The sequence below is a fragment of the Methylobacterium guangdongense genome (assembly GCF_038442355.1).
GTDB classification, from domain to species: Bacteria; Pseudomonadota; Alphaproteobacteria; order Rhizobiales; family Beijerinckiaceae; genus Methylobacterium; species Methylobacterium guangdongense.
Map to the genome: position 1 here is coordinate 386426 of NZ_JBBXMX010000004.1, position 54533 is coordinate 440958.

47 protein-coding genes and 3 tRNA genes (1 of these 50 cut by a window edge) are annotated in these 54533 nt (G+C 65.6%); 21 read left to right on the forward strand and 29 right to left on the reverse strand.

Features of this window, described 5'->3' with window-relative positions; translation table 11 throughout:
* The 3 genes from AAHG09_RS11645 to AAHG09_RS11655 all read left to right on the forward strand — a co-directional run.
* On the forward strand, window positions 1-190 hold the 3' portion of the coding sequence (locus tag AAHG09_RS11645; RefSeq protein ID WP_342107322.1) for a heparinase II/III family protein. 1559 nt of this gene lie to the left of the window's left edge; 190 of the gene's 1749 nt are visible here — the last part of the coding sequence; its start codon lies off the left edge, out of view; its stop codon occupies window positions 188-190.
* A gap of 69 nt (window positions 191-259) precedes the next feature.
* Window positions 260-1858 carry a bifunctional phosphoribosylaminoimidazolecarboxamide formyltransferase/IMP cyclohydrolase gene (purH, locus tag AAHG09_RS11650; RefSeq protein ID WP_342107324.1) on the forward strand — a complete coding sequence of 533 codons (1599 nt, stop codon included), beginning with the start codon at window positions 260-262 and terminating at the stop codon, window positions 1856-1858.
* 323 nt (window positions 1859-2181) lie between these two features.
* Entirely contained in the window at window positions 2182-2460 is a 279-nt protein-coding gene (locus AAHG09_RS11655) for a hypothetical protein (protein WP_342107325.1), read from the forward strand.
* A gap of 579 nt (window positions 2461-3039) precedes the next feature.
* Here the strand turns inward: AAHG09_RS11655 and AAHG09_RS11660 are convergent.
* The 5 genes from AAHG09_RS11660 to AAHG09_RS11680 all read right to left on the reverse strand — a co-directional run bounded on the left by AAHG09_RS11660 (window position 3040) and on the right by AAHG09_RS11680 (window position 11868).
* Entirely contained in the window at window positions 3040-4722 is a 1683-nt protein-coding gene (locus AAHG09_RS11660) for an MFS transporter (RefSeq protein ID WP_412760021.1), read from the reverse strand.
* A gap of 252 nt (window positions 4723-4974) precedes the next feature.
* Window positions 4975-6657, reverse strand: coding sequence for a cation acetate symporter (locus AAHG09_RS11665; protein WP_342107327.1), 1683 nt, complete (start codon window positions 6655-6657; stop codon window positions 4975-4977).
* Window positions 6654-7028 carry a DUF485 domain-containing protein gene (locus AAHG09_RS11670; RefSeq protein ID WP_342107328.1) on the reverse strand — a complete coding sequence of 125 codons (375 nt, stop codon included), beginning with the start codon at window positions 7026-7028 and terminating at the stop codon, window positions 6654-6656. The genes AAHG09_RS11665 and AAHG09_RS11670 overlap by 4 nt, the downstream gene beginning before the upstream one ends.
* A 137-nt stretch (window positions 7029-7165) precedes the next feature.
* The gene (gene acs, locus AAHG09_RS11675) at window positions 7166-9112 is read right to left on the reverse strand and encodes an acetate--CoA ligase (protein WP_342107330.1); all 1947 of its coding nucleotides are present in this window, start codon (window positions 9110-9112) and stop codon (window positions 7166-7168) included.
* Window positions 9113-9360: 248 nt separating this feature from the next.
* Complete coding sequence (locus AAHG09_RS11680; RefSeq protein WP_342107331.1) at window positions 9361-11868, reverse strand: sensor histidine kinase; 2508 nt, start codon at window positions 11866-11868, stop codon at window positions 9361-9363.
* Between the two features lie 207 nt (window positions 11869-12075).
* On the opposite strand from AAHG09_RS11680, the gene AAHG09_RS11685 reads away from it, so the two are divergent.
* Both AAHG09_RS11685 and AAHG09_RS11690 read left to right on the forward strand, forming a co-directional pair.
* Window positions 12076-12564 carry a phasin gene (locus AAHG09_RS11685; protein ID WP_342107332.1) on the forward strand — a complete coding sequence of 163 codons (489 nt, stop codon included), beginning with the start codon at window positions 12076-12078 and terminating at the stop codon, window positions 12562-12564.
* A 131-nt stretch (window positions 12565-12695) separates the two neighbouring features.
* Window positions 12696-13046 (forward strand): hypothetical protein, encoded by a 351-nt coding sequence (locus AAHG09_RS11690; RefSeq protein ID WP_342107334.1) that lies wholly within the window; start codon window positions 12696-12698, stop codon window positions 13044-13046.
* A gap of 67 nt (window positions 13047-13113) precedes the next feature.
* Here AAHG09_RS11690 and AAHG09_RS11695 read toward each other — a convergent pair whose 3' ends face one another.
* The 7 genes from AAHG09_RS11695 to AAHG09_RS11725 all read right to left on the reverse strand — a co-directional run bounded on the left by AAHG09_RS11695 (window position 13114) and on the right by AAHG09_RS11725 (window position 20993).
* Window positions 13114-13761 carry a L,D-transpeptidase gene (locus AAHG09_RS11695; RefSeq protein WP_342107337.1) on the reverse strand — a complete coding sequence of 216 codons (648 nt, stop codon included), beginning with the start codon at window positions 13759-13761 and terminating at the stop codon, window positions 13114-13116.
* Window positions 13762-13885: 124 nt separating this feature from the next.
* On the reverse strand, window positions 13886-14704 hold the full coding sequence (locus tag AAHG09_RS11700) for a transglutaminase family protein (protein ID WP_342107338.1): 819 nt from the start codon (window positions 14702-14704) through the stop codon (window positions 13886-13888).
* Between the two features lie 61 nt (window positions 14705-14765).
* The gene (locus tag AAHG09_RS11705) at window positions 14766-15695 is read right to left on the reverse strand and encodes a transglutaminase family protein (protein ID WP_342107340.1); all 930 of its coding nucleotides are present in this window, start codon (window positions 15693-15695) and stop codon (window positions 14766-14768) included.
* 123 nt (window positions 15696-15818) lie between these two features.
* Window positions 15819-16415, reverse strand: coding sequence for a response regulator (locus AAHG09_RS11710; RefSeq protein WP_342107341.1), 597 nt, complete (start codon window positions 16413-16415; stop codon window positions 15819-15821).
* Window positions 16416-16534: 119 nt separating this feature from the next.
* Window positions 16535-17701 (reverse strand): transglycosylase SLT domain-containing protein, encoded by a 1167-nt coding sequence (locus AAHG09_RS11715; RefSeq protein WP_342107343.1) that lies wholly within the window; start codon window positions 17699-17701, stop codon window positions 16535-16537.
* A gap of 572 nt (window positions 17702-18273) precedes the next feature.
* The gene (locus tag AAHG09_RS11720; protein ID WP_342107345.1) at window positions 18274-19815 is read right to left on the reverse strand and encodes a CmcI family methyltransferase; all 1542 of its coding nucleotides are present in this window, start codon (window positions 19813-19815) and stop codon (window positions 18274-18276) included.
* 20 nt (window positions 19816-19835) lie between these two features.
* A complete protein-coding gene (locus AAHG09_RS11725) occupies window positions 19836-20993 on the reverse strand; it encodes a methyltransferase domain-containing protein (RefSeq protein ID WP_342107347.1) in 1158 nt (385 codons plus the stop codon).
* A gap of 489 nt (window positions 20994-21482) precedes the next feature.
* Here AAHG09_RS11725 and alaS point away from each other — a divergent pair, with 489 nt between their 5' ends.
* A complete protein-coding gene (gene alaS, locus AAHG09_RS11730; RefSeq protein WP_342107348.1) occupies window positions 21483-24161 on the forward strand; it encodes an alanine--tRNA ligase in 2679 nt (892 codons plus the stop codon).
* A gap of 66 nt (window positions 24162-24227) precedes the next feature.
* On the opposite strand, the gene AAHG09_RS11735 is transcribed toward alaS, so the two are convergent.
* The 6 genes from AAHG09_RS11735 to mdeB all read right to left on the reverse strand — a co-directional run bounded on the left by AAHG09_RS11735 (window position 24228) and on the right by mdeB (window position 31902).
* The gene (locus tag AAHG09_RS11735) at window positions 24228-24503 is read right to left on the reverse strand and encodes a hypothetical protein (protein ID WP_342107349.1); all 276 of its coding nucleotides are present in this window, start codon (window positions 24501-24503) and stop codon (window positions 24228-24230) included.
* A gap of 123 nt (window positions 24504-24626) precedes the next feature.
* Window positions 24627-25037: a DUF2147 domain-containing protein gene (locus AAHG09_RS11740; RefSeq protein ID WP_342107350.1), complete on the reverse strand. Its 411-nt coding sequence runs from the start codon at window positions 25035-25037 to the stop codon at window positions 24627-24629.
* Window positions 25038-25157: 120 nt separating this feature from the next.
* Entirely contained in the window at window positions 25158-25805 is a 648-nt protein-coding gene (locus AAHG09_RS11745) for a hypothetical protein (RefSeq protein ID WP_342107353.1), read from the reverse strand.
* 92 nt (window positions 25806-25897) lie between these two features.
* Window positions 25898-27595, reverse strand: a complete 1698-nt coding sequence (lpdA, locus tag AAHG09_RS11750) for a dihydrolipoyl dehydrogenase (protein ID WP_342107355.1) — start codon at window positions 27593-27595, stop codon at window positions 25898-25900.
* An 11-nt stretch (window positions 27596-27606) separates the two neighbouring features.
* Window positions 27607-28998: a 2-oxo acid dehydrogenase subunit E2 gene (locus AAHG09_RS11755; RefSeq protein WP_342107357.1), complete on the reverse strand. Its 1392-nt coding sequence runs from the start codon at window positions 28996-28998 to the stop codon at window positions 27607-27609.
* A gap of 228 nt (window positions 28999-29226) precedes the next feature.
* A complete protein-coding gene (gene mdeB, locus AAHG09_RS11760; RefSeq protein WP_342107358.1) occupies window positions 29227-31902 on the reverse strand; it encodes an alpha-ketoglutarate dehydrogenase in 2676 nt (891 codons plus the stop codon).
* Window positions 31903-32121: 219 nt separating this feature from the next.
* Here mdeB and AAHG09_RS11765 point away from each other — a divergent pair, with 219 nt between their 5' ends.
* Window positions 32122-32610: an Lrp/AsnC family transcriptional regulator gene (locus AAHG09_RS11765; protein ID WP_342107360.1), complete on the forward strand. Its 489-nt coding sequence runs from the start codon at window positions 32122-32124 to the stop codon at window positions 32608-32610.
* Window positions 32611-32724: 114 nt separating this feature from the next.
* Here AAHG09_RS11765 and AAHG09_RS11770 read toward each other — a convergent pair.
* The 3 genes from AAHG09_RS11770 to AAHG09_RS11780 all read right to left on the reverse strand — a co-directional run bounded on the left by AAHG09_RS11770 (window position 32725) and on the right by AAHG09_RS11780 (window position 33466).
* Window positions 32725-32800: transfer RNA gene (locus AAHG09_RS11770), tRNA-Ala, on the reverse strand.
* A 53-nt stretch (window positions 32801-32853) separates the two neighbouring features.
* Window positions 32854-32929: transfer RNA gene (locus tag AAHG09_RS11775), tRNA-Ala, on the reverse strand.
* 150 nt (window positions 32930-33079) lie between these two features.
* Entirely contained in the window at window positions 33080-33466 is a 387-nt protein-coding gene (locus AAHG09_RS11780; RefSeq protein ID WP_342107362.1) for a TIGR02300 family protein, read from the reverse strand.
* 267 nt (window positions 33467-33733) lie between these two features.
* Here AAHG09_RS11780 and aroA point away from each other — a divergent pair, with 267 nt between their 5' ends.
* The 3 genes from aroA (at window position 33734) to AAHG09_RS11795 (ending at window position 35898) form a co-directional block, all read left to right on the forward strand.
* Window positions 33734-35083 carry a 3-phosphoshikimate 1-carboxyvinyltransferase gene (aroA, locus tag AAHG09_RS11785; protein WP_342107363.1) on the forward strand — a complete coding sequence of 450 codons (1350 nt, stop codon included), beginning with the start codon at window positions 33734-33736 and terminating at the stop codon, window positions 35081-35083.
* A 5-nt stretch (window positions 35084-35088) separates the two neighbouring features.
* A complete protein-coding gene (gene cmk / locus AAHG09_RS11790; protein ID WP_342107364.1) occupies window positions 35089-35727 on the forward strand; it encodes a (d)CMP kinase in 639 nt (212 codons plus the stop codon).
* 95 nt (window positions 35728-35822) lie between these two features.
* A tRNA-Lys gene (locus AAHG09_RS11795) sits at window positions 35823-35898 on the forward strand.
* Between the two features lie 177 nt (window positions 35899-36075).
* Here the strand turns inward: AAHG09_RS11795 and AAHG09_RS11800 are convergent.
* Window positions 36076-36924, reverse strand: coding sequence for a metal-dependent phosphohydrolase (locus tag AAHG09_RS11800; protein ID WP_342107410.1), 849 nt, complete (start codon window positions 36922-36924; stop codon window positions 36076-36078).
* Window positions 36925-37068: 144 nt separating this feature from the next.
* Here AAHG09_RS11800 and recD2 point away from each other — a divergent pair, with 144 nt between their 5' ends.
* The 3 genes from recD2 (at window position 37069) to AAHG09_RS11815 (ending at window position 39956) form a co-directional block, all read left to right on the forward strand.
* Window positions 37069-39273, forward strand: coding sequence for an SF1B family DNA helicase RecD2 (recD2, locus tag AAHG09_RS11805; RefSeq protein ID WP_342107365.1), 2205 nt, complete (start codon window positions 37069-37071; stop codon window positions 39271-39273).
* Window positions 39274-39522: 249 nt separating this feature from the next.
* Window positions 39523-39780: a hypothetical protein gene (locus AAHG09_RS11810; RefSeq protein WP_053622063.1), complete on the forward strand. Its 258-nt coding sequence runs from the start codon at window positions 39523-39525 to the stop codon at window positions 39778-39780.
* Window positions 39777-39956: a hypothetical protein gene (locus AAHG09_RS11815; protein ID WP_342107366.1), complete on the forward strand. Its 180-nt coding sequence runs from the start codon at window positions 39777-39779 to the stop codon at window positions 39954-39956. Before AAHG09_RS11810 ends, AAHG09_RS11815 begins: the two co-directional genes overlap by 4 nt.
* Window positions 39957-40109: 153 nt before the next feature.
* Here AAHG09_RS11815 and AAHG09_RS11820 read toward each other — a convergent pair whose 3' ends face one another.
* On the reverse strand, window positions 40110-40763 hold the full coding sequence (locus AAHG09_RS11820) for an HNH endonuclease family protein (RefSeq protein WP_342107367.1): 654 nt from the start codon (window positions 40761-40763) through the stop codon (window positions 40110-40112).
* 779 nt (window positions 40764-41542) lie between these two features.
* On the opposite strand from AAHG09_RS11820, the gene AAHG09_RS11825 reads away from it, so the two are divergent.
* The 7 genes from AAHG09_RS11825 (at window position 41543) to AAHG09_RS31935 (ending at window position 49598) form a co-directional block, all read left to right on the forward strand.
* The gene (locus AAHG09_RS11825; RefSeq protein ID WP_342107369.1) at window positions 41543-43015 is read left to right on the forward strand and encodes a class I SAM-dependent DNA methyltransferase; all 1473 of its coding nucleotides are present in this window, start codon (window positions 41543-41545) and stop codon (window positions 43013-43015) included.
* Window positions 43005-44711 carry a restriction endonuclease subunit S gene (locus tag AAHG09_RS11830; RefSeq protein ID WP_342107370.1) on the forward strand — a complete coding sequence of 569 codons (1707 nt, stop codon included), beginning with the start codon at window positions 43005-43007 and terminating at the stop codon, window positions 44709-44711. Before AAHG09_RS11825 ends, AAHG09_RS11830 begins: the two co-directional genes overlap by 11 nt.
* The gene (locus AAHG09_RS11835; protein ID WP_342107371.1) at window positions 44708-46273 is read left to right on the forward strand and encodes an ATP-binding protein; all 1566 of its coding nucleotides are present in this window, start codon (window positions 44708-44710) and stop codon (window positions 46271-46273) included. Before AAHG09_RS11830 ends, AAHG09_RS11835 begins: the two co-directional genes overlap by 4 nt.
* On the forward strand, window positions 46273-47133 hold the full coding sequence (locus AAHG09_RS11840) for an HNH endonuclease family protein (RefSeq protein WP_342107372.1): 861 nt from the start codon (window positions 46273-46275) through the stop codon (window positions 47131-47133). Before AAHG09_RS11835 ends, AAHG09_RS11840 begins: the two co-directional genes overlap by 1 nt.
* A 190-nt stretch (window positions 47134-47323) precedes the next feature.
* Entirely contained in the window at window positions 47324-47872 is a 549-nt protein-coding gene (locus AAHG09_RS11845; protein ID WP_342107373.1) for a recombinase family protein, read from the forward strand.
* A gap of 93 nt (window positions 47873-47965) precedes the next feature.
* Entirely contained in the window at window positions 47966-49138 is a 1173-nt protein-coding gene (locus AAHG09_RS11850; RefSeq protein WP_342107375.1) for a PDDEXK-like family protein, read from the forward strand.
* A gap of 244 nt (window positions 49139-49382) precedes the next feature.
* Window positions 49383-49598, forward strand: a complete 216-nt coding sequence (locus tag AAHG09_RS31935; protein WP_412760022.1) for a DUF6980 family protein — start codon at window positions 49383-49385, stop codon at window positions 49596-49598.
* 53 nt (window positions 49599-49651) lie between these two features.
* On the opposite strand, the gene AAHG09_RS11855 is transcribed toward AAHG09_RS31935, so the two are convergent.
* Window positions 49652-50068 carry a DUF6869 domain-containing protein gene (locus AAHG09_RS11855; RefSeq protein ID WP_342107377.1) on the reverse strand — a complete coding sequence of 139 codons (417 nt, stop codon included), beginning with the start codon at window positions 50066-50068 and terminating at the stop codon, window positions 49652-49654.
* Window positions 50069-50763: 695 nt separating this feature from the next.
* Between AAHG09_RS11855 and AAHG09_RS11860 the strand changes: the two genes are divergently transcribed.
* The gene (locus tag AAHG09_RS11860) at window positions 50764-51003 is read left to right on the forward strand and encodes a DUF2934 domain-containing protein (protein WP_342107379.1); all 240 of its coding nucleotides are present in this window, start codon (window positions 50764-50766) and stop codon (window positions 51001-51003) included.
* A 684-nt stretch (window positions 51004-51687) separates the two neighbouring features.
* Here AAHG09_RS11860 and AAHG09_RS11865 read toward each other — a convergent pair.
* From AAHG09_RS11865 to AAHG09_RS11885, 5 genes are all read right to left on the reverse strand, one after another.
* On the reverse strand, window positions 51688-51981 hold the full coding sequence (locus tag AAHG09_RS11865; protein ID WP_342107381.1) for a hypothetical protein: 294 nt from the start codon (window positions 51979-51981) through the stop codon (window positions 51688-51690).
* A 67-nt stretch (window positions 51982-52048) separates the two neighbouring features.
* Window positions 52049-52423 (reverse strand): hypothetical protein, encoded by a 375-nt coding sequence (locus tag AAHG09_RS11870; protein WP_342107382.1) that lies wholly within the window; start codon window positions 52421-52423, stop codon window positions 52049-52051.
* 1 nt (window position 52424) lies between these two features.
* Window positions 52425-52802, reverse strand: coding sequence for a DUF3768 domain-containing protein (locus AAHG09_RS11875; RefSeq protein ID WP_342107384.1), 378 nt, complete (start codon window positions 52800-52802; stop codon window positions 52425-52427).
* Window positions 52803-52843: 41 nt separating this feature from the next.
* The gene (locus AAHG09_RS11880) at window positions 52844-53155 is read right to left on the reverse strand and encodes a hypothetical protein (protein ID WP_342107386.1); all 312 of its coding nucleotides are present in this window, start codon (window positions 53153-53155) and stop codon (window positions 52844-52846) included.
* A 39-nt stretch (window positions 53156-53194) separates the two neighbouring features.
* Window positions 53195-53404, reverse strand: a complete 210-nt coding sequence (locus tag AAHG09_RS11885) for a hypothetical protein (RefSeq protein WP_342107387.1) — start codon at window positions 53402-53404, stop codon at window positions 53195-53197.
* Window positions 53405-54533 lie beyond the last annotated feature (1129 nt).

Here is a 54533-nt window from a genome sequence, read left to right on the forward strand (position 1 = left end):
CGAGATCTGGCGGTTCCAGGCCGAAAATGCGGAGATCGCCCTGGAGGAGAGCGTCTATTTCTCGGGCCTGACCGGACCGCGGCGCACCGACCAGATCGCGCTCCACCTCACCGTCTCCGAGGATGTCGAGGTGCGCTGGAGCTTCACCCGCCTCGCCTCGGCGCCGCTGCGCGGCGTTGCGCCCGTCTGACGGGCGGCTGGCCCGGCTTCCCGTTTCCGTGCTACCGCGCGAAAAAATCTCGAACCTCGGCACGATACCATGGCGCACGATCAGGTGCGGGTCTCCCGCGCGCTCCTCTCGGTCTCCGACAAGACCGGCCTCGTCGACTTCGCCCGGGCGCTGCAGGCCCGCGGGATCGCCCTGGTCTCCACCGGGGGGACCCACCGGGCGTTGCAGGAGGCGGGGCTCGCGGTGACGGAGGTCGCCGACCTGACGGGCTTTCCCGAGATGATGGACGGGCGGGTCAAGACGCTCCATCCGGCCGTGCATGGCGGCCTGCTGGCGATTCGCGACAACCCGGAGCATCAGGCGGCGCTCGCCGCCCACGGGATCGGCGCGATCGACCTGCTCGTGGTCAACCTCTACCCGTTCGAGGCGACGATCGCGGCCGACAGGTCGGACGCCGACTGCATCGAGAACATCGATGTCGGCGGTCCGGCGATGATCCGTGCGGCGGCCAAGAACCATGCCGACGTGGCGGTCGTCACCGACGTGTCCGATTATGCCGCCGTGCTCGCCGCCCTCGAAGACGGCGACGGCGCCATCGGGGCCGAGATGCGTCGCCGCCTGGCGCAGAAGGCCTTCGCCCGCACCGCGGCCTACGACGCGGCCATCGCCAACTGGATGGCGGGCCGCTTCGGCGCCGACGCGCCGGCCCCGTTCCGCGCCTTCGGGGGCAGCCTCGCGCAGGGCCTCCGCTACGGCGAGAATCCGCACCAGACGGCCGCCTTCTATCGCGCCCCTGGCAAGCCCCGCGCGGGCGTGGCGACCGCCCGCCAGCTCCAGGGCAAGGAACTGTCCTACAACAACTTCAACGACACGGACGCCGCCTACGAATGCGTCGCGGAGTTCGATCCGGCCCGCTCGGCCGCGGTGGCGATCATCAAGCACGCCAATCCCTGTGGGGTCGCCGAGGGGGCGAGCCTGATCGAAGCCTATGAGCGGGCGCTGAGCTGCGACCCGACCTCGGCGTTCGGCGGCATCGTGGCGCTCAACCGGACACTCGATGCCGAGGCGGCGGAGAAGATCGTCGAGATCTTCACCGAGGTGATCATCGCGCCGGACGCCACGCCCGAGGCCGCCGCGATCGTGGCGGGCAAGAAGAACCTGCGGCTGCTGCTGGCCGGCGGTCTGCCCGACCCGCGCGCGCCGGGCGAAGTCGTGCGATCGCTGGCCGGTGGACTGCTGGTCCAGGGCCGCGACGCAGTGGTGGTCGACGACATGCCGCTTCAGGTCGTTACCAAACGCGCGCCGAGCGAGGCGGAACTCGCCGATCTCCGCTTCGCCTACCGGGTCGCCAAGCATGTGAAGTCCAATGCCATCGTGTACGCCAAGGGCGGCGCCACGGTCGGGATCGGCGCCGGGCAGATGTCGCGGGTCGACTCCTCGCGGATCGCCGCCTGGAAGGCCGCGGAGGGTGCGAAGCGGCTCGGTCTGGCCGAGAGCCTCGCCGTTGGCTCGGTGGTGGCGTCGGACGCGTTCTTCCCGTTCGCGGATGGCCTGATGGCCGCCGCCGAGGCGGGCGCGACGGCGGTGATCCAGCCCGGTGGCTCCATGCGCGACGCGGATGTGATTGCCGCGGCCGACGCGGCCGGCCTCGCCATGGTGCTCACCGGCCATCGCCACTTCCGGCACTGACGGATCGGCCGGACGCAATCCCTACGCTTGTTCCGAATCGACGCTGACGCGGTCGCGGGTCCGTGCGCGAACGCCCGCGTTAACGATGGTCTCAGATTGACCGGCGTGCCGTCATGCGGGCGCCGCACACGGTCGGCGCGCACGATTGCTTTTGGACAAATGGCAGTCGTTGATTGTAAGCGACGATCAATGTCCGACGCTCATTTCGTATTGATGCGACTATTCATGCTCGGGCTGGATAAAATTTGCTCCGCTTCTGGTTGATCGTACGCAGGGTTGAAGTCGAAGCTCCATCGCGTCATCATCGTACTGGCTGAAGCGGGATGATTGCGAGCAACATCTCTTCGAACGGATCCGGTCTGGGTGACGAGATGCTGGTCGCGGTAATGCTGTTCGTTGTCGGTTGGCTCGTCGGCCGAACCTATACGGTCCTCGTTCTGGCCATGACGTCCACCGTCATTCTGTTCACATCGTCGGCCATCTTCGTGACGACCTACGGCCTCGATCTGCTCCACACGCTCATCACGTTGGGTTATCTTGGCGCCCATCAATCCGGCTACCTGCTCGGCGCCTACATGAGTGGGTATCAGCAGGACAACTGATGGTGCATCCTCCGCTCACCAGAACCAGACCGGTCGACCGGCATAGGCGTTGATAAACAACCACAAAGAGATTGTCGCTGAGGGCCACAGGGCTACAAGTAGAAGTGGCGGTCTGGTGCCGGGATTGCGGCGGCGCAGCGTCGAGGTATGGGTCATATTCGAGACCTGGGAGTCTGACAGTTTAGAATGCAATCTACGGCCAGAGGCCGTACAGGGTTCCCGGTAATAATTTTTCGGGATGCGCGGAAACCGTCAACGCGAATGATTACCGGTACGGGATTCTGAGGTCGGTTACTTCAGCGAGGCGCTTAAGTTTTCCCGTTATATCGGCGAATTATACTATAAGTGGAAATTCTGAACCCTGTTTGACTTTTATGGATACAAGTTTTCGGCCTTGGTGCGCGAGCGACTCGTGTATGTCCCGGTGCGGCAGTGGCAGCAAGGCCATCGGGCGTGCTGACGGAGCGACGGTACAGGTCACGCGAAGCTGAGGGATGTTCGCACGGGAACGCCCGCGTCGCGTGAGCGACCCGGGCGTCCCTGGCTGGAGCGTGGTCCGCGACGGCGGGTCTGGCCGCCTCAGGTGTCGGCGAAGATGTCGCGATCCCTGGTCTCCGGAACGAAGAGCACGCCGATGATCACCGTCGCGACCGCGATGACGATCGGATACCAGAGACCGAAATAGATATCGCCGGTCTGGGCCACCATGGCGAAGGCGGTGGCCGGCAGCAGGCCGCCGAACCAGCCATTGCCGATGTGGTAGGGCAGCGACATCGAGGTGTAGCGGATCCGCGTCGGGAACAGCTCCACCAGCATGGCGGCGATCGGGCCGTAGACCATCGTGACGAACAGCACGAGGATGAACAGCAGGCCGATCACCTGGATGACCTGCGGCCGGAAGATGTCAAACGGGTTCGACATCTTCACGATCTCCGGATCGCCGGCCTTCGGGTAGCCGGCCGCCTGGAGCGCCGCGGTGGTGGCCTTGTTGGCCTCCGCGTTGCCGCCCTGCGGGTAGGGGATCTCCGTGTCGTTGACCCGGATCGTGGTGGGCTGGCCGGCCGCGCCGGCGGCGGTCGTGTAGCGCACCGAGGACTTCGACAGGAAGTCGCGGGCGAGGTCGCACGGCGCCGAGAACACGCGGGTTCCCACCGGGTTGAACAGCGTCCCGCAGGCGGCGGGATCGGCCGTCACCGTAACCTTGACGGACTCGATGGCAGCTTCAAGCTTCGGATTTGCGGTCGAGGTGATCCCCTTGAAGACCGGGAAGAAGCTCGCCGCCGCGATGGCGCAGCCCGCCAGGATGATCACCTTGCGGCCGATCTTGTCGGACAGCCAGCCGAACACCACGAAGAAGCCGGTGCCGAGCAGCAGCGACCACGCGATCAGTAGGTTCGCCGTGTAGCCATCGACCTTCAGGATCGATTGCAGGAAGAACAGCGCGTAGAACTGGCCCGTGTACCAGACCACGCCTTGACCGGCGACGAGGCCGAACAGGGCGATGATCGCGAACTTGGCGTTGCGCCACTCGCCGAAGGCCTCGGTCAGCGGTGCCTTCGAGGTCTTGCCCTCCTCCTTCATCTTCTTGAAGGCAGGCGATTCCGAGAGCTGCAGACGGATCCACACGGAGATGCCGAGCAGCAGCACCGAGACCAGGAACGGGATGCGCCAGCCCCACTCGGCGAAGGCCGCCTCACCCGTGAAGGTGCGGGTCGCCAGGATCACCAGTAGCGACAGGAACAGGCCGAGCGTCGCAGTCGTCTGGATCCAGCTCGTGTAGAAGCCGCGCCGGCCGTTGGGCGCGTGCTCGGCCACGTAGGTCGCGGCCCCGCCATACTCGCCGCCGAGCGCCAGCCCTTGCGCGAGCCGCAGGACGATCAGGATGATCGGCGCCGCGATGCCGATCGTGGCGGCGTTGGGCAGCACGCCGACGATGAAGGTCGACAGGCCCATGATCAGGATCGTGACCAGGAAGGTGTACTTGCGCCCGACGAGGTCGCCGATGCGGCCGAACACCAGGGCGCCGAACGGACGGACGATGAAGCCGGCCGCGAAGGCCAGCAACGCGAAGATGTCGCGCGTCGCCGGCGGATAGGCCGAAAAGAACTGTGCGCCGATGATCGCGGCGAGCGAGCCGTAGAGATAGAAGTCGTACCACTCGAACACGGTGCCGAGCGAGGACGCGAAGATTACGCGTTTCTCGGCCGAACTCATCGGCCGCGCCGCCTCACCTGCCCGCGGGATCGCGGATCCTACCGCCATGATCAACCCTCCCCAACACCATCGGCCTGCCGGAGATCGACCGGAGGCGCCGGATGCGCTGCCTGTCCTCGCCTTGCGCGAGTTGCAGGTCACCTATGCGTTATAGGAAGTCTGGCCGGGGTCAATTGGTAAAGCGATTGTGAACGGGTCCATCAACACTGCCGGCCGCGGATCGTCATGCACGGGCGCTCCAACGAGGAAGGGCGCGGCTTTCGCCGCGCCCTTCACATCCCGTCCTGTGACCTGATCGGATCAGTGCGCGTGCGCGCCGGACGCTCCGATGCCGGTCTCGGAGCGGACGTACTGCGCCTCGAAAGCCGCCCGCTCGCGCTGGGCCCGCCGGGACTTGTCCATCAACGACACGACCCAAATCGTCGCGAAGGCCAGCGGCATCGAGAACAGGGCCGGGTTGTCGTAGGGAAAAAGCGCGGCGGGGTGACCGAACGTCGTCACCCAAACGGCCTTCGACAGCACCACCATCGTGACCGCCGAGAGCAGACCGACGAGGCCGCCGGCGAGCGCCCCCCAGGTGGTGGTGCCCCGCCACAGGATCGACATGGCGAGCACCGGGAAGTTGCAGCTCGCCGCCACCGCGAAGGCCAGCCCGACCATGAAGGCGACGTTCTGGTTCTCGAACACGTAGCCGAGGTAGATCGCGACGATGCCGATCACCACGGCCGAGATCTTCGACAGGTTGACCTCGTGCTTCTCGGTGGTGCGCCCGCGGGCGATCACCTGGGCGTAGAGATCGTGGCTGATCGCCGAGGCGCCCGCCAGCGTCAGGCCGGCGACGACCGCCAGGATGGTCGCGAAGGCCACCGCCGAGATGAACCCCAGGAAGTACGGACCGCCCACGGCGTTGGCGAGGTTCACCGCCACCATGTTGGTACCGCCGATCATGTCCTTGAGCTTGTCGAAGGTCCCCGCCGCACCGAGCTTGAAGTAGCTCGGATCCGACATCAGCAATGCGATGCCGCCGAAGCCGATGATGAAGGTCAGGATGTAGAAGTAGCCGATCAGACCGGTGGCGTAGAACACCGACTTGCGGGCGGCCTGGGCATCCGACACTGTGAAGAACCGCATCAGGATGTGCGGCAGGCCGGCGGTGCCGAACATCAGGCCGACACCCAGGGAGAGGGCCTCGACCGGGTTCGACACGAGGCCGCCCGGCGCCATGATGGCGTCGCCCTTCGGATGAACCTGCACGGCGTTGGCGAACAGCATCTCCGGGTTGAAGCCGTACTTGAACAGCACGGCGATGGCCATGAAGGTCGCGCCGCCCAGGAGCAGGCAGGCCTTGATCACCTGCACCCAGGTCGTCGCCTTCATGCCGCCGAACGCCACGTAGACGATCATTAGCACGCCGACGATGATCACCGCGTAGAGGTAGGGCAGCCCGAACAAGAGCTGGATCAGCTTCCCCGCACCGACCATCTGGGCGATCAGGTAGAAGGCCACGACCACCAGGGTGCCCACCGCCGAGATGATGCGGATCGCGGTCTGATCGAGCCGGAAGCTCGCCACGTCGGCGAAGGTGAATTTGCCGAGGTTGCGCAGCCGCTCCGCGATCAGGAACAGCACGATCGGCCAGCCGACCAGGAAGCCCGTTGAGTAGATCAGCCCGTCGAAGCCCGAGGTGTAGACGAGGCCCGAGATGCCGAGGAACGAGGCGGCCGACATGTAGTCGCCGGCGATCGCTAGGGAGTTCGTCCCGGCCGAGATGCCGCCGCCCGCGGCGTAGAAGTCGGCAGCCGACTTGGTGCCCTTGGCGGCCTTGTAGGTGATGCCGAGCGTCAGCACCACGAAGAACAGGAACATCAAGATGGCCGGCCAGTTCGTGGCCGATTGCTGCACGGCGCCGAGATCCGGCCCGGCGGCGTAGGCGGCGCTCGCCGCGACGGCGGCCAGCGTCAGGCCGAGGAGGATGCGGTTCATCGGACGACGCTCCGCTTCAGGGCGTCGCTCAGGGCGTCGAACCGGGTGTTGGCGCGGGCGACGTAGATGCCGGTGAGCAGGAAGGCGAACAGGATCACGAACACGCCGACGAACAGCCCGAGGGAGGCCGTACCGCCGACCTTCACGGCGAGCAGCGACTTGTCGAAGGCGATCAGGCCGATGAAGCCGAAATAGACCACCAGCATGAGGATCGTCAGGATCCAGGCGAAGCGGGTGCGCTCACTGACGAGTTGCTGGAACTCCGGAGTCCTGGCGATCCGCGCAACTTGCGGATCGAGATCCGTCCCGAGGGTCCCTGTTCCCGCGGGCGCTGGGCGCCCCCGCAGGTTGACTGATGTGCCGCTGCTCATCGATTTTCCTCCCGCGAGGGCTCTCTGACCCTCGGGTTCATCGCGATTGTGATTCGTGGTTCTTGTTGGAAGCGGGCGCCGCACCGGCATCCGCCTCGACGGAGTTCCGCGCCGCCGTCGTGGGGGCGCGGACACGATCAGGCCCGGTTCTGCCGGTTCTCGATCAGGTCATCGACGACCGCCGGCTCCGCGAGCGTCGAGGTGTCGCCGAGCGAGCCGAAATCGTCCTCCGCGATCTTGCGCAGGATGCGGCGCATGATCTTGCCCGAGCGGGTCTTGGGCAGGCCCGGCGCGAACTGGATCAGATCCGGCGAGGCGATCGGCCCGATATCCTTGCGGACCCAGGTCACGAGCTCCTTGCGCAGCGCGTCGTCACCCTCCTCGCCGTCGTTCAGGGTCACGTAAGCGTAGATCCCCTGGCCCTTCACGTTGTGCGGGTAGCCGACGACCGCGGCTTCGGCGACCTTCGGATGCGCGACGAGCGACGACTCGACCTCGGCGGTGCCCATCCGGTGGCCCGAGACGTTGATCACGTCATCGACTCGGCCGGTGATCCAGTAGTAGCCGTCGGCATCCCGCCGCGCTCCGTCGCCGGTGAAGTATTTCCCGGGATACGTCGAGAAATAGGTCTGCTCGAACCGCTCGTGGTCGCCGTAGACCGTGCGCATCTGGCCCGGCCAGGAATCGGCGATGCAGAGGTTGCCCTCGCAGGGGCCGGCCAGGACCTTGCCTTCGGCATCGACCATCTCAGGTCTGACGCCGAAGAACGGCCGCGTCGCCGAGCCGGGCTTGAGGGCGGTGGCGCCGGGCAGCGGCGTGATCAGGATGCCGCCGGTCTCGGTCTGCCACCACGTATCGACGATCGAGCAGCGCTTGTCGCCGACCACGTTGTAGTACCACTCCCAGGCCTCCGGGTTGATCGGCTCGCCGACCGAGCCCAGCACCCGCAGCGACGCCCGCGAGGTCTTCTTCACCGGCCCCTCGCCGCCGCCCATCAGCGACCGGATGGCGGTCGGCGCGGTGTAGAAGATGTTGACCTTGTGCTTGTCGATCACCTCCCAGAACCGGGAGGTCGACGGGTAGGTCGGGATGCCCTCGAACATCAGCGTCGTCGCGCCGTTGGCGAGGGGACCGTACACGATGTAGCTGTGGCCCGTGACCCAGCCGACATCGGCCGTGCACCAGTACACGTCGTGCTCACGGTAATCGAAAACGTACGCGTGGGTCATCGACGCGTAGACGAGATAGCCGCCGGTGGTGTGCACCACGCCCTTCGGCTGGCCCGTGGAGCCCGAGGTGTAGAGGATGAACAGCGGGTGCTCGGCCTCGACCGCCGTGGCGGGGCACTCGTCGGTCACCTGCTCGGCGGCCTCGTCGTAATAGACGTCCCGGCCTGCCTCCATGGCGACGTCACCGCCGGTGCGGCGCACCACGATGACGTGGTCGACCAGATCGCTGCCGAGGCGCTTGATCGCCTCGTCGACATTGGCCTTGAGCGGCACCTTCCGGCCGCCGCGCAGGCCCTCGTCGGCGGTGATCACCAGTTTGGAGCCGCAGCCCTGGATGCGGGAGGCGAGGGAGTCGGGCGAGAAGCCGCCGAACACGATGGCGTGGATCGCCCCGAGCCGCGCGCAGGCGAGCATCGCGTAGGCCGCCTCCGGGATCATCGGCAGGTAGAGCGTGACGCGGTCGCCCTTGCCGACACCGCGGTTGCGCAGGACGTTGGCCATCCGGCAGACCTGCGCGTGGAGTTCGCGGTAGGTGATGTGCTTGGATTCGTCCGGATTGTCGCCTTCCCAGATGATCGCGGTCTGGTCGCCGCGGGTCTCCAGGTGCCGATCAATGCAGTTGTGGGCGACGTTGGTGGTGCCGTCCTCGAACCACTTGATCGAGATCTTGCCCGGCTCGAAGCTGGTGTCCTTGACCTTGGAGAACGGCGTCATCCAATCGATGCGCTTGCCGTGCTCACCCCAGAAGGCGTCCGGGTCGGAAATCGACGCCTTGTACATGTCCTGATACTTGGCATCATCGACGTTAGCGCCCTCGCGCCACGCCGACTGCACTTCGATGACCTTGCCTTCCATGGCTTTCCATCCCTGCTTGGCGCCCGATCGTATCGCGGTCTATGCCGCGCAGCCAGGACTTCCAAAGTAACGTAGCCTACACTCTACGCTGGCGATATCATCGTCGTTTCATTCGGGTTGCGCCCGTATCCGATGAATGAATTGGGCGCAATGTAACGCCGTGAGTGAAGCGTCGGCTTGGGACTGTCAAGGCGACCGCTCGAAGAGTTCCGAAAACGCTGTGTTGTCTGTCCGGACATGGGACGGCCTCACCCGCCCGCCGCCCGCCGCGCCGGCATGATGATCTCAACCAGCGTACCGTCGTCGGCCGGCGTCGAGAGCTGAAGGCGCCCGCCGTTGGCCTCCACCAGGGCGCGGGGCAGCGCCAAGCCCTCCTCGACATCGCCGCCGCTTTCGTTGGCGGCGCCGGTATCCCGAACCCGCAGGGCGACCGCAGCCCGCTCGGCCGCCCCGGTCGACACGATGATCTGGCCGCCGGCCGCCGAGCGCCGGAGGGCGTTCTCGATGATCAGGGCGGCGGCGCGACTCACGGAGCGCTCGTCGGCCTCCAGCTCCGCCAGATCGGAGGAGAAACTCGTGCGCACCACGATGCGGCCGCGGGCCGCCTCGGCCTGGAGGCGTGCCACGCATCCGGCCGCGACATCGTTGAGATCGAGGGCGCGCGGTTCGAGGTGCAGCGCGCCGGCTTCGACGGCCGCGAGGTCGAGGAGCTTGCCGACGCGTTCGCGCATCGCATCGCCCGAGGCTTTGATTTCGGCGAGACAGGCGCGGTAACGCGGGTCGCCAAGGGGACCGAACGGCTCCTTGAGCATCGCATCGGCGAGGTCGATCATCCCGGTCAGCGGTTCGCGGAAGGCGCGGTCCAGGCGCGCCACGGCCGTGCCGGCGCCGTTGGCGGCATCCCGGTCCGAAGGCTCCGCCGGCGGATGATTGCGGAGGCGGTTCGACCAATCCAGCAGGGCGACCAGACGGCCGTCCCCCTCGGCGCTCTTCACGGTGAGGGTCACGGGCGCGCCCGCCAGGGTCACGCGGCGCGGTCCCCGCACCGTACCGCGCAGGACGTCCGCGACGGTCAGCACGCAATCCCGGTCGAATTGCGCGACGAAGCTTCCGCCGACGATTTCGCGGGGTTCGCAGCCGAACAGCGCGGCGGCGGCGCGATTCAGCGTCACGATCCGCCCGGTCTGATCGAGCGTGACGATCCCGATATCCAGCGCGTCCAGCGCGGTTTCGGCGCCGACGGCCCGCTCGGCCTGCGCGGCGCGGGCAAGACGCTCGGCCGCGAGCGCCGTGGCGGCATCGGCCTCCTCGACCGGACGCAGGATCAGGCAGGTGGCGGCTTCCCCTGCCCAGGTGCAGGCGCCGCCCAGGACTTCGACCGGCCGGGTCTGCCCGGAGGCGCCCGTGATGGCGGTCAAGCGTGGCGCCGGGTCCGGATCCTCCGCCCGGGGGGTGCCCGGAAGCAGGACGTTGAGCCCCCGCCCGACCAGGGCTGCGAAATCGGCGTCTCCGGTCAGAGTCAGCAGCCGACGGTTCGCTGCGAGAATCACGCCATCCCGATGCACCAGGGCCGGAGCCGGAAGCCCGGCCAGAACCGCGCCGAATGCGGCCGCGCCCCCGGCGGCATCACGCGGTTCCGCGGATCCCGCGTTCGGTCCGGGAAACGGCATGATCGCGCCGCCCTCCGGCCGCGAAACGGTCCCTTCGGGGGGCGCTTCGTCGCCGGCATAGCGTGCCCCGAGGGCCCGGGCGATCTCCCGGAACGCGGCATGCTCGTCCGTCGATAGGGCCACCGACACCGGTTCGGCCTCGTCGGTCGGCGAAGGTTCCGGTTCCACCGCGACCGGTGCCGCAGCGGGCGGTTCGGACGGTTCGGGCGGCGCGCCTGTGACCGGTTGCACCCGCGATGAGGCTGCCGGCTCCGTCATCGGCAGGGAGCGGATCAGACCGAAGCCCGCGAAGCCCAGGAAATTGGCTTCGCCCCGTCCGACCGGGGCGCCCGAGAGTTCCACCCGACACGGGCCGATGCCGGTCTCCAGCACCGCCGTCTCGCCGCGGAAGGTCCGTCGCTCGCGCAAGGCCGCGAGGACGCCGTCGGCGCCCGACAGGCGGCCGGATGTCGCCAGATCCTGCCACCGTTGGCCGACGAGGCCTTCCAAGGGGGCCGGACCGGTGAACTGGGTCACCACGCCCGCAGCGTCCAGCCGCCACAGGAATCGGTCGTCGCGGACGACGACCGGCGCGGCCTCGCGCATCTGTCGTGACGCATCGTCCTGCGCGGGCGCGATCTGCGCCCCGCCAGAAAGAGCGTCCGGCGTCGGTGCGGGCTCTCTCGGGCGCGATCGCGCCGCGACCGGAGCGGTGGGGATCAGCAGGATGGCGGTTCGTCCGTCGTCGCTGGACCCGCGGGCCAGCCAGCAGAGCACGGGGGGCGCGATTCGGCGGGGATCGAGGCGCAGCCGCGCGAGGCGCGGGGTCGCGTCGCCCGGAGCCGCAGCGGCGATCTGACGGGACAGGTTCGCGATACCGGGGCCGCGGAGCGCCTCGGCCAGGGCGTGCGCCGCCGGGGAAGCGAGCAGGATCCGGCCTTCCTCCGCATCGACCACGAGATGGACCGGATCCGACACGGCCAGGGCCGCCGACAGACTCGGCAGCCGTCGCCAGGCCGCGAACGCAACGGCGAGGCCGTGGTCACGCTCCGGTTCGGCCGGTGTCAGTGTCGTCTCCAAAGCCCGCGACCTCGAACTCAAACGCATTTCGACGTTTCCCGGGGGAGAAACGACGACGACCAGCGCCCTTTTGTAAACGCTCTCTCGGGCAGGCGCTGAAACTTCGCAACGACCGTCACATGTTTACGTTATGTCAACCTTAACGCCGATGGTGCGGCTGGCAAATCGCCGCGAATCGGTTATTGTGCAGTGCACAACGAGCCATCCACAGGCTGACACGAGAGGAGACGACACATGGCTAATCCCCCGAACTACGAAGTCCCGGCCGAGATGCGCGACATGGCCGAGAAGAGCGTCGAGCAGGCCCGCAAGGCGTTCGACAGCTTCATCGGCGCCGCCCGCCGCACGGCCGATACGGTACAGGGCTCTGCGGAGCTCGCGCGCACCAACGCCCGTGACGTCTCCACCCGCGGCTTCGAATACGCCGAGCAGAACGTCAACGCCGCCTTCGACCTCGCCCAGAAGCTCGTCCGCTCCCGCGACATGCAGGAGGCCATGCAGCATCAGGCCGAGTTCGTGCGCAGCCAGTTCGCCGCCATCCAGGCCCAGGCCAAGGAGTTCAGCGGCATCGCCCAGAGCGCGATGCAGCAGGGCGCCGAGCGGGCCAAGTCGGCGATGCAGCAGGGCGCCGACGAGGCGCGCAAGGCGATGGAGCAGGGCCAGGACGCCACGAAGCAGACCGCGCAGAATGCGCAGGACGCTGCCGAGCGCGCCTCGCACTAAGACACACGTCCTGTGACGTGTCGCGGCCCGTCACCGGTCTCCGGTGGCGGGCCGTCTCGTTTTCGCCCGTATTGCCGTCGAGAGCCGCCCGGCGGACAGGATGAGGTCCGCATCGAGCGAAGGATTTCTGGATGCGCCTCGCTGACTTCGGCCCTACGCGCCCGCGTAATGCTCTCCGCCTGACGATCGCCGCCCTGGCGCTCGCCGCGGCGCTGCCCGGCACGGCGGCGCGGGCGCAGTATGTCGACAGCCCCGGCTACGATGACCCCGGCTACGAGCGCGGCTACCGCCCCGCGCCGCGCCGGAGGGAGCGCGAGCCCGTCGGCTTCAATTGCGATGCCGTGCAGCAGGGCATTACCGGGCCCAAGCCGTTCTCCTGCCCGCTTCCGGGGCCGCGGCCGCTCGGCGTACGCTGCTTCTGCGATCTGCCGATCGCCTCGTTCAGCCCGGCGCAGACCGCCGTCGGCCGGGTCGTCCCGTAAGACGAGAGCGACCGCGTCGCCCGGGATGGACGACGCGGCCGATCGATAGACCCGGAGGTCGGTCTGCTCAGTTCAGGACGACGACCTTGGCGCCGACCTTGACGCGCTCGTACAGGTCTGTGACGTCCTCGTTGGTCATCCGGATGCAACCCGACGACACCGCCTGACCGATCGTATCCGGCTCGTTGGAGCCGTGGATGCGGTACTCGGTGTGGCCGATATACATGGCGCGGGCGCCGAGCGGGTTCTCGATGCCGCCCGCCATGTACCGCGGCAGGTCGGGGCGGCGGGCGATCATCGCCTTCGGGGGCGTCCACGACGGCCACTCGCGCTTGGCCGTGATGGTGTTGGTGCCGCTCCAGCTGAAGCCCGGGCGGCCCACGCCGACGCCGTAGCGAAGCGCCTGGCCGTTGCCCATCACGTAGTAGAGGCGGCGCTCGGCGGTCGACACCACGATCGTGCCCGGGGCGTAGGGGGCGTTGAACGCTACGACCTCACGGGGGATCGGCTGGACCTGCGCCTGCGGCGCGGCCTGCACGCCCTGGCCGTAACCCGGAGCATAGGTGCCCTGGTAACCGTACGGGCCCTGATCCTGGTAGTAGGTGTCGGCTTCGTCGCTGCCGAAGGGATCGTAGGACGAAGCGGCGAGGGCGGGCGTCGCGACAAGAACAGTCGTGCTCAGCAGAGCGGCGAGTGCGGTGACCGAGGTCTTCATGGGTGGCCTGCCTGTGCAATAACCTTTGCTATTACAAGCGTGAGCATAGCCGGACAGTTCCACACAACCGCCACGATTTTGGTGCGCGGCGGAATACGCAGGCCCTTTCGCCCGTGCTGGTTAATCAGATGACGTCGTCGGTGTGCACGTCGAACCGCGCGAGATGGGCGTAGCCGAAATTGGTCGAGATCGCGCAATCGGTGGCATCGCGTCCGCGGGCCATGACGATGCGGCCGATCCGCGGGCGGTTGTGCCGGGCGTCGAACGTGTACCAGCGCGGGCCGGACGGGCCGTCGAGGTAGACCTCGAACCACGCGGAGAAGTCCATCGGCGCCGGGTCCTTCGGCACGCCGATGTCGCCGAGGTAGCCGGTGGCGTAGCGGGCCGGGATGTTCATGCACCGGCAGAACGCGATGGCCAGATGGGCGAAGTCGCGGCAGACGCCCTCGCGCTGCATGAAGCCGTCATGGGCGGTGCGGGTGGCGTCGGCGCGCTGGTAGTCGAAGCGCAGGCGCTCGTGGGTGTAGTCGACGATGGCCTGGACGCGGGCCCAGCCCTCGGGGGTTGAGCCGAACAGCGACCACGCGGTCTGCGAGAGCTTGTCGGTGTCGCAGTAGCGCGAGCCGAGCAGGAACATCAGCACGTCGTCGGGCAGGTCCTGCACCGGGATCTGGCGCGCCGTGGGCTCGATCACGTCCGGCTCGCCGGAATCCGCCACCGTGAAATCCGCCGTGACCGTCAGCTGGCCCGGCGGCGCGACGATGCGGTGGCAGATGTTGTCGAACGGGTCCCGGTACTCGTGCGCCTGGAGCGGCGGATCGAAGGTGACGACGTGCGGCGTCAGCACGTCGGGCATCCGCGACGGGTGGACGCTCAGCATCAGGATCATCGGCGTCGGCTGGGTCATCGTGAAGGCGATATCGAAACCCGTCCTGATCTTCATCGCGGCCACCTTGCTGTGTCGTCATCCGCGCGGGGTCGCCACGCTCGTTCCGGCTCCGGGATCAACGCGCCGCCACGGGGGCGGAGCCCTGGCCCCCGATCGGGGCTGTCTCAGCCCCGGACAGTTCGACGACGTCGACCTCGACGCGCATGCCGAGATCGTCGCTGGCCAGACCGAAGAAGGAGCCGTGCAGCGGCACGGCCTGCGCGGGATCGCGGGCCACAGCCACGCGAATCAGGTCGCGGTTCCCCACGATGCCGTTGGTCGGATCGAACTCGACCCAGCCGGCGCCGGGCAGGTAGACCTGCAGCCACGCATGGGTCGAGCCGCCGCCGACATGGCGCGCCCGGTCGTTGCGGGGATTGTAGAGGTAGCCGGACACGAAGCGCGCCGCCATGCCGAGGGCCCGCACCGCCTCCATCATCAGCACCGCGAAGTCCCGGCAGGAGCCGCGCTTGCCGCGAAGCGTCGTCAGCGGGTCCTGCACGCCCTTCTCATTGCGGGCGAGATAGGTGAAGTTCGCCCGCACGCTGCGGGTCATGGCGGCCAACAGCTCCTGCGTGGGAATGCGCCCGTCGGCCGGCAGGAAGCTGCGCGCCCAGGCATCGACTTCGTGGCGCGGGTCCGGCCATCGCCGCTCGATGGAGCGGGCGAGATCCGGCATATCCTCCGCGCCGTAGCCGAACGGATAGTGGGTCGCGTGCGGGGCGAGGGGAAAGACCGGCGCGTGCTCGGGCGTGTGTTCGAGGGTGATACGGCTGGCGAAAGTGAGTGTTTCCGATCGGGTGTCGAACGTCGCCACCGCCACGCAGTTGCCGAAGACATCGAACATCCAGCGCAGGGCGGCCGGGTCCGGCGTGATGTCGAGGGCCGCCTCGATCAGCCGCTGGTCGTAGCTGTCGCGTGGCCGGAACATGATCCGATGCTCGCCGAACGAGACCGGGCGCCGGTACTGGTAGACCGTTCGGTGATGGACGGACAGGATCGGCAAATCGGCTTTCTCCGGCGCGTGCCGCCGCACGTTCCATCAACGCGCGATGGCACGATGCAAGGGCCGGGCCCGGTCAGTCGGGAAACCGGCGCGCCAACCGCGGCGCCACCGGGGGATGATCGCTCACAGGATCGGCGGGGCCGGCTCGGCCGCGGCGCGCTCCGCCTCGACCAGCACGTCGAGCGGGCGCCAGGGCTTGGCGATGAATACGGCTTCGCGCGGCAGCTCGGGACGGGGCAGGGTGTGCCCCGAGGTCACGACCAGCCGGGCCCGGGGCCAGAGGGTCGCGACCGCCCGGGCGAGTTGCAGCCCGTCCATCGCGCCGGCGAGGCGGATATCGGCGAAAACCAGCGCAACTTCGCCGCCCCGCGCCTGCAGGACCGATAGGGCCGCCTCGGCGCTGTCGCAGCCGATCACGTCGAGCTCGGTCTCTTCGAGCAAGGTCTCGGCCAGGGCGCGGATTTCCGGATCGTCCTCGACCACGAGCGCGACCCGCGGATGCGCGGCACCGGTCGCGGCGGCGGCGGCCTCAACCTGCGCGGGCTCCGAGGTCTCGGTCTGGCGCACGCGGCGCACGAGGGCGGCGAGATGCTCGGGCACGCCCTCGGAGACCAGATTGTCGTAGAACGACGCCAGTGTCCGGCCGATCTGATCGAGCGGAACACCGGGCGTGAGCGTATCGGTGAGCGACAGGGGTGCGCTCGTCTGGTTCTTCCTCACGGACTCCCCCCGAAGTCTTCCTGCGCATTGGATGAAATCGAGGCGCATGAAGAGGAAAGTCGGCAATCCGCCGGTGGTTGCGACCCGGAGCCCGAATCGCGGCCCCGCTCTCCCAGCCGTTACTGGGTGGCGGTGTCGGCGTCGGCATACGCCATGATGCCGGAGACCGCGCGCACGTTCTGGTAGCGCGAGCCGCGGGTGCTCATCATCGCCTCGAACTTCTCGTGGACCTGGGCCACCGAGAGGCTCTGGGGCTTGCGGTGGCGGCCCCGGCCGACGAACCGGCCGGCCGCGAAGAAGATCGAGCGGTTGGCCCGGGCCGGGCCGGGCAGCAGCGCGGCGGCCGCCGTGGCGGGCTTGTTCACGACGTTGGCGAGGAACTCCTCGGCGTCGTCCGGGCCGAGGAAGTGCGCGAGGTAGATTTCGCCGAGCGTGAGCTCGCGGCCGATGCGCAGCGCGATGCGGGCGGCGTCGCGCTTGAGCATCTCGCCGGCCATCAAGGCCGAGAGATAGGGATCGCGGCGCAGTTCGAGCACCCGGGCGCGTTCGGCCGGATCGGTGATCACCGGCCGGTCGTTGGCATCGGCCGTGATCAGCGCGGCCTCCTTCTCAAGCCCGTACTTGGCGCCGAAGTCGCGCACCACACCGAGCCAGGTGCGCTCGATGAATTGATACAAGCCGGTGGCCGAGGAGGTCTTGGCCTGGACCGCGGTGATGAAGCTCGACTCCTTGTCGGCCACCGCCATCAGCAGGACCGGATCGGTCTGGACCGCCTGGGCGGCGCGCACGATCGTCTGGACGATGTGGCGCCGGATCTTCATCGGGCCGAATTCCAGGATGTCGTTCGGGTCGCCGGCCGCGCTCTCGGAGAGCAGGAAGTCGTAGGACACGCGATCGACCGTGTTGGAGCCGATCTCGGTGTCGAGGTCGTGCACCGCGGCGAAGCTGGACGAGGCGCGAAGCGGCGTGCGCTCCAGCTCATCCTCCAGGGCGACGGTATGGATCCGCGGCCGTGGCATCGGGATCTCGGTGGCGGCCTCCGCGACCGAGACGGCCGGCGACAGACCGACCTTGCCGAGATCGACGCCTGAGCCGATCAGCGCCGCGCTGAGGCCACCGGCGATCAGCGACACGGTCATCAGCGACCGGACCAGGGCCGGACCGCTGCCGTGGGCGCGGCCGATCATCGGCTGCGCAGCGATCACATCGGCCCGGACGGCACCGAAATGCCCGGTCCCCGGCTTGCCCGTGATGGTCTTCGACGTTCCGACCGTGCGGCCCTGCATCGTTGATCCGATTCCTCGCGCCGTTGACGGCGCCACGGGTTCAACATCGCTTGACAGATGTGGCGACAACACGGCCGCGCTCGTGGCGGTCCTGGGGCCAATCGCGGTGTTTTCGCGACCGATGCCTGTAAGCCACAGGAAATGACGTTATTCAGCCCCGTGTTGCTGGTAACGTACGGTGTTCGTCGCACTGAACCGGGCTGCAAGGGCGAATCGCCGGGGCGCGCGAAGCAGCAAGGCCCTGGAACCGGCCCCGCTCAGGAAGGACGGGCCAGCGGAGTGTGTGCCCGGTGACGATGAGAGCGACGCAGCGTGCCTCTGTCACGCAGCCGGTCGACGCTTCGCAGATGTCCCTTTGAGCCGCTCGAAGTGGGGTGCGCCGGGCAGGACGGCGACGTGGAACGGCCCTCGGTGATCGAAAAAGGCGGTCTCGCGGCCAGAGGGTATCGCCGTGCGTCGAGACCGGGCGTAGCATTCCCGACGGCTCTCCTCCCTTGGCGCCTGTCCGGTTGCAACCGCGAATTACGCCTGCCCGCCGACTGCGGAGTGACGACCGGTGCGGGTCGCGCTGCTCATCGCACCCGCTTCAGCCACGCGTTGGGCGCGTAGGTCACGTTCGGACCGTAGAAGTCGCAGAGTTCGACATCGATCTCGTAGCGATCACCCGTCGCAGCGAGGAATTCTTTGACCGCCCGGTTCGGGCCATCGTCGCGTTGGCGATACACCTCGTCGTCAAGATCTGCGACGGTGCCATCCTCGACGACGATCGCGTCGCCGGGTTCGAGCAGGCGATCGAAATAGTTCAGCGTCGCTGACGTGCTCGGATAGGTATGAGCGCTGTCTTCGCTCACGAGCCAAGGATGCGGTGCGGCGCGGATCGCTTCCGTCGGGAAACTGCCCTCCGGATCGTTCGCGTCGCCCCGGTGGAAGGCGATGCCCGACAGGTTCAGGTCGGGCGGAGCGATGTCGATGGTGATCACCCGCGCGCCGGACAATCCGAGCGCCCGGCACTGATCCATCAACCATGCGGCGCTACCGCCTTCGGACGTGCCGATCTCGATGATCGTGGCCGGTCTCAGCCGCTCCAGCAACCGCAGGTAGAGAGCCAGATCGAACGGGGTCTTGGCGAGCCGCAAGCCCCTGTAGCGGGTACGGAGGGTCCCAGCCTGGATCCGCTCCAGTTGCACGCCCTCAATGCCGCATCGAAAATGCCGCCCGCGCACCGCGTGAACATGCCGAAGCCGATCGAGGGGCCGTGCGGTGCCCGCCTGAAAGCTCGCCGGGGTGAGGCTGCCGACGAACTGGGGACGATATGCCGGTATGGCGAAGGGGCGGTCGCGGATGGCGACGTATTCCGCGTGCATGGCCTCAAGCGCCTGCGCTTCGCCGTTGGTGGCGACGCCGCCATGCACCGGATGGAACGTGCCCTCGCCGAGGACCATCCAGGGCCGATGGCTGGACGCCGCCACCGCGCGCTCCCACAGGTCGAGATTGGCAAATCCCCCGCCGGGCGCCTCGAACCGCTCGTCGAGCCCTCCGAGGGCGTTCCAGAGGGCACGATCGATGAAAAGACCGTTGGTCTCGTTGATACAGCCGAACCACCCGGCCGCGGACGAACCCGCGAGGGCGGCGATCTCGAACAACCTGTAGCCGTCCTGCTGCCACGGCACCGAGGCGAGGAGCGCATCCTCCCGGGCGGCATCGTAGCCCTCGAACACCGTCCGCATCTGCACGTCGGGGCCCAGGTGAAAGGCGAGCGTCCCGATGACCCGCGTCGAATCGGCCGACCAGGCTTCCACCGCCCGCGCGAGGATGCCCGGCGAGGCGAGGCGAGCGCCATCGATCCAGAGCCCCAGCAGGTTGCCGCGCAACGCCCGCATCGCGGCGTTGATCGCGCGGATGGGGGATGGCTGCGGCTCGTCGGGGCGGATCACCCGGAGGTTGGGGGTGATGGTTCTCAGCGCGGCCTCGTCGATCGGAGGGGTGGAGCCGTTGTCGAGAACCACGATCTCCCAATCCAGGCCGTCCACGCCGCGCTGATAATCCCGAGACAGGGTCTGGAGCGTGCGGGGCAGTTCCCGCGCCATATCGTAAGCGCAGACCAGCAGGCTCACGGTCGGCGGGTTCCCGGAGGTCATCGGCCGATCGCCGCCTCGATCGCCTCGATCGTCGGCTCGACCGCCCTGCGACGTTCGAGGATCTCGATCGGTGGGACGTCGCCCTGCCGGTCCGCGAGCGATCGGGCGAGCGAATTGTAATCGTCCCAGAGCCGACGATCGTGCGGGTTGAGCCCCGAGATCAGCAGCAGACCGGTCGGCTCGGTATTCAGCCACGTGAGATGCAGATCTGGCCGGACGCTCGCCAGCAATGCGACGGCGCGCCAGACGTCCCCGGTCCAGACTTGGGATTGGCGTTCCCGTCGGGCCTGCACAGGATGGTTGGGCAGGACATCGTCGACGACGATGACGCCGTCGGGCGCCATCACACGTTCGACGTTCATAATGTCGCGCAGAACATATTCCGCCCAGTGCATCCCGTCGATGAAGGCGAGCTGGACCGGGGAGCGGAACGCCGTAGCGCCGTGAAAGTAGAAACCGTCGTCGCTGGAACATCGAAAGAACCGGACATCGTCCCTTTTCACGACGAAGTCTTCGTGGGGATCCGGATCTATGGCGATGGCGCAGCCGGCGGCGAGGTCTAGGCTGTGGCCCCGCCTCACGCCGATCTCGAGATACAGGTCCGGCTGGATCAACGCATGCAGATCACGCAGCACCGCGCGGTAGGGGCGCGCGCCTTGCCGGCGCTCGACCGCGGGATCGGCATGGGGTGTGATCCGCGCGTTCGCCGCGATCCTCATCGGGCGAGGACCCGTCACGGCTTGCAGGTCGCCGCCCTTCTGGAAGACGCCGACGATGTCCCGCCACGGGCCGCGTTCGTCGGTCCAGCTGTGGACGAGGCGCAGCCGTGCCCAGTCCGCGATGGCTTGGTAGGAATCGGGATAGAAGCGATAGCAGTCGACGGGGTAGCGATGGACCGGTCCGGCGGACGGCGCGATCATGAAAGCAAGTCCGCCGGGCCGAAGTATCCTCTCGACTTCCTGAAAGATGCGCCAGAACTGGCCGCAATGCTCAAGCATCTGTCCCGACATCACAAGGTCGATGGAATTGTCGTCGAAGGGGAAAGAATAGGCATCCTCCAGCACGACATCGACGCCCGGTCCCGGGGCAAGATCGACGCCGGTGTATCGGACGCCCTCGGGAAGAAGATCGCGGTAGGAACCGTTGACATTCATCGCACTAAGATCGACCACATCTGCATGTATTGAATCGATGTACCAATCTATGCAGCGGAGCATATTCTCCATTGATGAGGAATGCACGTGATCGATCCCATCGTATGGTGGTGGTGACACGATGTTGGTGCCGCTCGGGCTTCTGTCTACTTGATGTCTGCGATCGATCAAGGCTGCCGAGGACGATCTCACCTCGGATCGACCGGCGGTTTGACACGACGCGCGAGCCTTTCGGGACGAGCTGACGTGATGCTGTAGCAATCCGGACTGATAGCCCGGACGACATGGCCATCGAACCAGGGGCGAGGCGAGGCGGTGATGACCGTGCGCCTTCACAGACAGCGCGTGTCCCACGCTGAAGCGATTGCCCCGGCGCGGGTCTCCGCACCGATTGCAACCCGGTCCGGAACGGCTCTAAGAGGGCGCCATGCGGGTGGCGCTCGAAGGTGAGCGACACCCGGCCCCGTATTCCTGCCAGAGTCAGCCCCGATGAGCGGCGTCAACGAGATCCGGTCGACCTTCCTCGACTACTTCGCGAAGGCGGGGCACGAGGTCGTGCCCTCTTCGAGCCTCGTGCCGAAGAACGATCCGACGCTGATGTTCACCAACGCCGGCATGGTGCAGTTCAAGAACGTCTTCACCGGCGTCGAGAAGCGCGCCTACGACCGGGCGACCACGGCGCAGAAATGCGTGCGGGCGGGCGGCAAGCACAACGACCTCGACAATGTCGGCTATACCGCGCGTCACCACACGTTCTTCGAGATGCTCGGTAACTTCTCGTTCGGAGACTATTTCAAGGATCGCGCGATCGAGCTGGCCTGGACGCTGATCACGAAGGAGTTCGGCCTGAAGCCGGACAAGCTTCTGGTCACCGTCTACGCGGATGACGACGAGGCCGCCGGTCTCTGGAAGAGGATCGCGGGCCTGCCGGACGAAAAGATCATCCGTATCGGGACCTCCGACAATTTCTGGCAGATGGGCGATACCGGTCCCTGCGGTCCGTGCTCTGAGATCTTCATCGATCAGGGGCCGGCGTTGCAGGGTGGCCCGCCCGGCTCGCCGGACGAGGACGGCGATCGGTTCCTCGAATTCTGGAACCTCGTGTTCATGCAGTACGAGCAGCTGGAGCCGGGCGTCCGGAACCCGCTGCCGCGGCCGTCGATCGACACCGGCATGGGCCTGGAGCGCATGGCGGCGATCCTCCAGGGCGTCCATTCGAATTACGACACGGACCTGTTCCGGGCGCTGATCGACGCCGTGGCCCACGCGGTCTCGCGGGCGCCGGATCCGGCGACCCTCGCCTCCTACCGGGTGATCGCCGACCATCTGCGCGCCGCGTCCTTCCTGGTGGCCGACGGCGTGCTGCCGGGCAACGAGGGCCGGGGCTACGTGCTGCGCCGGATCATGCGCCGCGCCATGCGTCACGCCGAGATCCTGGGCGCACGCGAGCCCACGATGTTCCGCCTCGTCCCGACGCTCGTGCGCGAGATGGGCCAGGCCTATCCCGAGCTGATGCGGGCCGAGAGCCTGATCGCCGAGACCTTGAAGCTGGAGGAGACCCGGTTCCGGCGCACCCTGGAGCGCGGCCTGTCGATCCTCGACGCCGAGAGCCGGGAACTGAGGGAAGGCGACAAGCTCTCCGGCGAGACCGCCTTCACCCTTTATGACACCTATGGATTCCCCCTCGACCTGACCCAGGACGCGCTGAAGGCCCGCGGCATCGGCGTCGACACGGAGGCGTTCACCGCCGCGATGCAGCGCCAGAAGCAGGCGGCGCGCGAGGCCTGGAAAGGCTCGGGCGAGGCTGCGACCGAGACAGTGTGGTTCGGGCTGCGCGAGCGCGTCGGCGCAACCGAGTTCCTGGGCTACGAGACCGAGACCGCTGAGGGCATCGTCACCGCGCTGCTCCGTGACGGCGCCGAGGTTCAGACGCTGGAGGCGGGCCAGACCGGCCTCGTCGTCGTCAACCAGACGCCATTCTACGGCGAGTCGGGCGGGCAGGTCGGCGATACCGGGCTGATCGTGGCCCCGGGCGTCCGCGCGCGGGTTACCGACACCCAGAAGAAGCTCGGCGATGTCTTCGTCCACCACGTCACCGTGGAGGAAGGGACGGTGAGCCTGGACCAGCCGGTCGAGCTGAAGGTCGATCACGCCCGCCGGAAGGCGATCCGGGCCAACCACTCGGCGACCCACCTGCTGCACGAGGCGCTCCGACAGGTCCTGGGCGACCACGTCGCGCAGAAGGGCTCCCTGGTCAGCCCCGAGCGGCTGCGCTTCGACATCAGCCACCCGAAGCCGATCGAAGCCGATGAACTCGCCCGGGTCGAGGATATCGCCAACGCGGTGCTGCTCCAGAATGCGCCAGTCGTGACCAAGCTCATGGCGGTGGACGACGCGATCGCGTCGGGCGCCCGGGCGCTGTTCGGCGAGAAATACGGCGAGGAGGTACGGGTCGTCTCGATGGGGTTGCCGGTCGATGCGGCGGCCGAACAGGGACGACCGAAGAACTTCTCCATCGAACTCTGCGGCGGCACCCATGCGGGGCGCACCGGCGATATCGGGGCCATCACCATCGTGGGCGAGAGCGCGGTCGGTGCGGGCGTCCGAAGGATCGAGGCGCTGACGGCAGACGCGGCCCGGCATCACCGCGCCGCGGAGGCCCGGACGCTGGCGGCGCTGGCGGGCATCCTCAAGGCGCCGGTCACCGAGGCGCCGGACCGGTTGACGGCCCTCATGGAGGAGCGGCGACGTCTGGAACGCGAGCTGGCCGAGACCCGGCGTAAGCTCGCGATGGGCGGCGAGGGCGGCCCGGGGACGGGCGCGCAGCAGACCGAGATCGGCGGCGTGGCGTTCCGCCGTTCGGTGGTCGAGGGCCTCGACATGCGCGACCTCAAGCCGATCGTCGACGAGGAGAAGAAGCGCCTCGGCTCCGGGATCGTGGCGGTGGTCGGCGTCGGCCCAGACGGGAAGGCCGGTCTGGTGGTCGGCGTCACCGACGACCTGACGGAGCGCTACGATGCGGTCGGGCTGGTCCGGGCCGGTGCCGGCGCGCTCGGCGGCAAGGGCGGTGGCGGCCGCCGCGACATGGCACAGGCTGGCGGCCCGAACGGGGCCGGTGCGGTCGCCGCCCTCGATGCCGTCGAGCAGGCCCTCACCGAGGCGGCCTGAATGAAGAAGGCCGCACCGTCTCCGGTGCGGCCGCGTCGATCCTGCGTGTCGGGAGACTGAGGCTGGTTACTTGCCGCCGCCGCCCGCACCGCCCTGCGGCGCAACCCGCGACGGCTGATTCGCATTGCCGCCCGCCGCCGAATCCGACGTGATGGTGTCGGCAGGCCGGCCGGTCGGGGAATAGGTGACCGACGGGACGCTTCCGGTGGTGTCGGACTGCGTGCTGACGACGCCCGGTGCGCCGGGCGGGACGGGGGCACCGGTCGGGGTCTCGACGATCTGCGCGGCGGCCGGTCCCACGATGGCGACGGCAAGAACGGTGGCGAGGAGGGTCCGGGTCATGGCGGTTCCTGTTGCTGTCAGACCCTGGCAACTTAGGTAGCGCACAATCGATCCTGCGATGTTGCGCCGCAGCACAGGGCTATCAGCACAACGGACGCGGCTCGGACGTAGACCGTTCCGCGCTCAGTGTACCCGCGTCCAGCTCTGCCGCTTGCAGAAGACGCTCATCACGCAGCCCGAAACCTCAAGGGTGTTGGCACCCGTCAGGCGCAGCGAGCCCGAGTAGGTCTTGCCGTCATTCGGGTTGTACAGCGAACCCGAGAAGCCTGATCCATCCGGGTTCCGGGCGTCGAGGATCTGCACGCCGACGACGCTGCGGTTGCGCAGGGCCGGATCGGGGTTCTTCACATCCAGTCCCTTGCCGGGGGCGCTGACGATCGTTCCGCAATAGCCGCCACCGCAGGGCGCGATGCGGATGCGCGAACTGCCGGTCTCCGTGAGCCAGAGACCGGCCGGATCGGCTGCCCGGGCGGGGCCGGCAGCTGCACCCAGCGCCAGCGCCATCAGCGCGGTACGGCCTAGCCACCAATGCATCGTTTGCCTCCTGATGATCCTTGCCGCGCGGATGAGGCGGCCGGAAAGCTCCGTTACCGTCTGCGGTGGGACGACGCGAGCGCGCGTCCCGGCCGGCGCGTGGACGCCGTCGGCGTCTTGTCAGCGGGATGCAGATGGTAGAGCGGTGCCGAGATAGGTCTCGACGACCTCGCAGAAGGGCTGACCGGCCCCCGTCGTGAGCACCGCATCGACCTCGAACAGGGGATCATCCGAATGCGGCGTCGCATGCGGGGCGGATGCGCGAACCTCCACGGTTCGGCGCACCGGGGCGAGCGGGCGCACGACCCGGCCGAACGGGGTGCGGGTCCCATCCAGCACCGCGTTCATCTCGGGCGTCAGCCGGGCCGGCACGTACCAATTGTCCGCTTCCGACATGACGTGATCGCCGCAGACGAGGCGTACCCGCCGATAGCGTACCGGCTCGTCGGGGCCGATGGCCAACCGGGCGCGCTGTGCGGCGGTGAGCGGTTTGTCCGGACCCGGAAGGCGCTGGGCCACGAGGTGCGGATCGGCAGCCAGGCCGTGCTCGGCGCACCAGCTCTCCAAGGCGAGCGTCGCGCTGTCGGAGGCGAGGATGCGCGCGCGCAACGCCGAGACGAGCGCCTGCGAATCGGAGACCCCGCCGATGGCGGCCGGGGCCTCCGCGTTGGCCGGGCCCGGATGGCTCACCGGCAGCGTGAACAACGCGGCGAGGAGGAGGCCGACAGGCTGCCGGGACGATCGCCCGTCGAACACCGACCTTGCCACACGTCGACTCCTGAGGAACGCCCCGTCTGCTGCGAGCGGTTAACGCCCGAGACGATCCCGAGTCCACCCCGGCGGGCGCATCGGCGGAGGCGCTAGCGATGCGCCACCGGCGGCAGGTCCGTGCATAGGCCCAGGGCGGCTTCCGCGGCGAGACCCACAGTCTCGCCAAGCGTCGGATGCGGATGGATCGTCCGGCCGATATCGACGGCGTCCGCCCCCATCTCGATGGCGAGCACGACCTCGCCGATCAGGTCGCCCGCGCTCGGGCCTACGATGGCGCCGCCGACCACGCGCTTGGTCCCGGGCTCGAACAGCAGCTTGGTCAGGCCGTAATCCGCGCCGTTGGCGATGGCCCGGCCCGAGGCGGCCCAGGGGAAGCGCGCCACCTCGACGGCCCGCCCCGCCGCCTTCGCGGCAGTCTCTGTGAGGCCGGCCCAGGCAATCTCCGGGTCGGTATAGGCCACGGACGGGATCACCGCGGCGTCGAACCCCGCCCGGTGGCCGGCGGCGACTTCGGCTGCCACATGGCCCTGGTGAACCGCCTTGTGGGCGAGCATCGGCTGCCCCACGAGGTCGCCGATGGCGAGGATGTGCGGCATGGTCGTCCGCATTTGGGCGTCGACCGGCACGAACCCACCCTCCACCGTCACGCCCGCCGCCTCAAGACCCAGGGCCGCGCCGTTCGGCCGGCGGCCGGCCGCCTGGAGCACGAGGTCGTAGGTCGTGGCCTGCGTCTCGCCCGCCAGGGTGACGGCGATGCCCTCGGCGCCGGCCGTGGCGGAGACCACCTCGGCGCCGGTCAGCAGTCGGTCGAAGCGGTGGGCGTTGCGCTTGGTCCAGATCGCCACGAGGTCGCGATCCACGCCCTCCAGCAGGTTCGGCAGCCGCTCGACGACGTCGACCCGGGCGCCGAGCGCGCTGTAGACGGTGGCCATCTCCAAGCCGATGATGCCGCCTCCGATCACCAGCAGTCGGCGCGGCACCGAGGGCAGCTCCAGCGCGCCGGTGGAGTTCACGATCCGCGGATCCTCCGGCAGCATCGGCAGGGCGACCGGCGACGAACCGGCCGCCACGATGGCGCTCCGGAAGTTGACGCCCTGCTCGCCGCCCGCGTGCAGGGCAACCGTGACGGCATTTGCCCCGCTGAAGCGCGCTGTCCCGCGGATCACCGTGACCTTCCGCTGCCGCGCCATCTGGGTGAGCCCGTCGGTGAGGCGGCGGACGGTGCCGGCCTTGAAGCGCCGCAGCTTGTCGAGATCGATCGCGGGTGCGCCGAAGCTGATGCCGTGGGCGGCGAGGCGCTGGGCCTCCTCGGTGACGGACGCCACGTGCAGCAGCGCCTTGGACGGGATGCAGCCGACGTTCAGGCACACGCCGCCCAGCGTCGCGTCGCGCTCCACCAGGATTACCCGCTGCCCGAGATCGGCGGCCCGGAAGGCGGCCGAATAGCCGCCGGGGCCGCCACCGATCACCAGCACGTCGCAATCCGCGTCCGTGTGTTCGATGTGCGCGGGCACGACGGGTGCCGGCGCGGGCTGCGCCGCATCGGCGCTCGCGGCGAGGCGGGCGACCAGCGTCCCGGCCGAGACCGTGTCGCCGAGGCCGACCAGCATCTCCACGAGCCGTCCGGTCACCGGGGATGGGATGTCCAGGGTCGCCTTGTCGGATTCGACGATCAGCAGCGTCTGGTCGCGGGCGATCGTCTCGCCGGGTTTCACCGGAATCTCGATCACCGGCACGTCGGCGTAATCCCCCAGGTCGGGGACGCGGATCTCGTGGATCTCGGGCATGGCGAGGTCCGTCACAGGAGGGCGCGGCGCAGGTCCGACAGGACCGCGGCCACGTGTCCGAGAAAGCGGGCGGCGGCGACGCCGTCGACCACGCGGTGGTCCCAGGACAGGCTCAAGGGCAGGATCAGGCGCGGCTGGAAAGCCTGGCCGTCCCAGACCGCCTCCATGTGCGAGCGAGCCGCGCCGAGGATCGCCACCTCGGGGGCGTTGATGATCGGCGTGAAGCCGTCGCCGCCGATGCCACCGAGCGACGAGACCGAGAAGCAGCCGCCCTGCATGTCGCCCCCCGGTAGGGTGCCGGCCCGGGCCTTCTCGGCCAGGGCGGCCATCTCGGTGGCGATCGCGATGATCCCCTTGCGGTCGCAGTCGCGCACCACCGGCACCATCAGGCCCTTCGGCGTATCGACCGCGAAGCCGACATGGACGTAGTCCTTCAGGACGAGGTCGCTGCCTTCAAGCGAGGCGTTGAAGCGCGGATAGGCCCGCAGCGCCGAGGCCGCGGCCTTGATCAGGAACGCCACCATGGTGACCTTGGCGGGCGGCGTGCGTGTGTCCGTGTTGAGGCCCGTGCGGAACGACTCGATCTCCGTGACGTCGGCCCGGTCGAAATTCGTGACGTGGGGGATCGTCAGCCAGTTGCGGCTGAGATTGGCGCCCGACAGCGTCTGGATCCGCGACAGGGGCTCGCGCCGGACCGGGCCGTATTTGGCGAAATCCACCACGGGCCAGGGCGGCAGGCCGGCGCCGATGCCGGACGCGGGGGCGTTCGGCGGTGCGGCCTGGGCGGTGAGCGCGGCCTTGACGAAGGCGTGGATGTCGTCCCGCAGGATCCGGCCCTTGGGCCCGGTCGCCGGCACGCGGTCGAGGGCCACGCCGAGTTCCCGGGCGAGCTGACGCACGGACGGGCTGGCGTGTACGTCGCCGGTCGATGCCGGGAGCGGCGGAACCGGGTGCGCACCATTCCCTCCCCCCTCTGCGGGGGAGGGTGGCCCGCGAAGCGGGTCGGGAGAGGGGAGCCCGGCTTCCGAAGGGGGCGTAGTCTTCATGGAGGCCGAAGATTCGTCCTGAATCGTCGTTCCCCTCTCCCGACCCTCGCTGACGCGAGGGCCACCCTCCCCCGCAGAGGGGGGAGGGGAGGCTGGTGCCGGCTCCGCGCCACCTTCCGCGGGTTCCACCATCAGGATCGGCGTCCCCTCCGAGACCTTCGAGCCCACCGAGACCAACAGCTCGCGCACCGTACCGGCGACCGGGGAGGGGACCTCCATGGTCGCCTTGTCGGATTCGATGCTGAGGATCAGGTCGTCCACCGCGAGGCGGTCGCCCGGCTTCACCAGAAGCTCGATGACCGGCACGTCCCGGTAGTCGCCGATATCCGGGAGGGCGATCTGCAGCGCGGCGCTCATGCGGGTGGGGTTCCGATTTGGGAAGGCAGTGGCTTGGGCCGTCCGCGTGCAAGCAGCGGACTGGCGACTCTCCGGACATCCCATCCACGACCTCATCCTGAGGTGCTGGAGCGGAGGCCTCGAAGGAGGGCTCCAGGGATCGCAGCGGCCACGGGAGGGCTCCTTCGAGGCCCGCTGACGCGGGCACCTCAGGATGAGGCCGAGGATGGGATGTGCGTGTTCCTCACTTCAGACGGTCCAGGGGGCCGGCGCGTCCGCCGTGATGCCATACCGGCGGAGCGCCTCTGCAACCGTGGCGCGGGGCACGGTGCCGGCTTCGGCGAGCGCATGGAGGGCGGCGATCGTCACGTGCTGGCGGTCCACCTCGAAGAAGCGGCGCAGCGCGCTGCGGGTATCGCTGCGGCCGAACCCGTCGGTGCCGAGCGCGACGAAGCGCGCGCCGACATAGGAGGCGATCAATTGCGGGTAGGCGCGGATGTAGTCGCTCGCCGCCACGACAGGTGCCGTGCCCGGCAGCAGCGCCGCCACGTGGCTGACCGGCGCCTCGGCCTCCGGATCCAGCATCGCCCGGCGTTCGGCCTCACGGGCATCGCGCGCCAGCTCGCTGAAGCTCGTGACGCTGAACACCTCGGCACTGAGGCCCCAATCCTGGGCCAGCAGCTCCGCCGCCGCGATCACCTCCGGCAGGATGGCGCCCGAGCCGAGCAGGCGCACCGCGCCCGCGCCAGTCTCCGGACCCGACAGGCGGTACATCCCCTTGAGAATACCCGCCTCGGCGCCCTCCGGCATGGAGGGCTGGGCGTAGTTCTCGTTCATGGCGGTGAGGTAGTAGAAGACGTCCTCGCCCTCCTCCATCATCCCCCGGGCGCCCCGGTCGACGATCACCGCCATCTCGTAAGCAAACGCCGGATCGTAGGCCCGGCAATTCGGGATCGCGGCCGCCGCGAGGTGGCTCGACCCGTCCTGGTGCTGCAGACCCTCGCCGCCGAGCGTCGTCCGGCCCGCCGTGGCACCGATCAGGAAGCCGCGCGCCCGCTGATCCGCCGCCGCCCAGATCAGGTCGCCGACCCGCTGGAAGCCGAACATCGAGTAGTAGATGTAGAACGGCAGCATCGACAGGCCGTGGACGCTGTAGGCCGTCGCCGCCGCGGTCCAGGACGAGATCGCCCCGGCCTCCGTGATGCCCTCTTCCAGAAGCTGCCCGTCCCGGGCCTCGCGGTAGTAGAGCATCGAGCCGGCATCCTCCGGCTCGTAGAGCTGCCCGTCCGGCGCGTAGATCCCGACCTGCCGGAACAGGTTGGCCATGCCGAAGGTCCGCGCCTCGTCGGCGACGATCGGCACGACGCGCGGGCCCAGATCCTTGTGCTTCAGCAGGTTGCCGAACAGGCGCACCACCGCGGTGGTGGTCGACATTTCCTTGCCGCCCGCCTCCAACGCGAAGCCCGCATAGGTCGAGAGCGGCGGGACCGTGACGGTCGGAGCCGTGCGGCGGCGGGCCGGCAGCATGCCGCCCAGGCTCTCCCGGCGCTCGCGCAAGTAGCGCATCTCGGCGCCGTCCTCGGCCGGCTTGTAGAAGGCGAGCCCCTCCACCTGCGCATCGGTGAGCGGCAGGGCGAAGCGGTCGCGGAAGGCGCGCAGCGCGTCCACGTCGAGCTTCTTGGCCTGGTGGGCGGTCATGCGCGACTCACCCGCGCCGCCCATGCCGTAGCCCTTCTTGGTCTTGGCCAGGATCACGGTCGGCCGCCCCTTGGTGGCCTTGGCGGCCGCGAAGGCGGCGTGCAGCTTCCGGAAATCGTGGCCGCCGCGCTTCAGGCGATCGACGTCGGCATCCGACATGTGGGCGACGAGCTCGCGCACCTCCGGATCCTCGCCGAAGAAGTGCGCGAGGTTGTAGGCGCCGTCCTTGGCGCCGAGCGTCTGGTATTTGCCGTCCACCGTCTCGGCGAAGCGACGCAGCAGGGCATGGTTGGTGTCGCGGGCGAAGATCCCGTCCCACTCCGAGCCCCACAGCACCTTGATGACGTTCCAGCCCGCGCCCCGGAACAGGCTCTCCAGCTCCTGGATGATCTGGCCGTTGCCGCGCACCGGCCCGTCGAGCCGCTGCAGGTTGCAGTTGATGACGAAGGTCAGGTTGTCGAGCTTCTCGCGTGCGGCGAGCGCGAGGCCGCCGATCGATTCCGGCTCGTCCATCTCGCCGTCGCCGAACACGCCCCAGACGTGCCGCCCTGCGGTGTCGGCGAGCCCGCGATGGCCGAGGTAGCGCATGAACCGCGCCTGATAGACCGCGTGGATCGGGCCGATGCCCATCGACCCGGTGGGGACCTGCCAGAAATCCGGCATCAGCCAGGGATGCGGATAGGAGCACAGGCCGTCGCCCGCGATCTCCTGGCGGTAATGCTTGAGCTGCTCCTCCGAAAGGCGCCCGTCGAGGAACGCCCTGGCGTAGACGCCCGGCGCCGAGTGCGGCTGGAAGTAGACGAGATCCCCGTCGACGCCGCCCTTAAAGAAGTGGTTGAAGCCGACCTCGAACAGCTCGGCCGCCGAGGCGTAGCTCGCCACGTGGCCACCCAGTTCGCCGTACGCCATGTTGGCGCGCACCACCATGGCGAGCGCGTTCCAGCGCATGATCGAGGTGAGCCGCTCCTCAATGTCGAGGTCGCCGGGATAGCGCGGCTGCTTCTCCAGGGGGATCGTGTTGCGATAGGGCGAGTACGGCAGGGCCTCGTCGAGGATGCCGATCTCCTTCGAGCGGCGCTCCAGCCTGTCGAGGATGAACCGGGCGCGGGCCGCGCCCTCGGTGCGGTACAGCGAGTCCAGCGCGGCCAGCCAGTCCTGGGTCTCGGCCGGGTCGTGATCGACCTCGGCGGACCGCGCGATGGTGGCTTTCGGCGGTATGGCGTTCATCGGCGCGGCCTCCCTGTTTGCCCCGATCATATCCGGGCGGGGGCGGCTGAAAATGCCGAAGATTTGCCGTCTCAGCGATGTTGTCGGCTGATTTGCCCTAGAACGTCCCCAAAACAGGTCGATTCGACCGTTGCCATTTCAGTTTCGAGGGAAGAGAACGCTGCGCGCCACCGCTCGAAGCGGGCCCGATCGGCCGGCGCCGAACACGAGAGCGTAAGCATGGCTCCCCGTCCCGTCCCCCTGGATGCCGCCTCCCTGCGCATCCTCGAACGCCTTCAGCAGGACAGCGAGATCAGCATCGCGGATCTCGCCGAGCAGGTCGGCCTCTCGACATCCCCGTGCTGGCGGCGCGTCAACGAGCTGAAGGCGGCGGGTGTGATCCGCGGCTGTGTGGCGGTGGTCGATCCGCTGAGCCTGGGGCTCGCGGTCAACGTCTTCGTGCACGTCTCGCTGGAGAAGCAGACCCAGGCTGCGCTCCAGGCCTTCGACGAGGCGGTGCGCAGCCGCCCGGAAGTGATGGAGTGCTACCTGATGAGCGGTGAGGCCGACTACATGCTGCGGGTGGTGGTAGAGGATCTGGTCCAGTACCAGAAGCTCGTGCTCGACCACCTCACCCGCATTCCCGGGGTGGCCAACATCCGCTCGAGCTTCGCCCTGGGTCAGGTGAAGTACACGACGGCGCTGCCGCTCGGGCACCTGACCCGGTGATCCATCCCGCACCATCGCGACACAACGATACCGCGCGGTGCAAGGTCTGATCGAATGCGTTCGGGAGTCGTCAGCCTCAAGCGCGGGCGATCGGTCGCGTCGCGCGAGGGAGAATGGTGGAGCCTAACGGGATCGAACCGATGACCTCTTCCATGCCATGGAAGCGCTCTCCCAGCTGAGCTAAGGCCCCAATTTTTAGCGCGGTCTACGTCCAGGACGGAGCCGCATCACGCGAGAGTAGGATGGTGGAGCCTAACGGGATCGAACCGATGACCTCTTCCATGCCATGGAAGCGCTCTCCCAGCTGAGCTAAGGCCCCACTTTAGCATCGACCGCGGTTTGGGTGCCGCGGGTCCTCGCCGTCCGGCTTGCGTCCGGCGAGGCCGGTTCTATAGGCGGCTCGCACCGCGGACTCAACCCCTTTTTTCACGCTCGTCAGGGGCCCTGGAAGGTTGAGGCGAAGACCGCCTCAGCTCTCCTCGTCGTTCTCGATATCGCCATCGATCAGGTCGGAGACATCGTCGTCGCCGGCATCCTCCTCCTCGAGGAAGGTATCGTCCTCGGTCGAATCCCCGTCCTCGACGGTCTCGTCGTCGGGTGTGGGATCCGCCTCGTCCTCGGCGGCCTCGACCTCGTCGAGGGAGACCAGCTCCGGCCCCTTCTCGTCCGTGTCGTCCTCATCGTCGTTGGTGGTCGCCGCCCGCGACAGCGCCGGAGGCGCCGCGCGGCTCGATGTGGCGACCGCCTGATAGACCGCCCCGCATTTCGGGCAGACGGCCGGGTCGCGGGCGAGGTCGTAGAACTTCGCGCCGCAGCTCATGCACTGGCGCTTCAAGCCAAGTTCCGGTCGGGCCACGGGGGGACACCTCGTCGTCTACTACTGTCTCGGGGGAGCGGCCCCGTTAGTCGTGGGCGCCGGCTCTGTCAATCGAACCCGGCACACCGCGTCCCGGGCACAACGCCCCCGGGGATCCGATGGGCACCTGCGTTCGGGAATGCCACGGATGACGTCCGTCGGTGCGCGTGTTAACCGCACCGCGATTTCACGGTCCGATTGCAGCGGCGCGGCGAGGCTGCGCGACGCGCCGGATCCCGGCCCACCTTCGAGCCCGACGGACGTCCCGTGTCGCACGATTCGCCTCCCGAACCCCTCACCGCAACGCCGGGCACCCCGCTGCGGGGGCGTCTGCGCCCGCCCGGCGACAAGTCGATCTCCCATCGGGCGATGATCCTCGGCCTCCTCAGCGAGGGCGAGACCCAAGTCGAAGGCCTCCTCGAGGGTGATGATGTGTTGCGCACCGCCGCGGCCGCCAAGGCCCTGGGGGCTCATGTCGAGCGCCTCGATGCAGGGCGCTGGCGGGTGCGGGGCGTCGGCATCGGCGGCCTCGGCGATCCCGCGGAGATCCTCGATTTCGGCAATGCCGGAACCGGCTCCCGGCTGATGATGGGTGTCGTCGGCGGCCAGCCCGTGACCGCCACCTTCGACGGCGACGCCTCCCTGCGCTCCCGTCCGATGCGCCGCATTCTCGATCCGCTCACCCGCATGGGCACGCAGGTCCTGTCGGAGGCCGAGGGCGGGCGCGTGCCTTTGACCCTGCGGGGCCCGAGGGAGGCGATCCCGATCACCTACGAGACACCGGCCGCCTCGGCGCAGATCAAGTCGGCGGTGCTGCTCGCCGGCCTCAATGCGCCCGGGACCACGACGGTGATCGAGGCCGCCGCGACCCGCGACCATACCGAGCGGATGCTGCGCCTGTTCGGCGCCGCGGTCGAGGTTGTGCCGCACGGACCCGGAGGCCACGGCCGCCGCGTCGCGCTCACCGGCCAGCCCACCCTGCGTGGGACCGACGTCGTGGTGCCGGCCGATCCGTCCTCGGCGGCGTTCCCGCTTGTGGCGGCGCTGATCGTGCCGGGCTCCGACGTGGTGATCGAGAGCGTGATGATGAACCCGCTCCGCACCGGCCTCATCACCACCCTGCTGGAAATGGGCGCGCAGATCGAGCGCATCGCCGAGCGCGACGAGGGCGGCGAGACCGTGGCGGATCTCCGGGTGCGCGCGAGCCGCCTCACGGGCGTCGACGTCCCGGCCGAGCGGGCGCCCGCGATGATCGACGAATACCCCGTGCTGGCGGTGGCGGCGAGCTTCGCCGAGGGACAGACGCGGATGAACGGCTTGCACGAGCTGCGCGTGAAGGAATCCGACCGCCTCGCCGCCGTGGCGGCGGGTCTCGCGGCCAACGGCGTCCGCCACAGGGTCGAGGGCGACGACTTGGTGGTTGAGGGCGACGGGACGGCCGCCCGCGGAGGCGGCACGGTGGCGACCCATCTCGACCATCGCATCGCCATGGCGTTCCTCGTGATGGGCCTCGCCACGCGCGAGCCCGTGACGGTGGATGACGGGGCGATGATCGCCACGAGCTTCCCGACGTTCCTGCCGACCATGCGGGCCCTCGGCGGCCGAATTGGAGGGTGACGCCGATGCCGCTCGTCATCGCGATCGACGGCCCGGCCGCCTCGGGCAAGGGCACGCTCGCCAAGCGCCTGGCCGATCATTACGGCCTGCCGCATCTCGACACCGGGCTGCTCTATCGCGCCGTCGCCCTGGCGTTGATCGATGCCGGGCTGTCGCTCGACGATCGCGGGGCCGCGGCCAAGGCCGCGCAGGCGCTCGATCCGGTCAAGCTCGACGATCCGCGGCTGCGCGACCGCGCCATGGGCGAGGCGGCCTCGCGGATCTCCGCCGTGCCGGAGGTCCGCGCTGGCCTGCTCCTGTGGCAACGGCGCTTTGCCGCCGCCCCGCAGGGCGCAGTCCTCGACGGGCGCGACATCGGCACGGTGGTCTGTCCGGAGGCCGAGGTGAAGCTGTTCATCACGGCGTCTTCGGAGGAGCGGGCGCGCCGCCGGCATCGGGAGCTGGCCGGTCGCGGCGAAGATGCGAGTTTCGCGACCATCCTGGCGGACATCGAGGCCCGCGACGCCCGCGACTCTTCCCGGGCTGCCGCGCCCCTGCGCATGGCCGACGATGCGGTCCGGCTCGACACGACGGACCTCAACGCCGATGCTGCGTTCGACGAGGCGCGGGAGATCGTCGAGCGGGCGCGTGCCGGCAACGGCTGAGCGTTGTTCACTGCCCGCGTGTTGACCCCCCGGTTCGCCTCACCTATTGCGGACGCGCCGTCCCCGGCGACCCGCCTCAGGTGCTCCCGGGACGCGAGCGCGTAGCTCAGCTGGTAGAGCAACGGACTTTTAATCTGTAGGTCCTGGGTTCGAGTCCCAGCGCGCTCACCAATTACTTTAACGACTTACCAGCATAGACGAAGCACCAACCGGCGCTTTAGCTACCACATAGCTACCACGGCTTGCGCGGACGTAATGGGACAAAGTGGCGTCTCGCGCGCGCGAGGGTGAAACTCGATGCGCGTTATCATCGCTAAGGCCGACATCGGCGAGTGGCACGCTGATAGCTCAGCCGGGGTGAGGACCCATTCGGCGACGGTCATGCTCGATGGCGAACACATGACTGTAGAGGTTGGCAACCCAGCTCCGCCCCTCAACCGTTAGGTCGAGAAAGCGAACCGCGTCCCCGATGACCGGTTCGATCTTGCCCCAGAAGAATGCCGGGTACCGCTCTGCGAGGTCGGCTGGGCCGGCATAGCCAAGCTGGCGGTCGAAGCCGACTTCGGCGAACTCGTGGAACAGCGCGTTCAGTTTGCGGGGGTAGAGCGGATCGCCGAGTTGCCCGATCAGGTCGGCCGCGCGCATCAGGCCAGCTTCGGTGCCGGTTTCCCGGTGCTCATCGTCCGCGGGTACGGGGAAACGGGTCAACTCGATGGCGCGCATCACCCGCTGTGCATCGACGAGGTCATTCGTGCCGAAGCGCTCCTGCACCGCCAGCTTCGAACGTTCAATGTGGTAGGACGCCAGCGCCGCGTCAGAAGCGCCTCGTAGCAAACTGATGGTAGTGCCCTGCGCGTCGATGACGAAGGCGTTCGCCCTGTCGCCCGAGCAGACACCGCGCACGTAGCCGATGTCGTGATACAGGGCGGCCAGGATCATGTGCAGCCAATCTTCCGGCGTGATGCCCTTGTCGAGGAACCGGCCGCGCAGGATGTCCTGAGCCACGAGGGTGACGAGGGCGGTGTGGTCGCCGTCGTGGTAGAGCGCGTCGCTGCCGACGATGCGCTCGATGGTCAGACGCGCGGACGCCTCAATCACCTCGGCAAACCTTGGCTCGCGACTGCCGAAGGTGCGCTGGTAGGTAAGCGCGAGATGTTCGCCGAGCGCGTCAGCCAGCATCTTCGTGACATCGAACATGACCGGTATCCCGCAGACTGAATGCTCGCCGACACTGCCTGCTGTGTCGATCAGCACCATGACATCAAGTGAGCGGCGGCCCATATTGCGGAAACGCCTCGTACATCGATCTCCGAGGCAGGCCCGTAGGATCTTATAGCCGCCGTGGCTGCGCGCCCATTCCCCGGCTCGGCCGGTCCAGAGATCGAGGCGCTGGCCGGTACCATCGAGCGCGTCACCTTCCACAGCCCGGAGACCGGCTTCTGCGTGCTCAAGGTGCAGGCGCGGGGGAAGCGCGACCTCGTGCCGGTGATCGGCCACGCCCCCGCCATTGCGGCCGGCGAGTGGATCACCGCCACCGGCATCTGGCACACGGATCGCCAGCACGGCGTGCAGTTCAAGGCCGATACCCTCAAGGTCACGCCACCCACCGGGGTCGAGGGCATCGAGAAGTACCTCGCGTCGGGCCATATGCGCGGCATCGGCCCCGCCATGGCCAAGCGCATCGTCGCGGCCTTCGGGGAAGGCACCTTCGAGATCATCGAGGCTGAGCCGCAGCGACTGCCCGAGGTCGCCGGCATCGGCCCGAAGCGCGCCGCCCGCATCATCGCCGGCTGGGCCGAGCAGAAGGCCGTGCGCGAGATCATGCTGTTCCTATACGCCCACGGTGTCGGAACGGCGCGGGCGGTGCGGATCTTCAAGACCTACGGTCACGAGGCCATCGCGGTCATGACCGAGGATCCGTATCGGCTGGCCAAGGATATCCGCGGCATCGGCTTCAAGACTGCCGACGCCATCGCGATGAAGCTCGGGCTGACTGCAGAGGCGCCGCAGCGGCTGCGCGCGGGCATCTCGTTTGCCCTTCAGACGGCGACCGACGGCGGCCACTGTGCGCTACCTGTGGCGGAGCTGATCAAGCTCGCGGGCGAGTTGCTCGGCGTCGAGGCGACGCTGATCCGCTCGGCGCTGCTCGACGTGCTGGAGACCGGCGAGGTCGTGCAGGACATCCTCGGCGATAAGGCGTGCATTTTCCTGGCCGGGCTGCACGCCGCCGAGCGGGTGATCGCCGAGCGGCTCCTCCGGCGAACGAAGGGCATGCCGCCCTGGCCCGAGATTGACCTCGCCCGCGCAATGCCCTGGGTCCAAGAGAAGACCGGGAAGACGCTCTCGCCCTCGCAAGGGGAGGCCGTGCGCCGCGTGCTCGGCGCCAAGCTCGCGGTGATCACTGGTGGTCCAGGCGTGGGTAAAACATCGACGCTCGACACGATCCTGCGCATCCTGCGTGCGAAGGGCGTGCAGGTGCTGCTAGCCGCCCCAACCGGCCGGGCGGCCAAGCGCATGAACGAGCAGACGGGGTTAGAGGCCAAGACGATCCACCGCCTGCTGGAGATCGACCCGAAGCACGGCGGCTTCTCGCGCAACGAGGACAACCCGCTCGCCTGCGACCTGCTGGTGATCGATGAGACCTCGATGGTCGATGTGCCGCTGATGAACGCCCTGACCAAGGCGATCCCGGAGCACGCTGGGCTACTCCTCGTCGGGGACGTTGACCAGCTGCCCTCCGTTGGGCCTGGGCAGGTCTTGGCGGACGTCATCGCTTCGGGGGCGATACCGGTGGCGCGCCTCACAGAGGTGTTTCGGCAGGCGGCCGAGAGCCGGATCGTGGTGAACGCGCACCGGATTAATGCCGGCAAAATGCCCGAACCGGCCGCACGGGGCGCGGACAGTGACTTCCACCTGATCGAGATCGACGAGCCCGAGCCCGCGGTGGCGACGCTGATCGAGGTGGTGACCAAGCGCATCCCGGCCCGGTTCGGCCTCGATCCGGTGCGCGAGGTGCAGGTGCTCACCCCGATGCAGCGCGGGGTGCTCGGCGCGCGCAACCTCAACCACGCCCTCCAGGCGGTGCTGAACCCGGACCCGGCGATCTCGGTGGAGCGGTTCGGCTGGCGCTTCTCGCCTGGAGATCGGGTGATGGAGAGCCAAAACGACTACGACCGCGAGGTGTTCAACGGTGATCTCGGCACGGTGGCTCGCATTGATGAGGACGAGGGGGCGGTGATCGTCGATTTTGAGGGGCGGGAGGTAATCTACCCCTACGGCGAGTTGGACACGCTGGTACCGGCCTACGCCACGACCATCCACAAATCACAGGGCTCGGAGTACCCGGCGGTGGTGATCCCGCTCGCCATACAGCATTGGACCATGCTGGCGAGGAACCTCCTGTACACGGGGTTGACCCGCGGCAAGCGACTCGTCGTGCTGCTCGCACAACGCAAGGCGCTCGGGATCGCAGTCCGCGGCGGCAACATGCGGCCGCGCTGGACCAAGCTGCGTGAATGGCTCAGTGAGACGGCACAACCTCAGTGATGGCCATCACGAACGGACATGCAATCGAATGTTTGGTGCATGGCCGTGACCGTGCCCTGCTGATGCGATGCGTCGCGGCCTTCGCCGCCTATAACTGCCGAAAGCCGCGCTCTGGTATTTTGGAGATGGTAGCGCCGAAACCGGCGGGAAGGCGAGATCAACCCTGGATTTTGTTCCTGTTTTGTTCTAAATGGCCTCACGGATCGAGCCCCTGTTCAACCCCTCGGTTGCTCCGAGCTACCCCGTGTCATGGCCGATACCGAAATCCCGCCCCTCAGCCCCGACGACGCCAAGCTGATCCGCAATGAGCGGGCGAAGCTGACGGCGATGTGGGTCAACGGGGTCGCAGTCGCCTCCGTGGCTGTCGGCGGCATCTCCCCGTCGGTCGCGATCTTCTCGGGCACCGCCAGCGCGCTTACAGCCAGCGCTCTTCTGGTTGGTTGGAGTCTGCTGGCAGGTATACTACATCTGGTGGCCAGACGCCTGCTCGGAGCCCTGCGCGCGTGAGCCTGACGCTCGCACAGATGCTTGTTCTCTTTCTCGGCCCGCTCGTCCTGGCGACGATGGTCGGCATCGTCCTTTGGCTGACGCACGAGAAGGAGATTGACCGTCTCAAGCGCGCTGAAGTTGATCGTGCGTTGTGGCTCAAACATAAAAACGAGCAGAAAGTTCCTGGAGAGTAGTGACTCTTCAGTATGTAAATCTTGTATCCTAGAAGATTGAATCTGTTCTAAGCTTAGGAACACGGGTAGATTGGCCCGCGCTCTGGTAGTCCTGCTTGGGCGTGCGATAGCCGCAACGCACGCATGGTTTAGCAGTGGCTCGGCCGCACCGCGCTACGGAACAGCGGCCGTTCGCCCTTGCCACTCCGGCGGCTGCTGATCCTGGCTGACGCGCAGGCGGCGCCATTCCAGTCCGGAGAACGCGGCTTCATACGAGGAGTCTGCCGCAACCGGCAGCGCGGCCCGCGCTTCGGCCCAAAACCGGTCGGTCAGCGCCGCGTCGGCGTCCCCGACCGCATGCCACCACGTCAGGATCGGCTCGCGCGCCCGAGCCAGCGCCGCTGCCGATGGGAGCCGGTCGCGTTTCTCGTGCTGATTGACCCGTCGCGAGGCGGGGAACAGGTTCCATAGGTCGCCGCATGGCCACGCCGACCATGGCAGCCCGTGGTCGATGTCGAGCGTGTCTAGACGCAGCGGCATATTGGACCAGACGCAGATCGGCGGCGTGCCTGCCTCCGCGAGCCTTGCCGCGACGAGGCGCGCCAGAGCGGTATCGCGCGCCGGCTCCTGCCAGACGAGTTGCGCCTCGATCTCTCCCGGCGAACAAGCCCGGCCCATGCGCACGGCGTAGCCCCGAATCAGCCGCGCCCACTCTGCGACGAGCACGGGTTCGACCCAAGCGCCGAGCCGCAGCAGAGTGCGCCACAGCGGTCCTGGTACCGACAGGTAGCCCCAGGCCGACAGGACATCCGGCGTGGTGAGCGTCACGGGAGCAGGTACCCGCACTAGCCGGCCCACGCCCTCGAAGACAGGCACACCTGCGTTCGGATAGGTCGTGTAGCGGGCCGGCATAGTGAGAATGGTCCGTCGCGCCTCACCGAGCGCGGCAACGAGTGCGTCCGCCCGCCGCCCTGCAAACCGCATCCCGATGCGTAGGTCACCCGCTGTTACACCGAGAGACAGCAACGCTGGGCCTTTGTGGGAGACCTGCGGCAACAAGCGGTAGATAAGCACGCAGCCAGTTGAGGGCGACAGCACCCATGGGAACAAGGGCTCGGTCAGTTCCGTCCGGCTCCAGCGCCGCGACTCAGGAGGCGGAGTCGGCGATCTTGGCGACCGCGCACAGCAGTCCGAGGCCGCCATCGTCGGGTAAGCGGAGCACCACAGTGGTCCAGCCTACGGTGGTCATACCGAAACCGTGTGTTCGCGATACAGCCTTGAACAGGCCCGACCTCGTTCTGCCCGCGCAGCGCAGGAAAGTGGCCGCGCGGAAAGTAAAAGTTCACACGACGCACCCACATCGCATATGGTCGCTCACCATGGGCCGAATCCGGTCAGCCGCTGATGCAGATTGCCTTCCTTCGAATGTCCGACTTAAGCACGGCCCTGAGCGTTCGAACCCAAACCAGTAACGCCGGTCGATGTCTGGTAGGATCCGAAAGCAGCAAGCATGTGCAAGCCTGAGCCGTATTCCACCGCGCAGTCCCTCTGCAATTTAGCGGAGCTGGCACATTCTAAATGGCCCAGACAAGAGATCGTATAACGAGATGCTCACCGAGTCCCATATCGTTCAAAAGCTTTGGGGACTATGCCACTTCCTGCGAGATGAAGGAATCACATATCATGAGTATGTTAACGAGCTAACTTTACTGCTTTTTCTAAAGATGGTCTCAGAGCGCCGCGCTCACGGCGCTATTGAGCCACTTCGTGAAGGCAAGCTTAAGCTTCCAAAAGGTTGTTCGTGGGAGGATCTCCGTCGGAAAACCGAGACCGATATAATAGGTGCATACACCACAATACTCGAGAAACTCGGACGGTCAGAATCTGTCTACATCCGAGCTGTCTTCAGCGGTACAACGACATCCATTCGCAGCGGGAAAGCACTGATCGCGATTATGGACGGGTTCGACGACGCTGATTGGTACCATGCTGACGTCGACCAGTTTGGAGCCGCTTATGAGGGGCTGCTGCAAAGGAGCGCCGAAGAGTCTAAAGCAGGTGCTGGCCAGTATTTCACACCCAGGCCTCTCATTGACTGTATCATTCAGGTGGTTCAACCAAAGCACACTGAACTGGTACAAGATCCCGCCGCTGGCAGCGCCGGCTTCCTTGTCGCCGCTGATGCTTTTATAAAGAATCAGACTGAATTTCATCGAAGGCTATCTCCACCTGAGCGGCAGTTTCAGGAGGAGCGCGCATTCTGTGGGCTGGAGCTCGTGCCAGACACTTGCCGTCTTGGCAGGATGAACATGTTATTACACGGTATTGGGGGAGCCCTATCTGTAGGTGACGCGTTGAAAGCTGATGGTCAAGATCTTGATCGAGCCGACGTAATCATAACAAATCCGCCTTTTGGGACACGACGAAGTGGACTGCCTAATCGCACAGACCTGCCGGTAAGGACCAACAACAAGCAACTAAATTTCCTTCAGCATGCCATCGTGAGTCTTTCTGACCGGGGGCGAGCCGCGATTGTTCTTCCGGACAACGTACTCTTTGAGAACGGTGCTGGTACGCAGATCCGGCGGCTTCTAATGCACCATTGCAGGCTACACACCATCCTCCGGCTGCCGACAGGCATATTTTATGCTCCTGACGTCAAAACGCATGTCCTGTTTTTTTGCCGCGACCCCGACGCGCATACAGATTCAGATGCAACTAGCGAGGTCTGGCTCTACGATCTGCGCTCGGGAATAGGACGCTTCAGCAAGCGGTCTCCCCTCGACCGTTCGCTTTTCGAAGGCTTTTTGCGTGCATTTGGAACAGATCCTTACGGACGCAGCAAACGTCTAGACGGCGATGCCGGTGGCCGGTTTCAGCGGTTTACAAGGCAGGAGATTGCCGACATGGGAGATACCCTCAACCTGCCTATACGTCAGATTGGACCCGCCGACGAGCTGGAAGCCGCAAACTCGCTTCAACTTGTAGAGGGTATCGCGGAGCAGCTTGAGGACGCGCTGGCCCGAATCCGAGCAATTCAGGACCTGATCCGGATTTCAGGATCACGGCATGCCCAATAAAATCATAACTAGTTCTCGTCGCCTTCTTTCATTGGCACAGGTAGTGGACCTTTCTGCCACGAGGGTCGATCCCAAGTCTCTGCCGGCAAGTCCCTTCATCGGTTTGGAGCATATTGAACCTCGTAAGATGCGACTTAAAAGCATTGGCAGCAGTGAAGCGGTAACGGGCAGCGTCTATCGCTTCCAACCCGGCGACGTGCTGTACGGACGTATGCGACCCAACTTGGCTAAAGTATTCCAACCAGACTTCGAAGGCGTATGCTCGACAGAGATATTCGTTCTTAGAAGTAAACCAAGCATGGATCAAGACTTACTTCCTTTCATTTTGATGACCAGATCTTTCACGACCTTCGCCACCGCTGCAGCTACTGGAGATCGTCCAAGAGTTCGATTCCAAGATCTGGTCAGATTCGAGGTCACATTGCCCGAATTGGATGAGCAGCGCCGAATGATAGCTACGCTGCGCCAAGGCTGGACTGACTTGCTCGCGGCTCAGGATCTGCTTGACGACCTCCCAAAGGCGGTGGCGGCCTATCGGGCCGAGGTCCTCGCATCGGCATTTCGGGGCCAACTGACCGCGGGGTGGCGGGAGAGCCATCCTAGCCCAGAAAGCGCCGACCTTTGGACGGCCCGTATCGCTGCCATGCGCTCGAACGGAGGAAATGATGAAGCACCGACCTCCGCACGCCGTCCGCCGTACCGATCTGATGGGGCCGGCGCATCATCTGACGTAAATCTGCCTCGCCATTGGTGCAAGCGGCCGCTTGGATATCTATTTGATATCCAAGTAGGCTCGACCCCCAGTCGGCGCGATCAATCGTACTGGAACGGTAACATTCCGTGGGTGAGCAGCGGTGAGATTAAGTTCAACCGAATTCAAGAGACCCGGGAGAGGATCACTGAGTCCGGCTTGGCCGGTAGTTCAACGAAGCTTCATCCGCCGGGAACAGTCCTAGTTGCGATGATCGGGGAGGGAAGAACCAGAGGTCAGGCGGCCATTCTGGACATAGCTGCAGCGAACAGCCAAAATTCAGCCGCAATCCTAATTCCCGCAGCCGAGATCCTTCCCGAGTATGTATTCTATTTCTTAGAGAGTAATTACGAAGAAACCCGCAAGCTTGGGGCGGGAAATAGTCAGCGTGCGCTCAATAAGGCTCGCGTTGCTGGCATTTTTATACCAATGGCACCAACACCGGAAGCTAGTGAAATTGTTAACGAAATCGAGAAGCGATTAGATCTCTTAGCCGGTGTACTGCAACGAGTTGCGCTGGCCGCGGACGAAGCCAGTGAATTAGGTGCCGCTTTTCTGGAAAATGCACTGTCCGGCAATATCGAAGTTATCTCTCCCTTGCTGGCAGATCTTACCTCAAATGTTGCCCCTGAACTGCCCGCAGTTCCGCGTGAGCCGCGGAAAAATAATGAAAGTTCATCGATGGCAGATGGTAGGAAACCGAACGAATTCCGATCAAAAAAGTCTCCTAGCAGTCAGAGTGGCAGCAGCAGAAATCTAGGAGATTTGCTTCTGGACGCCGGAGGCGAGTTGACGCCCGAAAAACTATTTGAATTATCCGACTTTGGTGTGGAAGAAGTGGAAAATTTTTACCTTGCATTGCGTAGAGAGATAAGAGCCGGCGCCATCGAGGAAACGAGATTGGACGCTTCGCGGGTCGTTCTAAGACACGGCTACAGCCAATGAGGCTCCGCTACTTACACCTCGCGCAATACAGAAATCTGAAGGACTTCCGCGTCAGGTTCGACGTTGAATCACCGATAACTGCACTCGTTGGAAAGAACGGATTGGGTAAATCGAATTTGATGGAGGCAATCGTAGAGATATTCCGCGATTTGGATTTCGGCGAGCCATCTAATTTTAAGTATTACCTTCGGTATGAGTGCAACGGAAGCGAGATCGAAGCAGAATGCGATCCTGAACGGAAGTCGGGTCGGCTTTCCGTGAGACGGCTCACAACCGACGGAAAGCGGGTCCGAATCAGCGCAGCCGAACTGCGCCAGGAAAGGTCGCCATATCTGCCTAGGACCGTCTTCGGATACTACTCTGGGATGTCTACACGGTTAGAAGAACATTTTAGAAGGCATCAAAAGCGTTTCTACGATGCACTCCTCCGCGGTCGTGAAGACGCACACCGATATCTGTTCTACGGTCGTCTCGTACATAGTCAGTTCGCTCTGCTGGCCTTTTTCGGCTATCACGATGAGAGTACAAAGTCTTTGCTTAGGGACAAACTAGGAATCGAAGGTTTAGAATCCGTCCTATTCGTTATGAGGCAGCCAAGTTGGAAGAGCCTCCATGGTGACCCTCGGTTTTGGTTGTCGCGTGGGGTCGTAGCGGACTTCTTATCCAAGCTCTATGATCTAGCCATCGCTCCCCTGCGGCTTGAGCGAGCCGTAGAGTTAGATTTTCGTCGCCGCGAGACAAAAAGTGAGCTGTATCTGTTCCTACCGGAAGAGGAATCTCTAGCGGCTCTTCTGAGTCACTACACGTCGCCTGCGGAACTGTTTGCGAGGTTGGAGAGCACCTACATCAACGAACTCCTCGCAGAAGTCAGGGTACGAGTTCGCGCGGCGCATGTCGATGGGGGCTTGACATTCCGAGAACTGAGCGAAGGAGAGCAGCAACTCCTAATGGTTCTTGGGCTTCTTCGCTTCACCAGTGAGGAGGAGTCTCTTTTTCTTCTTGATGAACCGGACACGCATCTAAATCCTCGGTGGGGCACCGAGTACATCGAGCTTGTCACGAGTTTCATCGGGGCCAACCGTCGAAGCCACATTCTGATGAGTTCCCATGATCCACTCGTATTGAGTGACCTTAGGAAAGAACAGGTTCTAATAACGGAGAGAGACGCAACGACGCGAGTTGTGTTCGCGCATCAGCCAGATTCGGATCCGCGGGGGATGGGAGTGGCCACTATCCTCCGAAGCGAATTGTTTGACTTGCCAACTACGCTTGACCGAGGAACTCAGCGCCTTCTTGACGCCAAGACTGCGCTGATGTCGAAGGACACCCTTACCGCTTCAGACAGAAGAAAACTTCGTCGCTTGAACTGCTTATTGGACAGTCGCGACTTCTACGATGAATCGGTTGATGACCCTGAGTATGCAGATTTTCTCAACGCCAAAGCTCGCCGCGGTGCTCTGTATCCTCGATCAAGACCGCTTACATCTCAGGAGCGCGAAAACGAGGTCAACGTGACCCGAGATATTCTCAACGAGCTCGACCAAGACCGGACGGACGACTGATGCGCTTCATAGACCTTGATGAGCTCTGGGACGGTAACGTTGAAGCGTTCGAGAACGAGTCGGATGGGCTGTTGGCAGAGCTTCGAAACAAGCCAGCAAACGAGCGCGGCGGCTTTATAACAGACAAAGGGAATTGGTCAGATATAAAAGACGCTCTAGCCGAATTGTCGAACGGGAAATGTTGGTACAGTGAGTGCACGTCCTTAGGTGGGGATCGCGACGTAGATCATTTTCGCCCGAAAGGCAAGATCCGACGCTATCCGAGTTGGCCTGAGACTGCACAAGACCCAGGTCACGAAGGCTATTGGTGGCTCGCTTTTAATTGGAAGAATTTTCGATTTAGTTGCCGGTTTTGCAACTCTCGGCGTACAAATCCTGATACCGACTTGTCCGGAGGAAAGTGGGACTTTTTTCCCGTTCGAGATGAGGTTGGCCGTGTTCACTCAGAATGCGATATAGATGAATTAGAAGATGAGGAACCACTGCTCCTCGATCCCACGGACGCTTATGATGTCGATCTTCTAACATTCGATCAACTTGGCGTTTCCCGACCTCGTGTGCTAAATAAATCGTCTTGGGATTACAAGAGAGCTCACTTCAGTATTGACCTACTGAACCTGAATCATAGCGACTTTGTCAAAGCTCGCGCAAAGCTGGGCCGAAAAATAAAGCGGTTGGTAAGGCAGGGGGTATCGGCCCATCGGGAGTATCGCGAGGGAGACGTTCGGGCAAAAAAGCGTCTTCGCGAGATAAAGGCTGAGCTTCGGAGAATGATCGACCGGGACTCGGACTTTTCTAGATTTAGCGAGCTCGTGCTTCGCGGGTACCGCGATCATGATTGGGTCAACGAGATTGTTTGATGGGCCTTTCCGGTGTCGACGTATCTCCAGGATTCATTCGTTAGCGGCGGGTCCATTGTTGCGGACGGTAGGTCACGGCAGGGCATACCCCGACGTGACGTAACATCAGCGATACCGCGCATCGTAACATCTGAGTTGACGGCGACTATTTGTGACGCGGTAGCCTCGGGCCTACAGCCTGAGGTGACACATGGCCCGCATCGGTTACGCCCGCGTCAGCACTATCGACCAGGATCTCGACGGCCAAGTCGCCCGCCTCACGGCCGAAGGCTGCGGCGTTATTCGGGCCGAGAAAGCCTCGGGCGCCTCGCGTGAGGGTCGGGGCGAACTCGCTATCATCCTCGCCTTCTTACGCCCCGGCGACGAGATCGTCGTTACCCGCCTTGACCGCCTGGGGCGTGATACCCGCGACGTGCTCAACTTGATCCACGAAGCCGAGCAACGGGGCGCCAGCGTCACCGTTCTCGACCCCCATGTCTCGACGCGTGGTGAGATGGGCCACGTCGTGCTGACCGTGCTCGGCATGGTCGCCCAGATGGAGCGGCGGTTTATTAAGGAGCGGCAGCGCGAAGGCATTACGCGGGCGCGGGCGGCAGGCGTTTACCTCGGCGGCAAAGCTCGGCTCGATCATGCTGGCATCCGGCGCATGGCCGGCGAGGGGCATGGACCGACCGTGATCGCAAAGGCGCTCAATTGCTCGCGCATGCAGGTTTACCGGGTGCTGCGCGAGCGCGAATGATGGCCGACACCTTAGGTAAGCCGCGACGTCGCCGTTGCGTGAGCAGTGGTCGAGTGGCAGGCTGTACGGATGCCTCCATACGCGATTCAACATTTGGTCGAGGCCGTCGCTTCTCAGCGAGCACAGGCCAGCGATGCGCGCAAAAGTTTCAACTCGGCAACCCTGCTGTTGGTGGACGAGATAGATCTCTCGCGTGTGATCGGCTGGATGCTGGATCCCGCAGGCACGCATGGTCAAGGCGACCGCTATCTCCGTAGCTTTCTAGGTCTCTGCGGGATCGCTGCACCAGACGATTGTCAGTCAGCAAAGGTTCGCCGAGAGGTGCCCCGCTACGCTTTAGGACGATTGATGGGGCGCATCGACATCGAGGTCGTTCACCCCACCTTTCTGCTCCTCATCGAAAACAAGCCGACCGCTCGCTTCGGCGACCAACAGTTGGAGCGTTACGCCCGTACACTGCCGCGTGATCTTGGAAGGCAGGCGCGCGTCATCACCCTTCTCGGGGCTGGATGGGATGCCGCGGTTATCGGGGCCATCGAGCAGGCCGGGACGCGTGCGCTGAAACTCGGTACTCACGTGCGCGACTGGGTAGCAGCGTGCCGGTTAGCTACGACCGAAGCGAAAGTCGCCGCGTTTCTTCTCGACCTCGAAGAATCTTTGGACATGCGCTTCGCGGGAAAGGACGCTCACGCTGTGCAGCAGATCATCGACCTTCTCACCGCAACCCCCGAAACCGTCGCTGCTTCCATCGACATCATGGATGCACGCGAGGCGCTGGCCGCGACAATCAACGACCGCTTCGTTGACGCCGTTCAGACGCGTGCCCGCGCGGCAGGGCTCGGCGCGATCCGTCCGGTCGCGGACGAGGCAGCTCTCTTCTCGCCCCAGCGTAATGGCATGCTGCGGCTCGACATCGGCGACCCGCGCTTTGATTTTGCACTTTCAGCCGAAGCGACTTTCTTCCGAAACGTTGCGCTCGGTGTCTGCTTGCGGAAGGAGCGGCGCGCAATGGCCGGTGTATACGCCGAAGAGATCGCTCGTTTAAGCACCACCCTGGGGCCCGGACAAGGCATTGTCGATGGGTGGTGGCTTTGGTGGGACCACTTGCAGGCTCTCGACGCGAGCGGCAGTCGCGGCATCAGTCCTACAGATTTTTGGGCCTGGGCAGCCGACGACGGTGATGACAGTTTAGCCGCAGCCTTCGTGAGCCGTGCGCTTGAGGCGAAGGTGGCGCTGTATGCTGCTGGAGGCGACCCACAGTTCTAAGAACTTCTCCCTAAATTAGTCACGCAAATTCTGCCCATGATAGGTGAGTTTCGGAATTTTACCGTGGCCTGCAAGCGGACGTTCCGCTGGCGACCCAACCCGGTCGCCGGAAGCGTTGTCGGCGTTCCCACGAAGCGGACGTTCATCAACCGCTCGGCAACTTCACCTCGGGGTAGGTAGCGAACTTTCAATAATAGTCCGCAGTGGGCATACCGTCGCCATGGATACTCCCTGTTGCGAACGGATGGCCGCCGACCTGCAACACAGGTGCGATGTGCACCCGAACCGACCCGACTGCCCAGACGCGTTTATCGCGAAGACGCGAAGTGGGTATGGCCTCATGGTGCACGACGGCGGAAGCAGCGTCGTGGAGATCGCCTTCTGTCCCTGGTGTGGGGCGAAGCTCCCGCAAAGCGATGAACCGGGTCACTCACTCATTGAAGACGAGGACGGCTACTAAATCTGCTGAGGGTGGAAAGCTTACGTTCATCGGCGTTGCGCCAGAGGTTCTGACTACGACTTTGCCATTATTTTCTGGAGAACGGACCAGACATCATCTGGGATAGTGCTCTGCCACATCGACCCCAGCGCCGTTATGAGATTTTCGTTCGACGTGGCTTCTTGAGAAACGACATCGATAACGTTCGGATTTTCAGAGATAATATCCTCTAGCGGCCCAGCACCGAGCGCCCCAAGTACCTTCGGATCGTTGGATAATCGAGCTACGGCAAAGCATATTTCCAGCGCCCGAAACGGGTTATCCTCTGATAGACCCATAATCGCATCGACCGCCCACCAAGATCGGTCTTCGCCCATTCTCTCCGGCGACACGTGAAGACGACCTTGGAAATCTATCCACGTCGCGGCTATCTCCTCGTTGCTGCGGCGCGACCAGTTCTCCGCCCACTCCTGATCATGATCGTGGTCCATACGCCTTCGATAGCCAATCAGAGCTAAAGGTCAGCTAAGGGTCGAGAGCGGTCCCCAAGGCTATGTCCGTTTCGCTGCATCCGTCGTCCAGAAGCGGCCGGGCAGGAAACCACCCTTCTCGGACATCGCGCATCGGCCGAATCGTCGCTGGCTCGCGCGTAGGTCAGGCCGCCAAAGGTGGCAATTGCCTTGACGAGTTGCGTTCAGCAGTCGTCACATCTTTCAACTTAGAGTTTTTGTATCAGCATAAAGGCTGCTCGTTGGTGGCCTCGCAAACGGAAAGTCGCGCTGCCTGACGCGAAACGAATGCAGACTGTACCAATCAATCGTCTGCATAACCGGTACATCTGCATCATACCGGTCAACCGCCGTGCTCCCCATTATAGCGAAAACGGGGGAGCTGCGTCCATGAATCGCCATGTCCTGTCCGGCCAGCTTGAGGGCTCAGCGTCCCTTCAAGACATACCGGAGACGAATTCCCGGGCGACTACGACCGCGACAATGGAGAGGATAGCGGTGGCGCTCGACCTCCCGCCAAGCGCCTTTGTACGACCGAATGAGCCACTCTGCGACAAGGCTCGCACTCTTGTTGAGAACGCAGAGGCCGCAGAAATCTTCGCCAGCATCACGGACCGTGATGCTCGGCAACGCGGCCTTGCCTATCTGCGATGGATCGCGGAGCAGGGAAGTCTTTGATGGATGATTCGTCATCCGCCGATGCACCGACGACACACAGCGCGAAGGCGCAGACAGCCTTAATTACACATGACAAAATTCGCGCACGAGCCTACGACCTCTGGGAGCGGCATCACCGCCCGGAAGGCTACGAAATGCAGTTCTGGTTCATGGCCAAGCGTGAGTTGATGGCTGAGCAAGAACAGAGATCTCTCGCGCCCTGGCCTGAAGGAAAGTTGTGGGCGGCTGAAGGAGACTGAGCGTTTTTCTGGGATGCGGTTCAAGGTTGATTATGCAAGATCGATTGCGTCGGCTTTGCCGATGACGCCCGCGCCAGCGCGCATAACCCCCGATCCGCTGGCGTGGGCGTCTACCGTTGAGGCGGCGATCATCCGGGTCGCGCCTGCATTGGACTGGTCGTTCGAGTGACAGGTTCACCCACCAGTATCGATGAGCCTGCCCCGGGGGCCCGGATGTACCGTGTGTTCAGCCTCAGCGCAGATGGGAGGGTGGGGGAGAGCCACACGATCCAGGCGCACAGTGACGATGAAGCGAAAGCCCTCGCCTCGACGCTGCCGAATGGCCATGGCATCGATCTATGGGAGCGCGCCCGTTACTTGGCCAGCTACCCCCCTCGAAGCGCGGCCTACCCTGAGCGATAGTCGCCGAGACCCAAGGCCTGGAGCTGTGTCCAAAGTCCGCCCGGCATCATCAAAGCGCGCCGAGCGATGTCAGCTTCAACGCCTTTTCTGCTCGGAAGCGGACTGTCCTGAAACCACCCTTAGCAATCTTCAGCTTTCAGCCCAGCGTCGTCGCTCACAGCCGTCGCAAAAAAAATTCAACGCATTCAGCTATGCGAACTCAGCTACGTTCAGACGTGGGCTCACGTGCGAGAGCCCAGGGTGTTTAATCGCTAAAGAGGCCCCGGAGAATTACCCACCCGGTCACGTAGGCTCAGTGCGCTTTTGCGAGGCCATCAGCAGCGGAGGTAACTGGTCGGCCATGCGATGACTTACATCATCGACATCTGGGCCCTGAAGGCCGCCTAAGCGAAGCAGCGGGTACACTGACAACGCCAGCGCCAGGGCCCAACCGACGACGCTCGCGCTGATCGCCAGGATCAGCCAGCGGTTCGGATCGCGTTGCCTGAAAGCGATAACCGACGGCAGGGCGAATCCCGCCAGCACGATTAGCCAGACGCAGGCGACGAACAGGACGAGGTAGTCTTCAAGGTTCATACGCCGCCTCGCGCCAACGCAGTGCTCTCATCAACGTGGCAGGCAGGCAGCGATACGTGCGTCCGCCTCATTGCTTTGGGCGGTTCGGCGTCGGCACGGTCACGACCACGTCGCCCTTCTCTGTCGCTTCGGCATAGAAAGTGATCGCGGTGTCTTCCTGCTGCTTGGAACCGGCGAAGGTGACGCTGATGCGGGTCATCGCCTTGCAGACCGACCTACGCGGGGTTTGCTCGACCGCGACGAGGTCGCGAATTTCCCATTCCACGTCGGCAACTTGTCGGAACTCGGCATAAAGTTGGTCGAGCGACCGGTGGAGCGCGTCGATGACGACCTTGTCGCTGCACCGGATGTCGCGTGAGCAGCCCCCGAACATCGCTGCAGGAGCGAGCGAGCCTAACACCAGCGCCCGAAACGCGGGACGTCTACGGTGGTGATCGGCCACGTCAGTACTCCTCGGCCAACATGATAGTCAGGACGCGCGTCGTCACCGCAGGGTCAGCCGGATCGGGTGAATGCCCGCGCAGTTCGCAGTCGTAAGCGTCGATCTTCCAAAAGCAGCGCCGCCCGCCGACCTGGACCGCGCCGAAGTCGTGCTCGCCGTGGGGATCGTTGTCGCCGTCGAAGCCGTCGAAGCGGCGCACAGCCAATAGGACGGCGATGCGCTCGGCCTTTGGCAGCGTGAGCACACCGGCCGTCTCGACCACACGACCGCCGACGAAGCTCCGACGGAACGCATCATTGAACTGCGCGATGGGCGCGGTACTGGCGGTCTCCCCGAGCCGCGAGCGGTGCCCGGGATAAGATCGCGTATTCTTGTTCATGTTTTGTTCTGACGCTGGCTGGACGTTCGTCATCGTCTGCTTCACTCCGCTGATGCGCGATGGGCAGCCAAACGGTTGGCCGCTGCAAAGGCGCGCCGCGAGAGTTCGGCGAAACGATGCGCCTCGGCCTCGAAGGCGGCACCCAGCGCCTGCCGCACGCCGGGCCGCTGCGCCTCGGCGGCGCGCAGCACCTCCTCCAGGTCATCACCTTCCAAGCTAGCGACGGCTTCGAGGGCTGCTGTTAAGACGGCGTCGGCAGCCGCACAGGGGCGAACTCGCTGCGGTGCCTTAGCGGTAGGCAGCAAGGCCGGTAGGCTCGCGGCGGGCGGAATCTGATCGGCACGGTTGGTCATTTCGTTCTCCTTCGATGCAGCGATGCGGGACGCGGGTGCTCAGCCCTGCGGGTCGGTAGCGGGGTGCAGCAGGGCGAGCTCGTCGCGGCGGCGGGTGAACTCGGGCAGCTCGGGCCAGTCGCGCCACCGTAGGAGGAAGCGGTCGTCGGCGCGGGTGGCAACGACGAGCGTCTCAAACCAGCCCTCGGCATGCCCTTCGGTGGCGAGCACGAGCGAGCCCGGCTTGATCGCGTCCCAGCTGCCGGGCACACGGGCATCGCCGGCCGGCGGCTTGGATGGTCCTGAAGCGGCCTGAGCGAGCGCGGCGGCTGTACTGCCCGTCGGGGTCACCGGAGCCGTAGGCTTGGGCGCGGGTGACGCAGCTGAGGTTGCGCTAGCGAGGGGCTGCGAGCCGCCCCCGGGTTCGCCGAGAAGTCTAACGGTTTTGGACGGTTGACTCCGAGCACCGTTGGTGTTGATCGGCTTAGGCTGCTGATTGGACATGTTGGAGCTCCAGAAACGACGAAGGCGGCCCGGAGGCCGCCTTGCGAGGGGAAGATGCTTTGCGCTGAGGCCGCGCTGATCGCGGTGGTGGGGCGCGCCAAGCGGGCGGGCGGGGCAGGAACTGAAGCGGCGTCATCGCAGGTGCTTTCAGTCGCGCAGGGTGGGCGACGAAAGTATCAGTACCGGATAATTATCCTAATGTCAAGGCTGCGGTCGTCGTCTAGCTTGTCATCGCATTCGCCGTTCAAAAAGTGGCATGACAAAATCTGCGATCATATCTTAACTTGGACGACACGATTGGACATAATTGATGTGATGGCACCAAATACTCTGATCGCGTCCTGAGATTATGATCCAAGAGCGTATCAATTTTATAGTCACTGCAGCAGCCGAACGGGGCGCTGAAGGTTCCTCCAATCGCGCAACTTAGTTCGATGTTGAAAAGCAGACCTTCGGCTTCGCGCCCATCCCAGTCATTCAGATGGCTCTGACGACGTTCTATAAGCGGACTCTACTGGCTGCGGTCGGCCATTCGCTTGAGGGTACCCTACGGAACAGTATGCCGCGGTCGGGCTTGCGTTCAGCTGGGCGCCCTTCCCCAAAACGGTCATCCATGCCGTCCCGAAGGCGAGGTTCGCGATTGTGTTCGACCTTCGGGTACGGGCGCCGACGCGACCGCAACCTAGCGTGCTGGTTGAGGAAAGACAGCGACCGGGCCGGCGTCCTCCAAGGCTCATGGCCTTCGATGACCACGTGTCAGTCCGGTCGTACCAGACGAGTAAGCCGATTGTGGTGGGAGAACGACATCGACCCGATGGGATTAGCCGTCCGAGACATGCACCCACTGGGGTGCCCTAAAACTTCGATCAGGGAGGGATCATGAACGCTGAACCCG

Coding starts and splice junctions, on each gene's coding strand:
- purH (WP_342107324.1), top strand. CDS start 260: ATGGCGCACGATCAGGTGCGGGTCTCCCGCGCGCTCCTCTCGGTCTCC.
- AAHG09_RS11655 (WP_342107325.1), top strand. CDS start 2,182: ATGATTGCGAGCAACATCTCTTCGAACGGATCCGGTCTGGGTGACGAG.
- AAHG09_RS11660 (WP_412760021.1), bottom strand. CDS start 4,722: ATGGCGGTAGGATCCGCGATCCCGCGGGCAGGTGAGGCGGCGCGGCCG.
- AAHG09_RS11665 (WP_342107327.1), bottom strand. CDS start 6,657: ATGAACCGCATCCTCCTCGGCCTGACGCTGGCCGCCGTCGCGGCGAGC.
- AAHG09_RS11670 (WP_342107328.1), bottom strand. CDS start 7,028: ATGAGCAGCGGCACATCAGTCAACCTGCGGGGGCGCCCAGCGCCCGCG.
- acs (WP_342107330.1), bottom strand. CDS start 9,112: ATGGAAGGCAAGGTCATCGAAGTGCAGTCGGCGTGGCGCGAGGGCGCT.
- AAHG09_RS11680 (WP_342107331.1), bottom strand. CDS start 11,868: ATGCGTTTGAGTTCGAGGTCGCGGGCTTTGGAGACGACACTGACACCG.
- AAHG09_RS11685 (WP_342107332.1), top strand. CDS start 12,076: ATGGCTAATCCCCCGAACTACGAAGTCCCGGCCGAGATGCGCGACATG.
- AAHG09_RS11690 (WP_342107334.1), top strand. CDS start 12,696: ATGCGCCTCGCTGACTTCGGCCCTACGCGCCCGCGTAATGCTCTCCGC.
- AAHG09_RS11695 (WP_342107337.1), bottom strand. CDS start 13,761: ATGAAGACCTCGGTCACCGCACTCGCCGCTCTGCTGAGCACGACTGTT.
- AAHG09_RS11700 (WP_342107338.1), bottom strand. CDS start 14,704: ATGAAGATCAGGACGGGTTTCGATATCGCCTTCACGATGACCCAGCCG.
- AAHG09_RS11715 (WP_342107343.1), bottom strand. CDS start 17,701: ATGCAGGGCCGCACGGTCGGAACGTCGAAGACCATCACGGGCAAGCCG.
- AAHG09_RS11725 (WP_342107347.1), bottom strand. CDS start 20,993: ATGAATGTCAACGGTTCCTACCGCGATCTTCTTCCCGAGGGCGTCCGA.
- alaS (WP_342107348.1), top strand. CDS start 21,483: ATGAGCGGCGTCAACGAGATCCGGTCGACCTTCCTCGACTACTTCGCG.
- AAHG09_RS11735 (WP_342107349.1), bottom strand. CDS start 24,503: ATGACCCGGACCCTCCTCGCCACCGTTCTTGCCGTCGCCATCGTGGGA.
- AAHG09_RS11740 (WP_342107350.1), bottom strand. CDS start 25,037: ATGCATTGGTGGCTAGGCCGTACCGCGCTGATGGCGCTGGCGCTGGGT.
- lpdA (WP_342107355.1), bottom strand. CDS start 27,595: ATGCCCGAGATCCACGAGATCCGCGTCCCCGACCTGGGGGATTACGCC.
- AAHG09_RS11755 (WP_342107357.1), bottom strand. CDS start 28,998: ATGAGCGCCGCGCTGCAGATCGCCCTCCCGGATATCGGCGACTACCGG.
- mdeB (WP_342107358.1), bottom strand. CDS start 31,902: ATGAACGCCATACCGCCGAAAGCCACCATCGCGCGGTCCGCCGAGGTC.
- AAHG09_RS11765 (WP_342107360.1), top strand. CDS start 32,122: ATGGCTCCCCGTCCCGTCCCCCTGGATGCCGCCTCCCTGCGCATCCTC.
- cmk (WP_342107364.1), top strand. CDS start 35,089: ATGCCGCTCGTCATCGCGATCGACGGCCCGGCCGCCTCGGGCAAGGGC.
- AAHG09_RS11800 (WP_342107410.1), bottom strand. CDS start 36,924: ATGTTCGATGTCACGAAGATGCTGGCTGACGCGCTCGGCGAACATCTC.
- AAHG09_RS11810 (WP_053622063.1), top strand. CDS start 39,523: ATGGCCGATACCGAAATCCCGCCCCTCAGCCCCGACGACGCCAAGCTG.
- AAHG09_RS11825 (WP_342107369.1), top strand. CDS start 41,543: ATGCTCACCGAGTCCCATATCGTTCAAAAGCTTTGGGGACTATGCCAC.
- AAHG09_RS11830 (WP_342107370.1), top strand. CDS start 43,005: ATGCCCAATAAAATCATAACTAGTTCTCGTCGCCTTCTTTCATTGGCA.
- AAHG09_RS11835 (WP_342107371.1), top strand. CDS start 44,708: ATGAGGCTCCGCTACTTACACCTCGCGCAATACAGAAATCTGAAGGAC.
- AAHG09_RS11840 (WP_342107372.1), top strand. CDS start 46,273: ATGCGCTTCATAGACCTTGATGAGCTCTGGGACGGTAACGTTGAAGCG.
- AAHG09_RS11845 (WP_342107373.1), top strand. CDS start 47,324: ATGGCCCGCATCGGTTACGCCCGCGTCAGCACTATCGACCAGGATCTC.
- AAHG09_RS31935 (WP_412760022.1), top strand. CDS start 49,383: ATGGCCGCCGACCTGCAACACAGGTGCGATGTGCACCCGAACCGACCC.
- AAHG09_RS11855 (WP_342107377.1), bottom strand. CDS start 50,068: ATGGACCACGATCATGATCAGGAGTGGGCGGAGAACTGGTCGCGCCGC.
- AAHG09_RS11860 (WP_342107379.1), top strand. CDS start 50,764: ATGGATGATTCGTCATCCGCCGATGCACCGACGACACACAGCGCGAAG.
- AAHG09_RS11865 (WP_342107381.1), bottom strand. CDS start 51,981: ATGAACCTTGAAGACTACCTCGTCCTGTTCGTCGCCTGCGTCTGGCTA.
- AAHG09_RS11875 (WP_342107384.1), bottom strand. CDS start 52,802: ATGAACAAGAATACGCGATCTTATCCCGGGCACCGCTCGCGGCTCGGG.
- AAHG09_RS11880 (WP_342107386.1), bottom strand. CDS start 53,155: ATGACCAACCGTGCCGATCAGATTCCGCCCGCCGCGAGCCTACCGGCC.